At 65.4% G+C, this 55,411-nt stretch carries 52 protein-coding genes and 4 tRNA genes; 20 read left to right on the top strand and 36 right to left on the bottom strand.

Features of this window, described 5'->3' with window-relative positions:
• Window positions 1–184: 184 nt before the first annotated feature.
• Both AC3G88_RS07675 and AC3G88_RS07670 read left to right on the top strand, forming a co-directional pair.
• On the top strand, window positions 185–1,261 hold the full coding sequence (locus tag AC3G88_RS07675; RefSeq protein WP_488771197.1) for a porin: 1,077 nt from the start codon (window positions 185–187) through the stop codon (window positions 1,259–1,261).
• Between the two features lie 241 nt (window positions 1,262–1,502).
• A complete protein-coding gene (locus AC3G88_RS07670; protein WP_029051014.1) occupies window positions 1,503–1,748 on the top strand; it encodes a hypothetical protein in 246 nt (81 codons plus the stop codon).
• Window positions 1,749–1,920: 172 nt separating this feature from the next.
• Here AC3G88_RS07670 and AC3G88_RS07665 read toward each other — a convergent pair whose 3' ends face one another.
• On the bottom strand, window positions 1,921–4,242 hold the full coding sequence (locus AC3G88_RS07665; RefSeq protein ID WP_400395114.1) for an NADP-dependent malic enzyme: 2,322 nt from the start codon (window positions 4,240–4,242) through the stop codon (window positions 1,921–1,923).
• A 210-nt stretch (window positions 4,243–4,452) separates the two neighbouring features.
• Window positions 4,453–5,124, bottom strand: coding sequence for a DUF4136 domain-containing protein (locus tag AC3G88_RS07660; RefSeq protein ID WP_488771196.1), 672 nt, complete (start codon window positions 5,122–5,124; stop codon window positions 4,453–4,455).
• Between the two features lie 182 nt (window positions 5,125–5,306).
• Between AC3G88_RS07660 and pepN the strand changes: the two genes are divergently transcribed.
• Window positions 5,307–8,000 carry an aminopeptidase N gene (gene pepN / locus AC3G88_RS07655; protein ID WP_488771195.1) on the top strand — a complete coding sequence of 898 codons (2,694 nt, stop codon included), beginning with the start codon at window positions 5,307–5,309 and terminating at the stop codon, window positions 7,998–8,000.
• Between the two features lie 88 nt (window positions 8,001–8,088).
• Entirely contained in the window at window positions 8,089–9,105 is a 1,017-nt protein-coding gene (locus tag AC3G88_RS07650) for a class 1 fructose-bisphosphatase (RefSeq protein ID WP_400395670.1), read from the top strand.
• A 102-nt stretch (window positions 9,106–9,207) separates the two neighbouring features.
• On the opposite strand, the gene AC3G88_RS07645 is transcribed toward AC3G88_RS07650, so the two are convergent.
• The 6 genes from AC3G88_RS07645 to AC3G88_RS07620 form a co-directional block, all read right to left on the bottom strand.
• Window positions 9,208–10,131: an aldose 1-epimerase gene (locus AC3G88_RS07645; protein WP_488771194.1), complete on the bottom strand. Its 924-nt coding sequence runs from the start codon at window positions 10,129–10,131 to the stop codon at window positions 9,208–9,210.
• Window positions 10,132–10,188: 57 nt separating this feature from the next.
• Window positions 10,189–11,472, bottom strand: coding sequence for a TRAP transporter large permease (locus tag AC3G88_RS07640; protein WP_488771193.1), 1,284 nt, complete (start codon window positions 11,470–11,472; stop codon window positions 10,189–10,191).
• Window positions 11,463–12,035, bottom strand: coding sequence for a TRAP transporter small permease (locus AC3G88_RS07635; protein ID WP_488771192.1), 573 nt, complete (start codon window positions 12,033–12,035; stop codon window positions 11,463–11,465). Before AC3G88_RS07635 ends, AC3G88_RS07640 begins: the two co-directional genes overlap by 10 nt.
• 31 nt (window positions 12,036–12,066) lie before the next feature.
• Window positions 12,067–13,017: a TRAP transporter substrate-binding protein gene (locus tag AC3G88_RS07630; protein WP_488771366.1), complete on the bottom strand. Its 951-nt coding sequence runs from the start codon at window positions 13,015–13,017 to the stop codon at window positions 12,067–12,069.
• Between the two features lie 127 nt (window positions 13,018–13,144).
• Window positions 13,145–14,038 carry an SMP-30/gluconolactonase/LRE family protein gene (locus AC3G88_RS07625; protein ID WP_488771191.1) on the bottom strand — a complete coding sequence of 298 codons (894 nt, stop codon included), beginning with the start codon at window positions 14,036–14,038 and terminating at the stop codon, window positions 13,145–13,147.
• Window positions 14,039–14,053: 15 nt separating this feature from the next.
• Complete coding sequence (locus AC3G88_RS07620) at window positions 14,054–14,890, bottom strand: NAD-dependent epimerase/dehydratase family protein (protein ID WP_488771190.1); 837 nt, start codon at window positions 14,888–14,890, stop codon at window positions 14,054–14,056.
• 689 nt (window positions 14,891–15,579) lie between these two features.
• On the opposite strand from AC3G88_RS07620, the gene AC3G88_RS07615 reads away from it, so the two are divergent.
• Both AC3G88_RS07615 and AC3G88_RS07610 read left to right on the top strand, forming a co-directional pair.
• On the top strand, window positions 15,580–16,641 hold the full coding sequence (locus AC3G88_RS07615; RefSeq protein ID WP_488893255.1) for a porin: 1,062 nt from the start codon (window positions 15,580–15,582) through the stop codon (window positions 16,639–16,641).
• A 308-nt stretch (window positions 16,642–16,949) separates the two neighbouring features.
• Window positions 16,950–17,025, top strand: a tRNA-Thr gene (locus AC3G88_RS07610).
• Between the two features lie 79 nt (window positions 17,026–17,104).
• Here AC3G88_RS07610 and AC3G88_RS07605 read toward each other — a convergent pair.
• The 4 genes from AC3G88_RS07605 to AC3G88_RS07590 all read right to left on the bottom strand — a co-directional run bounded on the left by AC3G88_RS07605 (window position 17,105) and on the right by AC3G88_RS07590 (window position 20,358).
• A complete protein-coding gene (locus AC3G88_RS07605) occupies window positions 17,105–17,485 on the bottom strand; it encodes a hypothetical protein (protein ID WP_488893254.1) in 381 nt (126 codons plus the stop codon).
• A 5-nt stretch (window positions 17,486–17,490) separates the two neighbouring features.
• Window positions 17,491–17,877 carry a hypothetical protein gene (locus AC3G88_RS07600; protein WP_488771186.1) on the bottom strand — a complete coding sequence of 129 codons (387 nt, stop codon included), beginning with the start codon at window positions 17,875–17,877 and terminating at the stop codon, window positions 17,491–17,493.
• Window positions 17,878–18,006: 129 nt separating this feature from the next.
• Window positions 18,007–18,438 (bottom strand): response regulator, encoded by a 432-nt coding sequence (locus AC3G88_RS07595; protein WP_488771184.1) that lies wholly within the window; start codon window positions 18,436–18,438, stop codon window positions 18,007–18,009.
• Window positions 18,439–18,744: 306 nt separating this feature from the next.
• A complete protein-coding gene (locus AC3G88_RS07590) occupies window positions 18,745–20,358 on the bottom strand; it encodes a flagellar assembly protein A (RefSeq protein ID WP_488771183.1) in 1,614 nt (537 codons plus the stop codon).
• 227 nt (window positions 20,359–20,585) lie between these two features.
• Between AC3G88_RS07590 and AC3G88_RS07585 the strand changes: the two genes are divergently transcribed.
• The gene (locus AC3G88_RS07585) at window positions 20,586–21,443 is read left to right on the top strand and encodes a class I SAM-dependent methyltransferase (RefSeq protein WP_488771182.1); all 858 of its coding nucleotides are present in this window, start codon (window positions 20,586–20,588) and stop codon (window positions 21,441–21,443) included.
• Between the two features lie 33 nt (window positions 21,444–21,476).
• Here the strand turns inward: AC3G88_RS07585 and AC3G88_RS07580 are convergent, their stop codons facing one another.
• From AC3G88_RS07580 to AC3G88_RS07570, 3 genes are read right to left on the bottom strand one after another with little or no spacing between them, the layout of a single operon-like run.
• Window positions 21,477–22,049 carry a DUF1415 domain-containing protein gene (locus tag AC3G88_RS07580; protein ID WP_488771181.1) on the bottom strand — a complete coding sequence of 191 codons (573 nt, stop codon included), beginning with the start codon at window positions 22,047–22,049 and terminating at the stop codon, window positions 21,477–21,479.
• Window positions 22,050–22,051: 2 nt separating this feature from the next.
• Window positions 22,052–23,674, bottom strand: a complete 1,623-nt coding sequence (locus tag AC3G88_RS07575; RefSeq protein ID WP_488771179.1) for an NAD(P)/FAD-dependent oxidoreductase — start codon at window positions 23,672–23,674, stop codon at window positions 22,052–22,054.
• Window positions 23,658–24,050, bottom strand: coding sequence for a hypothetical protein (locus AC3G88_RS07570; protein ID WP_488771178.1), 393 nt, complete (start codon window positions 24,048–24,050; stop codon window positions 23,658–23,660). Before AC3G88_RS07570 ends, AC3G88_RS07575 begins: the two co-directional genes overlap by 17 nt.
• Before the next feature lie 179 nt (window positions 24,051–24,229).
• On the opposite strand from AC3G88_RS07570, the gene AC3G88_RS07565 reads away from it, so the two are divergent.
• Window positions 24,230–25,717, top strand: coding sequence for an aminotransferase-like domain-containing protein (locus tag AC3G88_RS07565; RefSeq protein WP_488771177.1), 1,488 nt, complete (start codon window positions 24,230–24,232; stop codon window positions 25,715–25,717).
• 121 nt (window positions 25,718–25,838) lie between these two features.
• Window positions 25,839–27,371 (top strand): sensor domain-containing diguanylate cyclase, encoded by a 1,533-nt coding sequence (locus AC3G88_RS07560; protein WP_488771176.1) that lies wholly within the window; start codon window positions 25,839–25,841, stop codon window positions 27,369–27,371.
• A 136-nt stretch (window positions 27,372–27,507) separates the two neighbouring features.
• Here AC3G88_RS07560 and lpxO read toward each other — a convergent pair whose 3' ends face one another.
• The 3 genes from lpxO to AC3G88_RS07545 form a co-directional block, all read right to left on the bottom strand.
• Window positions 27,508–28,410 (bottom strand): lipid A hydroxylase LpxO, encoded by a 903-nt coding sequence (gene lpxO, locus AC3G88_RS07555; RefSeq protein WP_400395854.1) that lies wholly within the window; start codon window positions 28,408–28,410, stop codon window positions 27,508–27,510.
• Between the two features lie 146 nt (window positions 28,411–28,556).
• Complete coding sequence (locus tag AC3G88_RS07550; RefSeq protein ID WP_488771174.1) at window positions 28,557–28,868, bottom strand: hypothetical protein; 312 nt, start codon at window positions 28,866–28,868, stop codon at window positions 28,557–28,559.
• Between the two features lie 46 nt (window positions 28,869–28,914).
• Window positions 28,915–30,345 carry a DUF2252 domain-containing protein gene (locus AC3G88_RS07545; protein ID WP_488771173.1) on the bottom strand — a complete coding sequence of 477 codons (1,431 nt, stop codon included), beginning with the start codon at window positions 30,343–30,345 and terminating at the stop codon, window positions 28,915–28,917.
• A gap of 237 nt (window positions 30,346–30,582) precedes the next feature.
• Here AC3G88_RS07545 and AC3G88_RS07540 point away from each other — a divergent pair, with 237 nt between their 5' ends.
• Window positions 30,583–30,870: a hypothetical protein gene (locus AC3G88_RS07540; protein WP_153947534.1), complete on the top strand. Its 288-nt coding sequence runs from the start codon at window positions 30,583–30,585 to the stop codon at window positions 30,868–30,870.
• A 75-nt stretch (window positions 30,871–30,945) separates the two neighbouring features.
• Complete coding sequence (locus AC3G88_RS07535; protein WP_153947533.1) at window positions 30,946–31,209, top strand: hypothetical protein; 264 nt, start codon at window positions 30,946–30,948, stop codon at window positions 31,207–31,209.
• Between the two features lie 231 nt (window positions 31,210–31,440).
• On the opposite strand, the gene AC3G88_RS07530 is transcribed toward AC3G88_RS07535, so the two are convergent.
• From AC3G88_RS07530 to AC3G88_RS07515, 4 genes are all read right to left on the bottom strand, one after another.
• Window positions 31,441–31,517, bottom strand: a tRNA-Met gene (locus AC3G88_RS07530).
• Window positions 31,518–31,644: 127 nt separating this feature from the next.
• A complete protein-coding gene (locus AC3G88_RS07525) occupies window positions 31,645–31,890 on the bottom strand; it encodes a hypothetical protein (RefSeq protein ID WP_487523198.1) in 246 nt (81 codons plus the stop codon).
• A 188-nt stretch (window positions 31,891–32,078) separates the two neighbouring features.
• A complete protein-coding gene (locus AC3G88_RS07520) occupies window positions 32,079–32,357 on the bottom strand; it encodes a hypothetical protein (RefSeq protein WP_487523199.1) in 279 nt (92 codons plus the stop codon).
• A 193-nt stretch (window positions 32,358–32,550) separates the two neighbouring features.
• A tRNA-Arg gene (locus tag AC3G88_RS07515) sits at window positions 32,551–32,627 on the bottom strand.
• Window positions 32,628–32,751: 124 nt separating this feature from the next.
• Between AC3G88_RS07515 and greB the strand changes: the two genes are divergently transcribed.
• On the top strand, window positions 32,752–33,309 hold the full coding sequence (greB, locus tag AC3G88_RS07510; RefSeq protein WP_153947530.1) for a transcription elongation factor GreB: 558 nt from the start codon (window positions 32,752–32,754) through the stop codon (window positions 33,307–33,309).
• 51 nt (window positions 33,310–33,360) lie between these two features.
• Here the strand turns inward: greB and AC3G88_RS07505 are convergent, their stop codons facing one another.
• The 4 genes from AC3G88_RS07505 to AC3G88_RS07490 form a co-directional block, all read right to left on the bottom strand.
• The gene (locus tag AC3G88_RS07505) at window positions 33,361–35,784 is read right to left on the bottom strand and encodes a RelA/SpoT family protein (RefSeq protein ID WP_488771171.1); all 2,424 of its coding nucleotides are present in this window, start codon (window positions 35,782–35,784) and stop codon (window positions 33,361–33,363) included.
• Window positions 35,785–36,097: 313 nt separating this feature from the next.
• The gene (gene rpoZ / locus AC3G88_RS07500) at window positions 36,098–36,301 is read right to left on the bottom strand and encodes a DNA-directed RNA polymerase subunit omega (RefSeq protein WP_092594707.1); all 204 of its coding nucleotides are present in this window, start codon (window positions 36,299–36,301) and stop codon (window positions 36,098–36,100) included.
• Between the two features lie 85 nt (window positions 36,302–36,386).
• Window positions 36,387–37,037, bottom strand: a complete 651-nt coding sequence (gene gmk, locus AC3G88_RS07495; protein WP_153947529.1) for a guanylate kinase — start codon at window positions 37,035–37,037, stop codon at window positions 36,387–36,389.
• Window positions 37,038–37,041: 4 nt separating this feature from the next.
• Window positions 37,042–37,977, bottom strand: a complete 936-nt coding sequence (locus AC3G88_RS07490; RefSeq protein WP_153947528.1) for a YicC/YloC family endoribonuclease — start codon at window positions 37,975–37,977, stop codon at window positions 37,042–37,044.
• 222 nt (window positions 37,978–38,199) lie between these two features.
• Between AC3G88_RS07490 and AC3G88_RS07485 the strand changes: the two genes are divergently transcribed.
• The 5 genes from AC3G88_RS07485 to hemW all read left to right on the top strand — a co-directional run bounded on the left by AC3G88_RS07485 (window position 38,200) and on the right by hemW (window position 42,912).
• On the top strand, window positions 38,200–39,288 hold the full coding sequence (locus AC3G88_RS07485; protein WP_153947527.1) for a serine/threonine protein kinase: 1,089 nt from the start codon (window positions 38,200–38,202) through the stop codon (window positions 39,286–39,288).
• A 27-nt stretch (window positions 39,289–39,315) separates the two neighbouring features.
• Window positions 39,316–40,230, top strand: coding sequence for a PP2C family protein-serine/threonine phosphatase (locus AC3G88_RS07480; protein WP_153947526.1), 915 nt, complete (start codon window positions 39,316–39,318; stop codon window positions 40,228–40,230).
• Window positions 40,231–40,314: 84 nt separating this feature from the next.
• Entirely contained in the window at window positions 40,315–41,031 is a 717-nt protein-coding gene (gene rph / locus AC3G88_RS07475; RefSeq protein ID WP_488771170.1) for a ribonuclease PH, read from the top strand.
• A gap of 19 nt (window positions 41,032–41,050) precedes the next feature.
• Window positions 41,051–41,665 (top strand): RdgB/HAM1 family non-canonical purine NTP pyrophosphatase, encoded by a 615-nt coding sequence (rdgB, locus tag AC3G88_RS07470; RefSeq protein ID WP_400393133.1) that lies wholly within the window; start codon window positions 41,051–41,053, stop codon window positions 41,663–41,665.
• Window positions 41,662–42,912 (top strand): radical SAM family heme chaperone HemW, encoded by a 1,251-nt coding sequence (hemW, locus tag AC3G88_RS07465; RefSeq protein WP_153947523.1) that lies wholly within the window; start codon window positions 41,662–41,664, stop codon window positions 42,910–42,912. Before rdgB ends, hemW begins: the two co-directional genes overlap by 4 nt.
• A gap of 106 nt (window positions 42,913–43,018) precedes the next feature.
• Here hemW and AC3G88_RS07460 read toward each other — a convergent pair whose 3' ends face one another.
• Window positions 43,019–43,558 carry an outer membrane lipoprotein gene (locus AC3G88_RS07460; RefSeq protein WP_488771169.1) on the bottom strand — a complete coding sequence of 180 codons (540 nt, stop codon included), beginning with the start codon at window positions 43,556–43,558 and terminating at the stop codon, window positions 43,019–43,021.
• A 296-nt stretch (window positions 43,559–43,854) separates the two neighbouring features.
• Between AC3G88_RS07460 and AC3G88_RS07455 the strand changes: the two genes are divergently transcribed.
• A tRNA-Ser gene (locus AC3G88_RS07455) sits at window positions 43,855–43,944 on the top strand.
• Window positions 43,945–44,047: 103 nt separating this feature from the next.
• Here AC3G88_RS07455 and AC3G88_RS07450 read toward each other — a convergent pair.
• From AC3G88_RS07450 to gudD, 5 genes are all read right to left on the bottom strand, one after another.
• The gene (locus tag AC3G88_RS07450; protein ID WP_488771168.1) at window positions 44,048–44,704 is read right to left on the bottom strand and encodes a DUF799 domain-containing protein; all 657 of its coding nucleotides are present in this window, start codon (window positions 44,702–44,704) and stop codon (window positions 44,048–44,050) included.
• Window positions 44,701–45,147 carry a DUF4810 domain-containing protein gene (locus AC3G88_RS07445; protein WP_400397123.1) on the bottom strand — a complete coding sequence of 149 codons (447 nt, stop codon included), beginning with the start codon at window positions 45,145–45,147 and terminating at the stop codon, window positions 44,701–44,703. The genes AC3G88_RS07450 and AC3G88_RS07445 overlap by 4 nt, the downstream gene beginning before the upstream one ends.
• 30 nt (window positions 45,148–45,177) lie before the next feature.
• Complete coding sequence (locus tag AC3G88_RS07440; protein ID WP_488771167.1) at window positions 45,178–45,861, bottom strand: CsgG/HfaB family protein; 684 nt, start codon at window positions 45,859–45,861, stop codon at window positions 45,178–45,180.
• A 305-nt stretch (window positions 45,862–46,166) separates the two neighbouring features.
• Entirely contained in the window at window positions 46,167–47,195 is a 1,029-nt protein-coding gene (locus tag AC3G88_RS07435) for a Bug family tripartite tricarboxylate transporter substrate binding protein (protein ID WP_488771166.1), read from the bottom strand.
• A gap of 64 nt (window positions 47,196–47,259) precedes the next feature.
• Window positions 47,260–48,636 carry a glucarate dehydratase gene (gene gudD / locus AC3G88_RS07430; RefSeq protein ID WP_488771164.1) on the bottom strand — a complete coding sequence of 459 codons (1,377 nt, stop codon included), beginning with the start codon at window positions 48,634–48,636 and terminating at the stop codon, window positions 47,260–47,262.
• A gap of 277 nt (window positions 48,637–48,913) precedes the next feature.
• Between gudD and AC3G88_RS07425 the strand changes: the two genes are divergently transcribed.
• Both AC3G88_RS07425 and AC3G88_RS07420 read left to right on the top strand, forming a co-directional pair.
• Window positions 48,914–49,663: a FadR/GntR family transcriptional regulator gene (locus AC3G88_RS07425; RefSeq protein WP_488771163.1), complete on the top strand. Its 750-nt coding sequence runs from the start codon at window positions 48,914–48,916 to the stop codon at window positions 49,661–49,663.
• Between the two features lie 145 nt (window positions 49,664–49,808).
• The gene (locus AC3G88_RS07420; RefSeq protein WP_488771162.1) at window positions 49,809–51,386 is read left to right on the top strand and encodes an aldehyde dehydrogenase (NADP(+)); all 1,578 of its coding nucleotides are present in this window, start codon (window positions 49,809–49,811) and stop codon (window positions 51,384–51,386) included.
• 87 nt (window positions 51,387–51,473) lie between these two features.
• Here the strand turns inward: AC3G88_RS07420 and AC3G88_RS07415 are convergent, their stop codons facing one another.
• From AC3G88_RS07415 to AC3G88_RS07400, 4 genes are read right to left on the bottom strand one after another with little or no spacing between them, the layout of a single operon-like run.
• Window positions 51,474–52,694, bottom strand: coding sequence for an osmoprotectant ABC transporter ATP-binding protein OsmV (locus tag AC3G88_RS07415; protein ID WP_488771161.1), 1,221 nt, complete (start codon window positions 52,692–52,694; stop codon window positions 51,474–51,476).
• Window positions 52,691–53,341 carry an ABC transporter permease gene (locus AC3G88_RS07410; RefSeq protein ID WP_153947516.1) on the bottom strand — a complete coding sequence of 217 codons (651 nt, stop codon included), beginning with the start codon at window positions 53,339–53,341 and terminating at the stop codon, window positions 52,691–52,693. The genes AC3G88_RS07415 and AC3G88_RS07410 overlap by 4 nt, the downstream gene beginning before the upstream one ends.
• A 10-nt stretch (window positions 53,342–53,351) precedes the next feature.
• A complete protein-coding gene (locus AC3G88_RS07405; protein WP_488771160.1) occupies window positions 53,352–54,293 on the bottom strand; it encodes a glycine betaine ABC transporter substrate-binding protein in 942 nt (313 codons plus the stop codon).
• Window positions 54,294–54,301: 8 nt separating this feature from the next.
• The gene (locus tag AC3G88_RS07400) at window positions 54,302–55,018 is read right to left on the bottom strand and encodes an ABC transporter permease (RefSeq protein WP_400393768.1); all 717 of its coding nucleotides are present in this window, start codon (window positions 55,016–55,018) and stop codon (window positions 54,302–54,304) included.
• Window positions 55,019–55,411: the final 393 nt, after the last annotated feature.

Genomic DNA, 55,411 nt, shown 5'->3' with positions numbered 1-55,411 from the left:
GAGAGAGAAATTCAGGAACGTTCAGCGACGCAGCATCGCTGTAAAAAAGGACCCGGCCGCGCCGGTGCCAACTGCCACTGGCAGATACCGTGCGCGGCCGAGGGACAAAGCAGAAGAAGACCCCGCCAGGGTCCCGGCACACAAGAAAACGTTCTGAGCAGCATCACAACCACGGAGGTCTTACATGACGAAGCAGTACAAGCCGGCTCTCAAGCTGGCGGCAATCGCGGCCACCCTTTTCTCCGGCGCAGCCATGGCCCAGTCCAGCGTGACGCTGTACGGCATGGCCGACGCTTTTGTCGGAGGTGTCAAGGCACCGGGCTCGGGCGACCGTGCCTACGTTGTCAATTCTGGTGGCATGCAAACCTCGTACTGGGGCATCAAGGGTACCGAGGACCTGGGCATGGGCACGAAGGCCATCTTCGACCTGAACGGCTTTTTCCGCCCGGACACCGGCAGCACGGGCCGCTTCACCGGCGACTCGATGTTCAGCCGCAACGCGTTCGTCGGCCTGACGAACGACAAGTACGGCACGCTGAAGCTGGGCCGCAACACGACGCCGTACTTCGTGTCGACGATCCTGTTCAACCCGCTGGTGGACTCGTACACCTTCAGCCCGATGATCTTCCATACGTACTTCGGTACGCCGGGCACGGGCCTGTACGATCCGGGCATCATCGGTGACTCGGGCTGGAACAACTCGCTGGTCTACTCGACGCCGACCTTCGGCGGCCTGACCGCCAACCTGATCTACGGCATGGGCGAGTCGGCTGGCAGCAACAGCAAGAACAAGTGGGGCGGCAACCTGACCTACTTCTCGGGCAACTTCGCCGCCACGGTGGCGTTCCAGCAGGTCAAGTTCGACGTGGCACCGTTCGACCCGCAGAACCCGGCGCTGGCCAACCTCGACAAGCAGTCGGCCGTCCAGGCTGGCGTGACGTACGACTTCAAGTTCGTGAAGGCGTACCTGCAAGGCCAGTACATCAAGACGAACTTCACGACCAGCACCACGGGCGACATCAAGCACATCGACGGCCAGGCCGGTGTGTCGGTGCCGGTCGGCGCGGGTAACGTGCTGGCGTCGTACACGTTCGGCCGCGTGCTGAACGAAGTGACCAGCATCAAGCGCAATACGTTAGGCGTGGCCTACGACTACAACCTGTCGAAGCGCACCGACGTGTACGCCGCGTACTACTACGACAAGGTCACGGGCGTAGAGCACGGCGACACCTTCGGCGTCGGCGTTCGCCACCGCTTCTGATCACGGCAGTCGGCTACACCCGCAGCACTGAAGCCTGCCCGCGCGGCAGGCTTTTTTCTTGCGCGCGGCAGTCACCGTTGCGCCACAATGCTGCGCCGCAGCGCGATCTTGCGCCAATGCAGCAGGATCGGAAGCCATTGCTCCATAGGGCGATTCAATTGGCGGCGCCCCCCTGTTCTACCTAGATTGGTCTTCCGGACTGTGTGCCGGACCACGTAAACCAGGACGAGTGAGGTGACGCATGCGGCGCTATGTGAAATCCCGATCGGAACTGATGGCCATCCTGAGCCAGTGCCTGGACAACAACCCGGAATGCGGCGAGGTGGAGTTGCATGCGATGCGCGTGCATTCGCCGGACCACACGGGTTGCAACTGGAGTGCTGAGGTCGATTTTCGCCAGGACACCTTCGACGATTTGGCACAGCAGATGGCCGCGGCCCGTTCGATCATCGTGGTGATGCGGGAGCAGTACAACGTGCTGCAATAGCCAAGGTCTTGGCTGGGCACACGCCACCCGTGCGTACTGACCCGCCGACGCGCTGACACCCCGGCAGACGTGCCAGCGCACCGACAAAAAACCGGGCCGCGAGAATCTCTCGCGGCCCGGTTTCCTTTTGCGACCATCAGATCTGCAAAACTCTCAGATCGGGTGCAGGTGCTTAGCGGATCGCGCCAGCCTCCGCAACGGCCACGGCCGTCATGTTGACGATGCGGCGGGTGGTGGCCTGCGGATTCAGGATGTGAACCGGCTTGGCGGCGCCCAGCAGGATCGGGCCCACCGTCACGCCCTGGCCGCCCGTCATCTTGAGCAGGTTGAACGCGATGTTGGCCGAATCCAGCGTCGGCATGACCAGCAGGTTGGCGCTGCCGGCCAGCTTGGTGCCCGGCAGGAAGTGGCGGCGCACGTCTTCATCGAGGGCGGCGTCGCCCTGCATTTCGCCTTCCACTTCGAGTTCCGGTGCCACGCGGGCCAGGATCTCCGCCGCTTCGCGCATCTTGCGCGCCGACGGACGGTTCGACGAACCGAACATCGAGTGCGACATCATGGCCACCTTCGGATGCAGCCCGAAGCGGCCGATTTCCTTGGCCGCCAGTTGCGCGATCGCGGCCAGTTCCTCGGCGCTCGGATCATCGTTGACGAACGTGTCGGTGATGAACAGCGTATGTTTTTCCAGCATCAGCGCGTTCATCGCGGCAAAGACCTTGGCGTCCGGCGCCAGGCCGATCACGTCACGCACGTGTTCGAGATGAGCCTCGAAGCGGCCGACCGTGCCGCACAGCAGCGCGTCGGCATCGCCCATGTGCATCAGCATCGTGCCGATCAGCGTGTTGGAGCGGCGCAGCGCCACCTTGGCCATGTCCGGCGTCACGCCATCACGGCCACGCAGCGCGTGGTATTCCTCGTGATAGGCGCGGTAGCGCGGATCGTCTTCCGGGTTGATCAGTTCGAAGTCCGCACCGGCGCGCAGGCGCAGGCCGGCCTTTTCGATGCGCATCTGGATCACGTGCGGGCGGCCGATCAGGATCGGACGGGCCAGGCCTTCGTCCACCACACCCTGCACGGCGCGCAGCACGCGCTCTTCCTCGCCTTCGGCGTAGGCCACGCGCTTCGGCGCGGCCTTGGCGGCCGAGAACACCGGCTTCATGATCAGGCCGGTGTGGTAGACGTAGCTCGACAGCTGCTGGCGGTAGGCTTCCAGGTCCTTGATCGGACGCGTGGCCACGCCCGACTCTTCCGCAGCCTTGGCCACGGCCGGCGCGATCTTCTCGATCAGGCGCTGGTCGAACGGCGTCGGGATGATGTAGTCGGGGCCGAACTTCAGTTCGCGGCCGCCGTAGGCCGCGGCAACGGCATCGTTCAGTTCGGCTTCGGCCAGCTCGGCGATGGCCTTCACGCACGCCAGCTTCATTTCCTCCGTGATCTTCGTGGCGCCGCAATCGAGCGCGCCACGGAAGATGTACGGGAAGCACAGCACGTTGTTCACCTGGTTCGGATAGTCCGAACGGCCGGTGGCGATGATGCAGTCCGGACGGGCGGCCTTGGCCACTTCCGGGCGGATTTCCGGTTCCGGGTTGGCCAGCGCCAGGATGATCGGCTTGTCGGCCATGGTCTTGACCATGTCGCCGGTCAGCACGCCCGCGGTGGAGCAGCCCAGGAAGACGTCGGCATGCTTGACGATGTCGGCCAGCGTGCGGTCCGCCGTGTCCTGCGCGTAACGGGCCTTGTTGGCTTCCATGTTCGCGTCGCGGCCCTGGAAGATCACGCCCTTCGAGTCGACCACATACACGTTCTCGCGCTTCACGCCCAGGCTGACCATCGTGTCCAGGCAGGCAATGGCTGCAGCGCCCGCGCCCGACACGGCCACCTTGACCTTGCCGATTTCCTTGCCCACCACCTTCAGGCCGTTCAGCAGTGCCGCGGCCGAGATGATGGCGGTGCCGTGCTGGTCGTCATGGAAGACGGGGATGTTCATGCGCTCGCGCAGCTTCTTCTCGATGTAGAAGCACTCGGGCGCCTTGATGTCTTCGAGGTTCACGCCGCCCAGCGTGGGTTCCAGCGCGGCGACGATCTCGACGATCTTGTCCGGGTCGCGCGCATCGAGTTCGATGTCGAACACGTCGATGCCGGCGAACTTCTTGAACAGGCAGCCCTTGCCTTCCATCACCGGCTTGCCGGCCAGCGGACCGATGTCGCCCAGGCCCAGCACCGCCGTCCCGTTGGTGATCACCGCCACCAGGTTGGCGCGCGAGGTGTACTCGGCGGCCATCGCGGGGTCCTTGTGGATCTCTTCACAGGCGTAGGCCACGCCCGGCGAATAGGCCAGCGACAGGTCGCGCTGGTTCGACAGCGCCTTGGTGGCCGTTACCTGGATCTTGCCCTTGGTCGGGCTGCGGTGGTATTCCAGCGCGGCCAGACGCAGTTGCGCTTCGGGGCTGTTCGGGGCGTGTTGCGGTGCATCACCGCTGGTCTTGCTGCTCATTCTGCTTGTCCGGGAAGAGAAGGCGAAAAAAATCGAGCAGCCATTCTATGCCCACCCATCCCCTGCCGGAAGGGCTTTGCCTGGGTCCGGACAGTGTTTTTACGGCGCAGCGTCGAAAAAACTCCTTTTACTTCACGGTAGCCAGTGCGATTCGTCCACCCGCGAAACAAGCCGGTGGACGAATGTCGACGAATGCATGCCGGTTTTTCGCTACTTCTGGTCCTTCTGGACTTCCAGCGTGATGCGCCGCGGTCGTCCGCTTTCGCCCGGGAAATCAGTGAACGCGCTGCGGATCATGTAGGGCATCACGGCCGCCAGGTCGCCGCCCTCGGTGGTATTGCGCGCCGTCACCTGGTAGACCCGCTTGCCGCTGGCGGCATCCTTGAAGAAGACCCGCAGGTTCGAGAACGTCACCGGCACATCGCGCACCACGGTCTGCGGCGGCCAGTAGCCCGGGCCCCAGCCATACGGGCCCCACGGGCGATACCCGCCGTACGGCCCCCAGTACGGGCCCCACGGGCCATACCAGGGATCGGGATAGACGGTTTCCGCCACCCGCACGAAGCCGGGCGCGGCGTCATAGTCCATCGTCACCAGGTACCGGGCCTGTCTGGGGGGCGCCTGCTCGAAGCCGACGCCGGACAGGGCCTGGGACAGCCACAGTTCGTAAGTCTGGCGATCGAGCTGCGCATCCTGCTGCGGTGCGTGGTCGAATGCGTAGGTACGCGGCGCGTCATTGGTCCAGGCCGCGTCGCGGAACGCGGTCACCTCGGTGGTGACGGTACTGGCGCAACCGGCCAGCCATAGCGCGGCGAGCGCCGCCAGCACCCCCAGGCCCCCCCGCCCACGCCGTTTTCCCCATGAAACCGCTGCTTGCCACATCGTCACACCTCGTTATTCTTGATTCGGTCACGTTTCCTCAGACACGATCGGGGCAGCCGAATTCCCACGCCGGCACCAACGCGACGCAGGCCTGAAACCGCTTGGCTACAATGGGGGCTTCAGGGCCGGTTGTCACCGTTCACGGCCCGCCGCCCCCGGTCACCCGAAGACAGGATCTCCCCATGCTGCGTACCGACACGCCCGTTACCGTCTATCGCAAGGACTATACTCCGCCCGCGTTTGCCATCGATCATGTCGATCTGGTGCTCGACCTCGACCCGCAGCGCACCCTCGTCACCAGCACGCTGAAGCTGCAGCGCACCGGCGCCGCCGATGCCCCGCTGGTACTCAGCGGCGAAGCACTGGAACTGATCGGTATCACCCTGGACGGCCAGCCGCTTGCCACCTACCACGCCGAAGCCGACACGCTCACGCTGACCGGCCTGCCGGCGCAGGGCACGCTGCAGATCACGGTGGCCTGCAACCCGGCCGCCAACACCACGCTATCGGGACTCTACGTCTCCAATGGCAATTTCTTTACGCAGTGCGAAGCCGAAGGGTTCCGCCGCATCACGTATTTCCTTGATCGCCCGGACGTGATGACCACGTACCGCGTGACGCTGCGCGCCGACCGCGCCGCCTGCCCGGTGCTGCTGTCCAACGGCAACCTGCTGTCGCAGGCCGACCTGCCGGACGGCCGCCACGAAGCCGTCTGGGAAGACCCGTTCCGCAAGCCGTCCTATCTGTTTGCGCTGGTGGCGGGCAAGCTCGAACGCATCGAAGAGAAGATCGTGTCGGCGTCGGGCAAGGAGAAGCTGCTGCAGGTCTGGGTGGAGCCCCAGGACCTGGACAAGACGCGCCACGCCATGGATTCGCTGATCCATTCGATCCGCTGGGACGAGCGCCGCTTTGGCCTGGAACTGGATCTCGACCGTTTCATGATCGTCGCCGTCAGCGACTTCAACATGGGCGCGATGGAGAACAAGGGTCTGAACATCTTCAACACGAAGTACGTGCTGGCCAATGCGCAGACCGCCACCGACGTGGATTTCGCCAATATCGAATCGGTGGTGGCGCACGAATACTTCCACAACTGGACCGGCAACCGCGTGACCTGCCGCGACTGGTTCCAGCTGTCGCTCAAGGAAGGCCTGACCGTGTTCCGCGACCAGGAGTTCTCGGCCGACATGATGGGCTCGGAATCGGGCCGCGCGGTCAAGCGTATCGAGGACGTGCGCGTGCTGCGCCAGGTGCAGTTCCCCGAGGATGCCGGCCCGATGGCCCATCCGGTGCGTCCCGACAGCTACGAGGAAATCAACAACTTCTACACGGTCACGGTCTATGAGAAAGGCGCCGAGGTCGTGCGCATGTATCAGACCCTGCTGGGTCGCGACGGCTTCCGCCGCGGCATGGACCTGTACTTCCAGCGCCATGACGGCCAGGCCGTGACCTGCGACGACTTCCGCGCCGCCATGGCCGACGCCAACGGCCGCGACCTCACGCAGTTCGGCCTCTGGTACAGCCAGGCCGGCACACCGGTGGTGACCGCCCGGACGCAATGGGATGGCGCCGCCGGCACGCTGGCGCTGACGCTGACGCAGAGCTGCCCGAAGGTGGGCATCGAAACCAAGGCCGGCACGCCGGACAAGCAGCCGTTTCACATCCCGTTCGCACTGGGCCTGATCGACGCCCAGGGCAACGACCTGCCGCTGCAGCTCGACGGCGAAACCCAGGCGGCCGGCACCACGCGCGTGCTCGATTTCACCCAGGCCGAGCAGACCTTCCGCTTCGTCGGCCTGCCCAAGGGCGCCAGGCCCCCGCTGCCGTCGCTGCTGCGCAATTTTTCGGCCCCGGTGATCGTCGACTACGAATATTCCGATGCCGAGTTGACCTTCCTGCTGGCGCACGACAGTGACGCGTTCAACCGCTGGGAAGCCGGCCAGCGCCTGGCCACGCGCGCCCTGCTGCAACTGGTGGGCGACGTGCAGGCCCAGCGCGAACTGAAGCTGGATCCGGCGCTGGTGGCGGCCTTCCGGACCGTGCTGACCGATGGATCGCTGAACCCCGCATTCCGCGAGCAAGCCCTGATGCTGCCGGCCGAAGCCTATCTGGCCGAGCGCATGGGCGTGGCCGATCCGGCCGCGATCCATCGCGCCCGCCTGTTCATGCGCGAAGGCCTGGCCCGCGCGCTCAAGGCCGAATGGCTGGCTGCGTACCAGGCCAATGCCACGCCAGGCGACTACAGCCCCGATGCCGCGTCCATGGCCAAGCGGGCACTGCGCAACCTGGCGCTGGGCTACCTGGCCGACAGCGGCGACGCCGACATGCAGGCGCTGGCCGACCGGCACTACCAGCAGAGCGACAACATGACCGACCGCTTTGCCGCGCTCTCGGCGCTGGTCAACAGCTTCGCGCCGGGCCGCGAGCACGCCCTGGCCGATTTCTACGAGCGGTTCGAGGACGACGCGCTGGTCATCGACAAGTGGTTCTCGCTGCAGGGCATGCAGCGCGGCGAGGTGGGCCCGCACGCCGGCAAGCGCACGATCGACACGGTGCGTGCGCTGATGGAGCATCCGGCCTTCAACCTGCGCAACCCGAACCGGGCACGGTCGCTGATCTTCAGCTTCTGCTCGGGCAATCCGGCCCAGTTCCATGCCGCCGATGGCTCGGGCTACGCGTTCTGGGCCGACCAGGTGCTGGCGCTCGACGCGATCAACCCGCAGGTGGCCGCTCGGCTGGCGCGGGTGATGGACCGCTGGCAAAAGTACGAGATCCCGCTGCGCGACCGCATGCGCGCGGCGCTGGAACGGGTGGCGGCGGCGCCCACGCTGTCGCGCGACGTGCGCGAGATCGTCGGCAAGGCGCTGGCAAGCTGATGTGCCTGCGAAGGCGCTCGACGGGCCGAAAACGGCCTGTTCGCAGCGCCGGCCCTGTAGAATGGCGGCCATCCAAGGAGAACCCACCATGACACGCATCAGCCTCACCCGCTATCTGGTCGAGGAGCAGCGCAAGCACAACACGATCCAGCCGGAACTCCGGCTGCTGATCGAGGTGGTTGCGCGCGCCTGCAAGGCCATTTCCAACGCCGTCAGCAAGGGCGCCCTCGCCGGCGTGCTGGGCTCGGCCGGCACCGGCAACGTCCAGGGCGAAACGCAGCAGAAGCTCGACGTGATCGCCAACGAAGTGCTGCTGGACGCCAACGAATGGGGCGGCCACCTGGCGGCCATGGCATCCGAGGAAATGGATTCGTTCTACGAGATCCCGAACCGCTACCCGAAGGGCGAATACCTGCTGCTGTTCGATCCGCTAGACGGCTCGTCGAACATTGACGTGAATGTGTCGATCGGCACGATCTTCTCGGTGCTGCACATGCACAAGCCGGGCGAGACCGTCACCGAGAGCGATTTCATGCAGCCCGGCACCCACCAGGTGGCGGCCGGCTATGCCGTGTACGGCCCGCAGACCACGCTGGTGCTGACCGTGGGCAACGGCGTGCACATGTTCACGCTCGACCGCGAGGCCGGCAGCTTCGTGCTGACGCAATCGGACGTGAAGATCCCGGAAGACACCAAGGAATTCGCGATCAACATGTCCAACATGCGCCACTGGGCACCGCCGGTGCGCCAGTACATCGACGAATGCCTGGCCGGCGAGGATGGCCCGCGCGGCAAGAACTTCAACATGCGCTGGATCGCGTCGATGGTGGCCGATGTGCACCGCATCCTGACGCGCGGCGGCATCTTCATGTATCCGTGGGACAAGCGCGAGCCCGAGAAGCCGGGCAAGCTGCGCCTGATGTACGAAGCCAACCCGATGGCGTTCCTGGTCGAGCAGGCCGGCGGCGCGGCCACCAACGGCCACGAGCGCATCCTGGACGTGACGCCGACCAAGCTGCACCAGCGCGTTTCGGTAATCCTGGGCTCGAAGAACGAAGTGGAGCGCGTGACGCGCTACCACCAGGAAGCGGCCAGCAAGGCCTGATCCGCCGCATCGCGGCGGAAACTTCCACGCAAACTGGGCGCCCCGGCGCCCTGTTTGTCTTTTGCTTTTCCGCACCCCTCTGCCCCTGGCTTCCGGCGGCGGTCAGAGAGCAACCTGCCACTGCATGCGCCATGCGACCGTGTCGCCCGGCGCCAGGCGACGTAGCCCCGTGCCCTCCCAGCCACGCGCTGACAGGTTGACCGCATCTGCCACGTGCGACACCGGCTCCACGCATACGAAATCGCAGCCGCCCGGTGCGTGCAGCACCAGGTGATCGAGCCCATCGCCGGCGCGCAGCGTCAGCGCGGCGCCATCGGGCCGCTTCAGCGTCGCCGCACGCCTCCAGCCACTGTAATAGACGCTCAGATCGGCATCGGGCAGGTGGCGCTCGCGCAGGAACCGTTCGCGATTCCCCACCACGGTACGCCCTGTGGCCACGCCACCGGCATCCGCCGGCCACCTATGCATGGCATCGAACTGCAGCCGCATGCCGGGCAAGCGCGCGAAGAACGGGTGAAAGCCGCCGCCCACCGGCATAGCCGTTTCGCCATCATTACGGATGGCCAGCTCGGCATCGAGGCCATCTTCGGTCAGCCGCAACGTCTGGCAGGCAGTGAGCGCCCAGGGCCAGTCACCGCCCGCTGGCGCATGTACCAGCGCCATGACGATGCGGTCGCGACCCTGTTCGACGACGGTCCAGGGGCGCGCATGACCGAACCCGTGCATCGCATGGGCCTGCCCCGGATGCGCGGGCAGATCGATATCGCGCCCGTCCCAGCGGAAACGGCCCTCACGAATGCGGTTCGAGAACGGCAGCAACGGATAGCTGCCGGCCTTGGGCCACTGGAACCCGTCAAAGCCTTGTTCCAGCGCCTGCCAGGGCATGGGCGCCAGCCAGTCGATGACATGGCCGTCGGCCCGCGCGGTACTGAATGTTGCCATGCGCCCGCCGGCGGCGGGCGCCACCGTCAGCGTATGCGCGCCCGCGTGCAGCGTATGAAGGGGGCCAGGTGCAAGCCAGGGCATGTCAGTCCTCAACGTCTCGACGCCCCACTCCTGCGCGCAGGAGTGGGGAAACACCGCCTACTTCAGCAGCACGTCGGGCAGCCATAGCGAGAACGCCGGCACATAGGTCACCAGCAGCAGCGCAGCCACCAGCGCACCGTAAAACGGCCAGATCGTGCGCATGACCTGCCCCACCGACACCCCGCCGATCGCACAACCCACGAACTGCGTGGTGCCCACGGGCGGCGTGTTGAGCCCCAGCGCGCAGTTGATCAGCATCAGCATGCCGAACTGCACCGGGCTCATGCCGTAGTGCATGCAGATCGGCAGGAAGATCGGCGTACAGATCAGGATGGTGGCCGCCATGTCCAGGAACGTGCCCAGGACGAACAGCATCAGGTTCACCATCAGGAAGATCACCCATGGGCTGGTGGACACCGAACTCAGGAACTGGCCGGTCAGTTCCGCCACGCCGTAGAGGCTGATCATGTACCCGAACGTGGCCGAAATGCCAATCAGCAGCAGCACCACGCCGGTGGTCTTCACCGCCTTGGCCGCGGCCTTGACGAACTGTTCCTTCGTCAGCGAGCGGTACAGGAACACGGTCAGCGTCAGCGCATACAGCACGGCAACCGCGGCCGATTCCGTGGCCGTGAACACGCCCGACAGGATGCCGGCCAGGATCAGCACCACCACGAACAGGCCCGGCAGCGCGGCGGCCAGCGAATGCCCCACGATCTCCCAGCCCGGGAACTTGCCGGACGGATAGCCGCGGCTGCGCGCCACGAAGTACGCGGCGGCCAGGTTGCAGATCGTCAGGATCAGCGCCGGCAGCACGCCCGCCAGGATCAGCGCGGCAATCGACACCTTGCCGCCCGCGGCCAGCGTGTAGATGATCATGTTGTGGCTGGTCGGCATCAGCGCGCCCACCAGCGCCGCGTGGGTGGTCACGTTGACGGCGTAGTCGGCGTGATAGCCCTCGCGCTTCATCATCGGGATCATCACCGCGCCCATGGCCGACACGTCGGCCACCGGCGACCCGGACACCCCGCCGAACAGCGTGCAGGCCACCACGTTGGACATGCCCAGGCCGCCGCGCACATGGCCGGCCATCGACTTGGCGAAGTTGACGATGCGGTCGGCAATGCCGCCGTACAGCATCAGCTCGCCGGCGAAGATGAAGAACGGGATGGCCAGGAACGAGAACGCGTTCATGCCCGAGGTCATCTGCTGGAACACCACCGCCAGCGGCAGGCCTTCGTAGAGGATGGTGGCCACGGCCGACAGGCCGATGGCGAATGCCACCGGCACCCCCAGGATCAGGAAGCCGAAGAAGCAGACGGTAAGAATGATCAGTGCCATGCCGGCTCCACTTCCGTGCCTTTCAGCACTGCAATGATGTGTTCGATCGAAAACAGCACGATCAGCGTGCCGGCAATGACCGGCGGCAGATAGCGCCAGCCTTCGGAAATGCCCAGCGTCGGCAGCTTGTAGTCCGCCACCGAATGCGCCAGGAACGCGCAGTTGTAGGCCATGACGGCACCGAACACGCCCACCAGCACATGGATCAGGATCTCCAGCCTGGTGCGCAGCCGATCGGGCAGCAGGACCAGCAGCGATTCCAGGCCGATGTGGCCGGCATCGCGCACGCCCACGGCGGTGCCCAGCATCGTCACATACAGCACCAGCAGCATGGCGATGGATTCGGCCCAGGTGGGCGTGTCGTTGAGCACGTAGCGGCCGAAGACCTGGTACAGGACGGCGACCACGAGCAGCAGCAGGCCGAACACGCCCAGGCCCAGGCAGGCACGGGCCAGGGCGGCGCAGAACCGGGTGTAAACAGGGGCGCGCACGGCGCCCGCGTCAGCGGCGGGCTCGCGCACGCCATCCGCCGGCGTGGCCGGCGTGGGAGATGGCGAAAGCATGATGGACTCCCTGCAACCTGAGGTCGGCGGTCTACTTCGTTTCCTGCGTGCGGCGCACCAGGTCCTTCATCTGCGCGCTGGTGATGAAGCGGTCGTACACGGGCTTCATCGCGGCCTGGAACGAGGCCTTGTCCACCTGGATGATCTGCACGCCCGAAGCCTCGACGAGCTTGCGCGACTTCTGCTCGCGCTCGTCCCACAGCTTGCGCATGTAAGGCACCGAATCCTTGGCGGCCTGGCGCACCATGGCCTGGTCTTCCTTCGACAGGCGATCCCAGGCGACCTTCGAGAACATCAGCATTTCAGGCGCCATCGAGTGCTCGGTCAGCGAGTAATACTTGGCCACTTCGAACTGGCGCGAGCTTTCGTAGCTGGGCCAGTTGTTCTCGGCGCCATCGACCAGACCGGTCTTCAGCGCGGTGTAGACCTCGCCCCACGGCATCGGCGTGGCATTGGCATGCATGGCTTCGAGCAGCGACACCCAGAGGTCCGACTGCTGCACGCGGATCTTCATGCCCTTGGCGTCGGCCAGGGTCTTGATGGGGCGCTTGGTGGTGTACATCGAGCGCGAGCCGCTGTCGTACCAGGCCAGCCCGATAAAGCCGTTCTTTTCGCACGACTTCAGGATGTCTTCGCCGACCGGGCCGTCCAGCACGTGGCGCATGTGGTCGGTGGACCGGAACAGGAACGGCATCGTCGGCACGATGGTGGCTTCGCAGATGTTGTTCATCGCGGCCGAGTTCACGCGCACCATCGCCAGCGCGCCAATCTTGGTCTGTTCGATGGCGTCCTTCTCGCTGCCCAGCGCGCCCTGCGCGAAGACCTTGATCGACATCTTGCCGTTCGATCGCTGCTTGAGCAGGTCGCCCATGTAGCGCACGGCCTGCACGGTCGGGTAGTCGTCGGGGTGAATGTCGGCGGAGCGGAAATCCGCGGCGTGCGCCCCGACCGGCAACGCCACGGCTGTCGCAAGTGCGGCCATCAGGGTACCCAGGCGGGTACGTGCGAAGTGTTTTTGAAACATGTGTCTTGCCTCCAGCGTTATCAGTTATTTGTCGTTCAAGTCAACACATTGCCCGGCCCGCCCGGCTCGACGCGCCGTCTTCGGATCAGGAGCCGTCACGCAGCACGGGCTCGGGCGTGCCGAGCACGCCAGGGCGCAGCGCCACCACCGCGCCGGACAGCGGATCGGTGTCATCGGTGCGGATCGACGTCACATAGAGCGTATCGAGGCCGCTGCCGCCGAACGCACACATGGCGGGCTTGGCGAACGGCACCGCCAGGCTGCGGTCCAGCCGGCCATCGGGCGTGAAGCGATGCACCTGCCCGGCATCGTTGCCGCAGATCCAGTAGCAGCCATCGGCATCGACAGCCGCGCCATCGGGCCGTCCGGGGTAGCGGTTCATGTCGATGAACACCCGGCCGTTGGACGGCGCGCCGGTGTCGATGTCGTAGTCATAGGCCCACACGGCCTGCCGGGCCGGATGCGAATCCGACACGTACATCGTGCGGCCATCAGGGCTGAAGGCCAGGCCGTTCGGCGTGATCATCTCGTCGCGGATCACGTCCAGCGCGCCGGTGCGGGCGTCGAAGCGATACAGCTTGCCGTCGGTGGCGGCCAGCGACATGTCCATCACCATCGTGCCGGCCCAGAAGCGGCCCTGCCGGTCGCAACGGCCATCGTTGAACCGCATGCCCTCACGCGCATGCGCCACGGCTGCCACGCGCCGGGCCTCGGGTGCAGGCTGCCCCGCCACCAGCCGGCCCATCCGGAAAATGCCGGTCTCCATCGCCAGCAGCCAGCCGCCGTCGGCGGTCATGGCCATGCAGCCGGCCATCTCGGGCACGGCCCACTGGTCGATGCGGCCGCTGGCCGGATCGAAGCGCCACAGCGAGCGATTCGGGATATCGGTCCAGTACAGGGCGGCTTCCGATGCATGCCAGACGGGGCTTTCGCCCACGCCGCAGCGCATGTCGCCAATCCGCTCAAAGGTGTCGGTCATCGCGTGCGGGCCCCCTCAGTCGCCGAACGGGCCGGCCTTGACGAAGGCCCCGCCCTGGTACCAACCGGCCGGATCGTCGGCCGGCAGCGGCGGCACCGATTCCACCTTGGCGCGGAACTGCTCGGAAGACTCCACGGGCTTGAATCCCAGACGCGCGGCCTTGCTGTTGTCCCACCAGCTGTCGCGATTGGCCGAAGCGCCATAGACGATCAGGAAGCCAACCTTCGGCACGAAGATGGCGCGCTTGATCAGCTGTTCCAGGTCGTCGTAGCCCAGCCACGTCACCATCATGCGGCGATCCTTGGCCTCGGGGAACGACGAACCGATGCGCAACGCCACGGTGTCGATGCCGTAGCGGTCGCTGTAGAAGCTGCCCAGCTGCTCGCCGAACGCCTTGCTGACACCGTAGTAGCCATCGGGCCTGGGCGGCGTATCGGCATCGAGCACTTCGCCCTGCCTGTAGTAGCCGATGACGTGATTCGAACTGGCAAACACGATGCGGCGCACGCCGTGGCGGCGTGCCGCTTCGTAGAGGTTGTACGTGCCCTGGATGTTGGCGGGCAGGATTTCCTCGAACGGCCGCTCCACCGACACCCCGCCAAGGTGGACGATCGCATCGACGCCTTCCACCAGCGCATGCACAGCCTTGGAGTCCGAGAGGTCGCACGTCACCACCTCTTCCTGCTCGCGGGCGTCGCCCAGGCTGGCGATATCGGACACGCGCACCACATCGGCATAACGCTTGAGCCGATCACGTAGAACTTTTCCGAGATTTCCAGCGGCGCCGGTCAGCAGAAGGCGATGGCAACGGGTGGTGACGCCGTCGAGCGGGTCTTTGGAGGTCTGAGACATGGTGTCGGGCGGCACAGGTGCGCGGGATCCAACTCAACGCGCGCCAATGACTGATTAGGGTGTTATTGATCTGTCGTCATACAACGCAACTGGAATCTAATCGTCTGCCCGATTGGGGTCAAGGTAATATCGTCTCGGTAAAATCCCTAGAAGTTTTAAGCTCCATACATGCAGACGTTAATTGCTGCTGTGCGGGTTCTTTTCACGCAAACGTGTGAAAACCAGTTTTTCAGCGCATCAATATCGCCCCGCCGGATTTGCCTCGTGCGGCTATAGCAAACGCTTTCCCGTTGAACGTGAATAACTTGCGTGAAACGGACAGCGATTTGCTGCAATGCAAATTAAGCCAATACATAAATCTGGACTGCACCCCCATTGCAACCGATTGAACGGGTATTTGATATGGCGCGCCAGTGTTGCTGATCCACCCAATGTCTGGTCGTATGTCTTGCTTCGTTATTTTTCTGTAAGGTACGATGTCATAGGACATCAGATCACCGATTGCCTTTCCCAATCGATCTGGACTGCCTGTCCCGGCGCCCGGCGCGTGACTTCCCTGCGCGCCTCCCATGCCAGCCGGTGAGGGCAATGCACGAGCCGATCCACTTCGGCCAGAAGTCGAACAAGCATTTGGCACCGGCTCTTCCGCAGCAAAAACGAAATCAATAGCCAGGATGGAGACACACATCATGAAGCGAGCCCTTGCGCCCTTCGTCACGACAGCAGCCCTAGCCGCCATCGGTGCCGCATCACCGGCCCAGGCCCAGTCGAACGTCACGCTTTACGGCATCGTCGACACCACGATCCGCTACACCTCGAACGAAAGTGCTGCCGGCAACGGCAAGGTGCAGATGACCGATGGCGTGCTGACCGGCAGCCGCTGGGGCCTCTACGGCGTGGAAGACCTGGGGCGCGGCTACCAGGCGCTGTTCGTGCTGGAATCGGGCTTCTCGCCCGATGCCGGGCAGAGCCTGCAAGGCAACCGCCTGTTCGGCCGCAAGGCTTATGTCGGCATGCAGGGCGACTTCGGCACCATCACGCTGGGTCGGCAATTCACGGTGATCCACGAGGTCATCGCCAGCTACGACGCCATGGCGCTGGCCAACCTTGCCATCGTTGGCTTCCAGGGCGGCAACTACACCGGCGGCGTCCGTCAGGACAACATGGTCAAGTACGCCGGAAAATTTGGCGGCTTTACGATTGCAGCCCAGCACGCCTTCGGCGAGCAACCGGGCAGCGTGGCGCGGTCGTCGTCGACAGGCGGCAGCCTGACGTACGCGACGGGTCCGTTCATGGTGGCCGGCGGCTACCAGATCATGAAGGACACCACGAGCTACTACGGCGTGACCGTGCCGAACAGCGACCAGAAGGTCTGGACGCTCGGCGGCACCTACACCGCAGGTCCGGCCACGATCTATCTTGGCTACACGAACAGCAACGTCGACAACGCCGGCTACAAGAACCAGGCCGGCTACCTGGGCGCCAAGTACCAGTTCAATCCGGCATGGTCGCTGATCGCCCTCGGCACCTACGACCACCTCAAGCATGCCGGCGATTCGGGCAACCGCTTCACCGGCGCGATGATGCTCGACTACGCGTTCAGCAAGCGCACCGACGTCTACCTGGAAGCCGACTACACGTCGCTGACCGACGCGTGGCGCACGCTGGGCGCGCAGCCGACGTTCCAGACGCCGTTCTACGGCCACGGCAGCCGCGTGGGCGTGATGGCCGGCCTGCGCCACAAGTTCTGATCGCCCGGTCGCCGCCGGTCGCCGCCGGGTGCCGGGTCAATCGGGAACAGGGGGCAGCTTCGCCCCTTTTTTGCGCCAAGCCATCGGCCGCGCCTGTGCGATCCTTGCGCCTGTTGTCGCCGCGCACTGCCGGCTGCGACAGCGGCGTACCGGGCAGCCCCCGCTGGCAGGATTCGATAAAAAACCTGCACAAGGGGCTTCACAAACCCGGGAGTCGCTGATATTATCGCTGGCTCTATCCGATTCGACGCAAACGCAGCAACAGCGCGAATCGCAGCGATAGGAACAGGTTTTACAAGTCAGGATTCGCCGGTGTAGCTCAGTTGGTAGAGCAGCGCATTCGTAATGCGAAGGTCGTAGGTTCGACTCCTATCTCCGGCACCATCACTTGAAGTAGGAAGGGCAACCCATTCGGGTTGCCCTTTTTGCTTTGGCTTTCGCTTTGGGGCTTGCCGCGCCGCCGTCACCCGCCGCACTGCCTGACGATCATCGACGCGTTGGCCACAGCCCCCATCATCTGCTCACGATCCACATTGGATTCGATCCGGTAGTCCGCCTGCAGGCGCAGCAGCCTGCCGCGATTAAGCATCCGCGCCAAGGCGATCGATCGCCAATAGCCCGGGTGCTCACGGCGCACACCCGGATGGTATAGCTGATTGACCAGCGTCTCGTGCTTGCCAGTCTTGCGGAAGCCGCCGCTACCCGGCGCAGGCAACGCGCAATGCCATGCATAGGCAGCGTGATAGGCCGCGAAGTAGCAGCGGCTGATGGCCGACCGGAAATTGGCTTCGCCATGCGCGGCTTCGGCGATGACACCCGCGCACCGGAGCATGTCGCCCGCCACCACACTTATGGCTGAAATACGACGTCGAGTTGCGCGGAAGGCGTAAGGCCGCGCGCCAGTTGCAGCGCGGTCAGTGTCTCGTTCAGCGTGTAGGTATCAATGCCCTCCCCCACTTGCACCACGTAGAGCACCGCATCGTCTTCCGCGTCCAGGCCGGCGCATTCGCGCGATACCTGACAATCCGACAGCGCGCGCCCGTGTCGGCGCAGCAGTGCATCCGCGGCATCGAGATGCAATGCCTCCAGCGCCGCCGCGTCGCGCGGATTGCCGCGCCGGGGTTCGCGCGGCGCGTCACCATGCAGGTAAGACAATGCGGACGACCGCGTCACGGTGCCGGCCGCATCCACATCCGCTCTTGCAGCCACCGCTGCGTCCCTCACCATTCCCGTCATCGCGTCCTCCTTGTCGCTGGCTATCCGGATTGGATGACCGAAATTCTAGGCACGAAACGCCACGAAAAACCGGGGCGTCAGTGAAATCGGATTCGTCTCAATAACATTTCGAGCGACGCTGCCGGCCTGTTACGACGCCACGCGCGGATGGTAGGCCGGTTGCCATGCGTCACGAAGGCTGCCGCGCATCGGCAGGAATCCATCGCAGCCCAGCATCTGCAACACTACTGCTTCCATGCGCTCGATCGACGCCGACTTGGGCAGGTGCTCCACAACGCCGCACGTTTCCAGCGATGCGGGCACGCGCAGCCACATGTTGTCGGACAGGAGCAGGATGCGCGCGTGGGGCAGCGCCTGATGCAGCTGGCGCAGCAGGTACCAGTTGTCGCTGCTGTCGCCGGACATGCCATAGACCACGATGGACGTCTCCAGGCCTGACTCCAGCGCCAGGATGCCGGCCGGGTCCAGGGCCCGCACGGCGCCGACGCCCGGTATCCGTTCCAGCAATCCCTGCATGCCCAGACGTACCAGCGGCTGGTCTTCGATCACGAGTGCGGTCATGTTGCGTTTCCCCCGGTGTCTAGTTTTGATATGGGAGACCGAGCAAACGGCGTGCCAGACAATATCTGTCCGTCACGGCGCCGCACGTGCAACTGCAAAATTGGCTGAAATGCTACGCGCGGCAAGGATTCGGCGGCAGTGCGCGCCATCGCACGGCATTCAAGGCGCCCTGTGTGATGGCGCCACGATGTTACGGGCAACGTAACGTGTCACGCCTCACCGTAACGACACCCGTCATATCCGGCCCCCGGACCGCAATGCCGAACCGGCGGCCAGCCCTCGGCAACCGGCCCGCTTTCCGCAGGATCAGGTCACCGTGATCCGGTCTTCGATGACCCGCACCTGGCCGCCGGTCTTGTCTTCCATGACCTTCAGCACCTTGTGTCCCACCTGCAGGGTCACGCCGCCATGGATGCGGCGGCCCACGGCGATCACGGCGTCGTCCGACGGCTTGATCTGCTCGGCCAGCCTGGCGATGTCGGCATCGAGTTCGAACAGGTCGCGGTTGATCTTGTACATCGTGGCGCGTGCCTTCTCGCGGACGTCGCCCTGCGCGCGCTCGGGATTCTTGGCAAAGAAGGCCACCAGCTGCTGCAGCTTGGCCTGGTCGTCCAGCACCTTGCGGCGGCGCGCTTCCAGTTCGCCCTTCTGCTGGTCCGCAAACGGGTTCAGGCCAACCTGCACGGCGGTGGCAGATCCTGCCGGGGCGCCCAGCGTGGCCACGCTGACGGACTGCAGCGCGCGCGTGCGGCCGCCGCTGATGCTGCCCTGGGACGTGGGCGTGCCCACCACCACGCGCTGGCCCGCCGACACATCGCTCTGGCGGATGCCGCTTTCGACCACGACCTCGGTCGCGGCCTCGACGATCGCATTCTGGATATAGCGCGCGTGCACCGCACCCCTGGTACGCACGCTGGCCACCTCGTTGGGGTCGCCGCCATGAGCAGAGTCGGCCTTGCCGATGATGCCGCCCTTGACGATCACGTCGCCCCCGGCTTCCACATGGGCCGCCTCGATCGTGCCCTGCACCACCACGTCGCCCGTGACACGCACCGACATGCCGGTGCGGATATCGCCCGACACACGCAGCGAGCCATCGAAATTGACGTTGCCCGAATGCAGGTCCACCGCATCCACATCCACCACCGGGCTGACGATCACGCCATTGGGCAGCACGCGCGGCGATCCGGCGATGACCGCCAGCAGCAGGTTCGGGTCGTTGGGGTCGGCGGCCACACCGGTCAGGTCCGCCGCATAGGGCGTGTCCACCACGGGCTCGGCCGCAATGGGCTTGCCCAGCACGTCCATGCCGTCCTTGCCGGACCTGGCCGGGGTGCGACGCATCAGCGCCGTGCCGGGATTCACCAGCAGCAGGTTGCCAAGGTCGCGCAGATCGACGCGCTCGTCCTCGTTGTCGGCCTGTGCCGGTCGTTTCTGCTGCACCAGGCTGTCGAAGCGCGCCATTTCGCCCTGCACGGGCGCCACGCCGCGTGCGATCTCGCGGCCTTCGCAACTGCCGGCCTCCAGCGCCACGCCAATGGCTGCGGAATCCAGCAGCGCCACCACGCCCATCGATGCCGCAGCGGCGGCGATATCACTTTCCTCGATGCTGCGGCCGCCTTCGGGCGGCATCAGCGTCAGCAGGAGCTGCAGCTTGTCGGCGGAGATCTCCAGTTCGAACGCGCCATCGAGCACCGTGCCGATCACCGCGTCGATTTCGCGGTCGGTCAGCTGGCACTGGGTCAGAAAGCCGGTCACGGCCGCCTGGTCCAGGCGCGCCCCCTGCCAGCCGTGCTCGGCCAGCGATGCTTCCAGCGCCGCCCGGTCGGGCGGCAGCCGGCCCGGTTCCGGCGTAAAGCAGGCCCTCACCTGATCGCCCGGCTGGTTGAGTTCCAGGCGTAATCCCACGTCCGCGTTCATGGCTCCCCGCTTTCTCGTTCTGCATGGCGCCATGCCGGCTGGGTTTCGTGCCCCGGGTCCTTCCGCTTGGACGGCCGTACCTGCGCCAACTCTGCTTGTCGTGATCGAAGGTTTAACGGCAGGCGCGCGAGTGAGCTTTAGCCCACAAAAGTGGGGTGCGGGTGTTTCGACGGTGTTTTCGGTAAACTGTCGGCCTTTCCGCAGCCTCCACAGCCCCAGTTCCCCCGATGTCCAGCACCCACGAAGTCCGTCCCGGCCAGTCCATCGAGCTGCTCAAGGAACTCCATATCCTGACGCGCGACGGCAAGATGAACCAGGACAGCCGCCGCAAGCTCAAGCAGGTCTACCACCTGTTCCAGTTCATCGAGCCCCTGCTGCGCGAGGTAAAGGACGCCAAAGGCGCCGTGTCGCTGGTGGACCACGGCGCCGGCAAGTCTTACCTGGGCTTCATCCTTTACGACCTGTTCTTCAAGGATCTGAAAGACAGCTCGCATATCTACGGCATCGAGACGCGCGAGGAGCTGGTCACCAGTTCGACCGAGCTGGCCAGACGCCTTGGCTTCCCGGGCATGTCGTTCCTGAACCTGTCCGTGGCCGATTCGATCACATCGCCGGCGCTACCGGAGACGGTCGACGTCGTCACGGCGCTGCACGCATGCAATACCGCCACCGACGATGCCATCCGCTTCGCGCTGGCCAAGCGCGCGCAGCATATCGTGCTGGTGCCGTGTTGCCAGGCTGAAGTGGCAGCGGTGCTGCGCAAGCACAAGGGCCGGCTGCTTGCGGGCAATCCGATGACGGAAATCTGGCGCCACCCGCTGCACACGCGCGAATTCGGCAGCCAGCTGACCAACGTGCTGCGCTGTCTGCAGCTGGAAGCGCACGGCTACCAGGTCAGCGTGACGGAGCTGGTGGGCTGGGAACACTCGATGAAGAACGAACTGATCATTGCCCAGTACAAGGACCTGCCGCGCCGCCGGCCGGCCGAGCGGCTGCAGCAGGTGCTGGAGTCCGTCGGGCTGGAGGAACTGAGCGACCGATTCTTCACCCCCGACACGTCCGCCACGCCCGCCACGTCGGAGTAAGCGGGCGCGCGCAACGCCGCGACGATTGCCCGCTCAGAGATCGCTCTGGCCCGCCATCCACTTGAGCCACCCCGCGTGGCCAAGCTGGCGCAGGGTTTCCATGTTGCGCTCGTAGATGTCCTCGGCCTCCGGGAAAGCCTCCGCCGCGCGGGCGATGCTGTCCTCGCGCAGCAGATGCAGAATGGGATACGGCGCCCGGTTCGTGTAGTTCTCGATATCGTCCGGCGCGGTGCCCTCGAACTGGTATTGCGGGTGAAAGCTCGCGATCTGCAGCGTGCCTTCCAGCCGGAGGCTGCCGAGCAGCCGGTCCGCGAAATACAGGAAGTCGTTGTAGGCCAGGAAATCGGCCAGCGCGTGCGGCACGATCAGCAGCGTGGTATCCACCTGCTCCGGATCGGCCTCGGCCAGCGCCCGCAGTTCGCGCTCCAGGTCGTCCAGCACGTCCTCGTCGCGCGTGGCCTGGCTGACCACATACCGCACCTGCCCCTTCACATGCACGCTCTTGGCGAACGGGCACAGGTTCAGGCCGATCACGGCACGCGTGAGCCAGTGGCGCACGTCGGCGACGACGCGCTCGTCTTCGGGGCCGACGGCCTGCCCGGGCATCGTCACTGTCCGTTCTCGATGTGCAGCGCCACGGCCTCGGCCACTTCGATGCCGTCGATGGCCGCCGAATAGATGCCGCCCGCATAGCCGGCGCCCTCGCCGGCCGGATACAGGCCGCGCACGTTGATGCTCTGGTAGTCGTCGCGATTGCGCCGGATGCGCAGCGGCGACGACGTACGCGTCTCCACGCCCGTCAGCACCGCATCGTGCATGGCAAACCCGGCAATTTTCTTGTCCAGCTCGGGCAGCGCCTCGCGGATCGCGTCGATGACGTAGTCCGGCAGCGACGTGCTCAGGTCCGTGGGCGTCACGCCCGGCTTGTACGACGGCTCGACCGATCCCAGCGCCGTGGACGCACGCCCGGCAATGAAGTCGCCCACCAGCTGGCCCGGCGCGCGGTAGTCGCCACCGCCCAGCGCGAACGCGCGCTCTTCCCACTTTCGCTGAAATGCGATGCCAGCCAGCGGGCCGCCCGGGAAATCCTGCTCGGGCGTGATCCCCACCACGATGCCGGCGTTGGCGTTGCGCTCGGCGCGGTAATACTGGCTCATGCCGTTGGTCACCAGGCGCCCCGGCTCGGACGCCGCGGCCACCACGGTGCCGCCCGGGCACATGCAGAAGCTGTACACGGCACGGCCGTTGCTGGCGTGATGCACCACCTTGTAGTCGGCCGCGCCCAGCAGCTTGTTGCCCGCGAACTTGCCGAAGCGGCTGCGGTTGATCAGGCCCTGCGGGTGTTCGATGCGGAATCCCAGCGAGAACGGCTTGGCTTCCATGAACACGCCCCGGTCATGCAGCATGTGGAACGTGTCGCGTGCGCTGTGGCCCACGGCCAGGATCACGTGGTCGCACGGCAGGTAGTCGCCGTTGGACAGCTTGAGCCCGCGCACCTGGCCGTTGTCGATGTCGATATCGTCCACGCGCGTCTCGAAGCGGATTTCCGCGCCCAGTTCCAGCATCTCGGCGCGCATCTTCTCGACCATGCTCACCAGCCGGAACGTGCCGATGTGGGGCCGCGCCTTGTAGAGGATGTCCTCGGGCGCACCGGCACGCACGAATTCCTGCAGCACCTTCCGGCCGTAGTGCTTCGGGTCCTTGATCTGGCTGTACAGCTTGCCGTCGGAAAACGTGCCGGCGCCGCCCTCGCCGAACTGCACGTTCGACTCCGGATTCAGCACGCTCTTGCGCCACAGGCCGAAGGTGTCCTTGGTGCGTTCGCGCACTTCCTTGCCGCGTTCCAGGATGATCGGGCGATAGCCCATCTGCGCCAGCAGCAGTCCGGCCAGCAGCCCGCACGGCCCCAGGCCGATCACCACCGGACGCGACTTCGGGCCGCCTTCGGGCGCCCTGGCCACGAAGTGATACGCCATGTCCGGCGTGACGCTCCAGTTCGGTTTGCGCTGCATGCGCTTGACGGCGGCGGCCTCGTCCTTGACCTCGATGTCGATGATGTAGGTCAGCTTGATATCGTCGCGCTTGCGGGCATCGTGCGCACGGCGGAACACCGTGAATCCGACAAGGCCGTCGCCCTTGACACCGATCTGGGCCAGATGGCTGCGCACGGCAGCCTCGAGGTCGCTCTCGACGTGGTCGAGCGGCAGTTTGACTTCACTGAGACGTAGCATGGGGTACCGATTCTTCTGCGGCCTGGATGTCTGGTGGCCGGGCGTTACCCAGCAGGAGGCCAGAACGGCCGAGCCGCGATTTTAGCAGCGACCATAGGCCCGGGCGCGGCGCCGGCGTCATGATCCGCAACTGCACCGGCCCCTGCGCCACCAGTTGGTGCCAACCTGCCGCATCCGTCACACAGACACCGCCGGGGCACAGATGCCGGGGCACCCGGCACACCTGTTCGGCCAGCCAGCGCGGCGCGCCCGCCATGGCCACCCGGCCTTGCTGGACATGCACCACCGCGCCGGCCTTCAGGTGCAGGCTCAGGCACTGGCCGGCAGCCAGGAAGAGGGTCTGGACGTCTCCGGAAATCGTCTCGGGGGATGACATGGCGGCACTCCTTGGCAAATGAAGAACGTGCCACCAGCGTATCGGCGCGCCTGCCGGGCCAACAGGCACAAGCGTCCGCCCCCTCGACCAGAACAGATGCAAAACTTTGGCGCTGTTACGATACAGCGGCGTACCATCTGTATCTGTTCCAACCGTCGCGCCCGCGCGAAGATGCCGCCATGTCCATCGTTGCCCCTGCCATCGCGCCAGCCTCCGCTGTCCGCCCCGTCCCGCCGCACGCATCCGGCCCGCTCTACCAGCAGCTGGCGGGCCACTATCGCCAGGCGATCTCGGCGGGCACGCTGGTGCCGGGCGATCGCATGCCGTCGGTGCGGGCGCTGATGGGGCTGCACGCGGTCAGCCTGTCCACCGCGCTGCAGGCATGCCGCGAACTGGAGGCGGCCGGCCTGCTCGAAGCGCGGCCCCGGTCGGGCTACTTCGTCTGCGCGCCGGCGCAACCGGCCCTGGCGCCTATCGAGGAGCCGGTGCCCGGCCTGCCCGATCCGGCGCAGTACGTCGGCATCCACCAGCGCATTTCTGCCATCCTGGCCCGCAGCAAGCATCACCGGATCAACCTGGGCGGCGCCTGCGGGGCGCCCGAGCTGTACCCGACCGATGCGCTGCGCAACGCGGCCACGCGGGCCCTGCGCCGCTACCCGGAACTGTTCGGCACATCGGTCGATTCCGATGGGCATCCGGCCTTCCGGGCGGCGCTGGCCCGTCACGCGCTGCGGTCGCGCATCAACGTCTCGCCAGAGGAAATCGTAGTCACGCACGGCGCCACCGAGGCGCTGACGCTGGCCCTGCGCGCGGTGGCCGGCCCCGGCGACGTGATCGCCGTGGAATCGCCCACCTATTACGGTCTATTGCAGATCCTGGAAAGCCTGGGCATGCGCGCGCTGGAGATCCCGTGCAGCCCCCAGACCGGCATCTCGCTCGAGGCGCTGGAACTGGCCGCCCAGACCTATGCCAACATCAAGGCCGTTTGCGTGGTGCCGAACCTGCAGAATCCGCTCGGCTGCGTCATGCCCGACGCGCACAAGCAGCGGCTGGTGGCGTGGTGCGCCGCGCGCGGCATCGCCATGATCGAGGACGACTGCTGTTCGGCCACGTTCGACGACGATGCCCCGCTGCCAGCGGCCAAGGCGTGGGACACCACCGGCACGGTGATCCACTGCGCGTCGCTGCACAAGGTGCTGGCCCCCGGCATGCGGCTGGGCTGGATCACGGCCGGCAAGTGGCAGGCGCGCGTGGAAATGCTGAAATTCGGCCTGTCGCGGCCCAACGAGATGCTGACGCAGATCGCGGTGGCCGAGTACATGGGCACCGGCGCGTTCGACCGCCACCTGCGGCGGCTGCGCACGCAACTGCGCGTGCAGCGCGAATGGATGGCGCAGCGGGTAGCCACCACCTTTCCGGCCGGCACGCGGCTCACGCTGCCGCGTGGCGGCCTGCACCTGTGGGTGGAAATGCCGGGCGGCGTGTCGTCCGAGGCCGTATTCGAGCAGGTGATCGGCGACGGTATCCGCGTGATGCCGGGCGCCATGTTCTCCAATTCGAACCGCTTCAACCATTTTCTGCGGCTGAACTGCGGCAACCTGCGCACGCCGGAACTGGAGCGCGCGCTCGACACCGTGGCCGCGGCGGCGCGCCGGCTGGCGGGCTGACAGCCTGGGTGGCCGACTGGCTGGGCGGCAGCCGCCGGCGCCTGGCGCGCGCCAGCCACATCCACATCGGATACATCGCCGTTTCTTTAGATTTCTCCCCACAAGCGGTGCGCGCTCGCCTATGCTAGTGCGCGGTACGCCATCCATCACAAAAAGGGAGAACAACTTGGGGCACGCAACCGCCGCCTCGCGGCTCGACAACGACTATCAAACCCTGTTCCAGCTGGCGCCCGTGTCGCTCTGGCTGGAAGACTTCAGCGCGGTGCGCCGGGCGTTTGAACAACTGCGAGCCGATGGCGTGACCGACCTGCGTCGCCACCTGCGCGACAACCCCGCCGAAGTGGCGCGCTGCTCGGCGCTGATCCGCGTGCTCGACGTGAACCAGCGCACGCTGGACCTGTTCCGCGCCAGCGACCTGGCCGACCTGGTGGCCAACCTCGACAGCGTGTTCCGCGACGACATGTTCGACCAGCACGTGGAGGAACTGGGCCAGCTCTGGGACGGCGGCAACCACTTTTCCAGCCAGACCGTCAACTACACGCTGGACGGCGAACGGCTCGACATCCGCCTGGAAGCCACGGTCATGCCCGGCCACGAGGCCGACTGGTCGCGCGTGCTGCTGTCGATCGAAGACATCACGGCCCGCGTGCGCACCGAGCGCGACCTGCGCCGCGCCCAGCAATATGCGGTGGGGCTGTTCGAGCATTCGCCCGTGTCGCTGTGGGTGGAAGACTTCAGCGCCGTGAAGATGCTGCTGGACGAAGTGCGCGCGGCCGGCATCACCGATTTCCGCACCTTCCTGAACGTGCATCCCGATTTTGTCTCGCGCTGCATGCAGGAAATCCGCGTGCTCGACGTCAACCAGCAGACGCTGACGATGTTCGGCGCGCCCAGCAAGGAAATCCTGCTGTCGCGCCTGGGAGACGTGTTCCGCGACGACATGCGCATCCACTTTGCCGAGCAGCTGATCGACCTGTGGCACGAAAAGCTCTGGCAGCAGCGCGAGGTCATCAACTACGCGCTGGACGGCCGTTCCGTGGACGTCTTCATGCAGTGGTCGGTGTTCCCGGGCCGCGAGGCCGACTGGGACCAGGTGCTGGTGTCGCTGACCGACATCACTGCGCGCAAGAAGGCCGAGGCGTATGTGGAGTTCCTGGGCAAGCACGACGTGCTGACCAAGCTCTACAACCGTGCCTATTACGAGGACGAACTGGCCCGCCTGGGCCGCAAGGGCCCTTGGCCGGTCAGCGTGGTGGCGGTGGACCTGAACGGCCTGAAGGCCATCAATGACCAGTTTGGCCATGGCGATGGCGACGCGCTGCTGCGCCGCACCGGCGAGGTGCTGAAGAAGGCGGTGGGCGAGCAGGCCTGCGTGGCCCGCACCGGCGGCGACGAATTCATGGTGCTGCTGCCTGGGCGCGACGAACGCGGCGCGGCGACCGTGGTCGAGCAGATCCAGGAAGTGGTGGTCCTGAACAACCAGTTCTACCCCGGTGCGCGGCTGTCGTTCTCGATCGGCACGGCCACGTGCGCCCAGGGCGACCGGCTGACCGACACGGTCAAGCTGGCCGACCATCGCATGTACGAGGCCAAGCGGGCGCACTACGCGGAACTGGGCAACGAGCGGCGGCAGCCCGAATCCGATCTGCACTGACGGCTGCGGACGACAAACCCCAGGACGAAAAAAAACCGGCAGTCATCTGCCGGTTCCTGTTTGCGCGGTTTGCGCGGTTTGCGCGGTTTGCGAGGTTGGCGCGGCCGCCAGTTCGGCGGCAGCGGCAAGCCGGGGATCAGAGGAACACGATCAGTGCCACCCCGCCGATGATCAGGCCGAACTTGGTCACGTAATACAGGTTCTTGTTCCACGACTTGAAGCGGCGGCGATACTGGCCGCCCAGCCACACGAAGCGGAACAGCTTGTTGATCGCGCCGGTCTGGTCGTTTTCGTCGTTCGGCGAGCTGGCGGCCGTCATCACCTTGCGGCCCATCCAGTGGTTGACCGCGGCGGCCCAGCGATAGCGCATCGGGCGCTCGATGTCGCAGAACAGGATCAGGCGGTCTGTCTCACTCTTGTTTTCGGCCCAGTGCAGGTAGGTCTCGTCGAACACCACGCCCTGGCCGTCCCGCCAGCTGTGGCGTTCGCCGTCCACTTCGATGAAGCAGCGGTCGTCGTTCGGCGTGGACAGGCCCAGGTGGTACCGCAGCGAACCGGCGAACGGGTCGCGGTGCGGGTTGAGCTTGCCGCCCGGCGGCAGTTCGGCAAACATCGCCGCCTTGACCGACGGCATCTCGCGCAGCAGCGCCACGGTGTTCGGGCACAGCGTTTCCGCCGACGGATGCTGGGCCTCGTACCACTTGAGATAGAACCGCTTCCAGCCGTACTTGAAGAACGAATTGAAGCCAGCGTCATCGTTCTTGTCGGCGGCCTTGATCTTGCGCATGGCGATCAGGGCGAGGCCCTCGTCGCGAATCTGCGGCCACGCGGCACGCAGTTTCTCCAGTTCAGGAAAGCGGTCGACGTCGATGTACGGCGTGCGCGGCACGCCCGAGAACATGTACATGAAGCAATTGACCGGCGCCACCAGTGCCGAATGGTCAAGCACCTGGCGCATGAACGGCAGCCGTACCTTGCCGCGGAAATGCACATACAGGATGGCACCCACGTAGGCGGCGACGATAATCCATTTGATCACCCGAAATCCCTCCAGGACAAACCCCGCCCCCGGGTGTGACCAGTTGGCCGTCGGGGACGGCCTGAGAGCGGAAAACGCGCTATTTTAGCCAAACGGCGACGCTCACGCATCGTGTGATGCATGAGCCTCGCCGCAGGCTGGTGCGTTCAGGGCGTGCCGCGCGATTGCCGGGCGATCCGGTCGATCAGTACGCGCGCATCCTCGGCCTTGCCTTGCAGGGTCAGCAGCCGGGCATTGAGCACGATGTTCTCCAGCACCAGCTTGGCCGTGGACGCCCACAGCGTGGCCAGCAGCGCCTCGTGGGACAGGCCCGAGGTTTCCAGTTCGGTGGAGCGTTCGGCAATGATCCTGCAGGCCAGGGCGCGCAGCTTTTCGTCATCGAAAGGCAGGTTCGCGTAGTCGATGGGATCGGCCTTTTCCACTTCCACCATCAGTTGCAGCAGCAAATCTTCGGTCATCGGCGCACTCCTGGGGGCAAACGGGTCCGGTCGGGTCCGGACCAGGTCAAACGCGGAAATCGGCGGCCATGTCGGCGTCCGTGCGGGCTTCGAGCCGGCCAGAGCGGCACGCCTTGACGAAGACGTCGTAGTCGCGCTCCACCTGGTCGGCGTAGGCATTCGAATAGGCGATCATCGATTCGGCCATGCGGTCGTTGTTGCCCAGGTAGCCGCTGACCTCGGCGGCCAGCCCGCCGGCCTTGGCATGGGCACGCGCCAGCACCCAGCCGCACACGCGGGCATAGGCGGTCAGCACATTGACGTCCATCAGTTCGATGTCGGCCGAGAACTTCATGTCGCGCAACTGGCGGATGTAGAAATGGCGTCCGAACGGCCCTTTCGACCAGCCCAGGAACAGGTCGCTCGCGGCTTGCATCAGGCGCTGCCCCTCCACCACGCGGCGTCCCTCATGCGCGACCGCCGCCGACTTGAAGTAGCGCGCCACCACCGACCGGGTGGCCTCCTTGACCTGCAGGAACAGCGGCTTGCCATGACTGTCGATCATCAACTGGATCAGGCAGCGCGTGCCGACGCTGCCGACGCCCACCACCTTGAAGGCCATGTCATGCAGCTTGAAATGCGACAGCAGTTCGCGCCGGTCGCGGGCAAGCGTCGAGACGTAGTCGGCAAAGCACTTTTCGACGATCTCGCGCGGATTGTCGACGGCCAGCCAGTCGTCCTCGGCACGGAACAGCGTCTGCGCGCCCCGCACATGGAACACGGCGGGCGGCGCGTCGAGAATGCGCCAGCGCTCGCCATCGTGTTCGGACAGCTTGGGCAGCAGGGTTTCGTGCGTGCGCTCCGCGGCCCGCTCCATGGCGCGCCTGACGCGCTTTTGAATATCGGGATCGTCCGTGCTTTCCAGCAGCCGCTCGAACGTGATGCGGTCGTACCAGGTTTCCAGGATGCCCATCTCCGCGTACTCCGCCATCCGTTCGCGATAGCTGGTCACCACCTCGTAGACCAGGTTGTCGGCAACCTGGGTGCCGTGGCGCAGATGGCGCGCCGCCACCACGAAGCTGGCGGTCAGGCGCTTCAGATCCCATTCCCACGGGCCCGGACTGGTCTCGTCGAAATCGTTGACGTCGAACAGCAGCGCACGCTCGGGCGTCGCGAATCCGCCAAAATTCGACAGATGGCAATCGCCGCAGATCTGGTGGATCAATCCCGTGTTCGCCGTGCCGGCCAGGTCGTGGGCCTGGATGATGGCACTGCCACGGTAGAACGTGAATGGCGACGCGATCATGCGCCCGTAGCGCAGCGGGATCAGACGCTCCACCCGACCGGCGCTGCTTTCCTCCAGCAGACGAACCGGATCGCGATCGACATTGCCGATCGATTCCTGTGTGCGTCGCGGCACCTTCTGACGCAGGGCCTTGCCGCTTTCGAGCCGCTTTTCGAGCTCTGCCACCGTTTCCACACTTGCCTCCACGCCCATCGGGCCCAGGACAACGTTAGATTTTGTGCAGCATATGCAACCACGCTAAGACAACTGTTACAGCTTGTCAATTTGCCAGCGTACATCCCAGAAGCGGCGTCGGTGTCACGATGCATCGCAGCCGTCACATGTCATCGTGCGCGGAAAGAAAATCAGACGCTAGCCTACAAAACCGTCACAACTATCCGTGTAAGCTGTGGTCTCAATTCCGCATCGCCAACGAGAAGAGCAGCATTCATGACCAAGCGATTTCTTGCTGCCATGCGTCAATACGTGTGGTTCAAGGGGGTAAAGCATCATGTGGTCCAAGGCGTCGAAGCCTTGGCCGACCTGCTGAAATCCCCATCTGTCGCGGCCCGTGCAGTGGCCGCCATCGTGTCCGAAACCGAACACGGCGTGCAGGTATGGGTATCGTATTTCGGCAAGCCGATGGATCCGCACACCAACTACGTGCTGTGGCCTTCGCGCGTTCTGAAGCCGGCCCGACGACGCATCGCACCGCCGCAGTTGCCGCCGCGGCATTGATCCGCACGGCCGGCATCGGTCCGGACGTGCCGGCATTCCTATTTCAGTGTTTTCGTTGTTCGCCAAGGAGCCACCATGCCCGAACCGCAACATGATGAAGCACTGGTCAACAGCTTTCTGGAGCGCGTGTCGGCCCTGTCCGTCAGTGCTTTCGATGGCGCCGACGTGAACCAGGAACTGACGCAGCTCATGAACGAGGCCGCACGCGCATGCGGCGGCGGCGGCAACCTTGCCGTACTGACGTCCCGACTCAAGGCCCGCGCCGAAGCCGCCGAACGCGAAGGCCAGCCGCAGGTACGCGATACGTTCCAACGCGCCGCCTCGCTGATCAAGGCCTGATCCCCTGCCCCTGACAAACAACGCCCCCGCCGGCAACATGGCTCGCGGGGGCGTTGCTCGTCCGCATACGTCGCATCATCGTGTGCGAAAAAGACGAGCGCACGCTGCCTCGCGCCGGATGCGGTGCACGGAATAAAAAGGAAACGGGAAGCGAACAGCAGGAGGGGAAAACAGCGGAAACGCAGAGGAAAACAAAAGGGCTACACATCATGTGTAGCCCTTTCGAGTATCTGGTTGCGGGGGCAGGATTTGAACCTGCGACCTTCGGGTTATGAGCCCGACGAGCTGCCAGACTGCTCCACCCCGCGTCTGAAGAAAGAGATTATGCAGCAATCTGGGGCGCGTGGCAAGCGTTTCATGCACCAGCACGAAGAAAAAGGCCTCCAACATCTTGGAGGCCTCTGTTCATCACCGCGCATCCTCCGATGACAACGCCTATGCGCGACGTTGCAACGGCTTCACGTTGTCACCTTCCAGGCCCTTCACGGCCTGCGCGACATAGCGGTTCACATGATCGAGCGCCTCGAGTTTGGTATCGAAGGGCTGGCGCGGAAACGGATTGTGACGCGCCATCAGAACCTCGCCATCCTCGCGACGAATGATCTCGATCATGATGGCCCACTTGTCCTTGGGCAGCATGATCACTTCGTAGACGATCTTTAATCCTTCGTATTCGGGCATGGCGCGCTCCTGGTTTTCTACTGCTGGCGCGCACCGCGGCGCGCCTCAGTACCAGACTAGGAGCCATCCCCCGATCCACGAATGACCTGGATCAAGTCAAAACCAATGAGGCCGGTATCGGCGTGTGATACGCCATTGCACGTATCGCAAGGAACTTTGCGGCCAGGAACCGCCAGACAGGCCCAGCGCTATCGCGCCGGGACCACCAGCTTGTCGATCAGCGCATAGGCTGCGGCGAATGCCGCCACTTCGGCCGCATGGCGGGTGGCATAGACATGCGCGCCACTGGCAAGCCGCTCGGTGTCCCCGGCATCGGCCGGGTCCATGCCCTCCTGCGCCACCCGGACTTCGTAGCCCCATGTCTGCGTATCGCCCACGCTGCCGGCGACAGCATCGTGATGCGAGGTCACCAATACGTATGCGTCCATGCCGCGATAGCCTTCCACGCGCCAGTCGTCCTGTTGCATGTGTTGCCTCCGTGAGTAGCGATCAGGATTGAAATTGGAGCCAGCCAGCGCGCAGGCGTTCCGCGCCGACCATGCATACAGCATAGACAGCGAACGCGGCGCGAACGAAAACAAAGGGGGAAAGGAAGAAGCGGGAGGGGAACGGGAATGAAAAAAGGGCTTCCGTCTCCGGAAGCCCTTCTCTCGTATAGGTTGGCGCGGCTGGCAGGATTCGAACCCACGACCCCTTGGTTCGTAGCCAAGTACTCTATCCAACTGAGCTACAGCCGCAACCGAGAAAAGAGATTATATAGAAGTTTTCAGTTTTGTGAACCCCCTTCGCGCATTTTTTTCATCGACGGGGGTCGATGAGCGCAACTTCCTATAATTGAAGCTTCATGAAGTGATCCGGAACATGAACAAGGCATTTGTCAAAGAGTCGTCCAACGATGACGACGACGATCTTCCCGAGGGCGCGACACCGCTGCCCGCCGGCACCAAGAACTACATCACCGCCGCCGGCTACAAGCGGCTGCGCGACGAATTGATGCACCTGATCGATGTGGACCGTCCAGATGTCGTCCAGATCGTGTCATGGGCCGCGTCCAATGGCGACCGCTCGGAAAACGGCGACTACCTCTACGGCAAGAAGCGCCTGCGCGAGATTGACCGGCGCATCCGCTTCCTGACACGGCGGCTGGACAAGGCCGAGGTGGTGGACCCATCGCTGCAGGGCGATAACGACCAGATTTTCTTCGGCGCCACGGTCACGTACGCGAACCAGTCAGGCGAAGAAACCACGATCACGATCGTCGGCATGGACGAGGTGGACCTGGACAGCAACCACGTCAGCTGGATTTCACCGATCGCCAAGGCCCTGATCAAGGCGCGCGAAGGCGACACCGTGCCGCTGCGCACGCCGGCCGGCATCGAACAGATCGACATTCTGGAAGTGAAATACCCGGCGAAATAACAAGGAGACGCCGCGAAAACGATGCCGGCGTCGTTGCGCGGCCTCGGGTCTCTAACCGTCGTTCCGGTCGCGGAAGATGCGGATCACATCCGGGTTCCGACGCAGTGCGCGCATGACGTTGGCCAGGTGCAGGCGGTTTTGCACCTGGATCACGAACTGCATGTACGTGGCTTCCTGATGCCCCGCCACCTGCTGCTGCTCCATCGCCACGTGGGCCACGTTGGCGTCGGCGGCGGTCAGGTCGGCGGCCACACGCGCGACGATGCCTTTCACGTTGCGCACCATGACCTTGATCGACACATCGAAGGCCCGGGTCGTCTTCTTGGCCCACATGACCTCGATCCAGTGCTCGGGGTCCTTGCTGTGCAGGCGCTTGGCCACCTTGCAGTCCTGCACGTGGATCTGCAGGCCTTCGCCCTTGCCCAGATAGCCAACGATCGAGTCGCCCGGGATCGGACGGCAGCACGCCGAGAAGATCATCGACATGCCTTCGTCGCCGGTGATCGGCACGGCCGGGGCTTCCTCGCCGGCGAATGTCTGCACCGCGGCCAGCAGCGCGCTGTCCACATCACCAGACAGCTCCTGCAGCAGGATCTCCATGCGCCGGGCCACCACGGCCGGCACACGCCGGCCCAGCGCCAGGTCGGCGAAGATGTCCTCGCGCACCTTGTTGCCGGTCCACTGGATCATGCGCTCCCACACCGACTGCGGCACCGCCTTCAGTTCGATGCCGAGCTGGCGCGCGGACTGGTCCAGCAGGCGCTCGCCCAGCTGGATGGCCTCGTCGAGCTTGGTGGTCTTGAGGTAGTGGCGGATCGCCGCGCGCGCCTTGCCGGTCCGCACGAACGCCAGCCAGGCCGGATTCGGCTTCGAGTACGGCGCCGTCACGACTTCGACGATATCGCCGCTCTTGAGCTCCGTGCGCAGGGGCAGCAGCTCGTTGTTGATCTTGACCGCCACGCACTGGTTGCCCAGGTCGCTGTGCACCGCGTACGCAAAGTCCAGCGCCGTGGCGCCACGCGGCAGCGCACGGATATGGCCTTTTGGCGTGAATACGTAGACGGCATCCGGGAACAGGTCGATCTTGACGTGCTCCAGGAATTCCTGCGAATCGCCGGTCTGACTCTGGATATCGAGCAGCGACTGCAGCCACTGGTGGGCCTGCTGCTGGATATCGTTGGCATGGTCGGCCTGGTGCTTGTACATCCAGTGTGCCGCCACGCCGGCCTCGGCAATCTGGTGCATGCCGCGCGTGCGGATCTGAAACTCCACCGGCGTGCCGAACGGACCCACCAGCGTCGTGTGCAGCGACTGGTAGCCGTTGATCTTCGGAATCGCGATGTAGTCCTTGAACTTGCCCGGCATCGGCTTGTACAGCCCGTGCAGCGCGCCCATCGCCATGTAGCAGTGCATCTGCGTTTCCACGACCACGCGGAACCCGTAGACGTCAAGCACCTGCGAGAACGACAGCTGCTTGTCATGCATCTTGCGATAGATGCTGTACAGGGTCTTCTCGCGCCCCGACAGCTCGGCCACGATACCGGCGTCGCCGAGCGCGCCCTGCGCCGCCTCCAGGATGCGGCGAACCACCTCGCGGCGATTGCCGCGCGCGGCCTTGACGGCCTTCTCCAGCGTGGCGTAGCGGAACGGCGAGCCAACCTTGAACGACAGTTCCTGCAGCTCGCGGTAAATCGTGTTGAGACCCAGCCGGTGCGCGATCGGCGCGTAGATCTCCATCGTTTCCAGCGCGATCCGGCGCCGCTTCTCGGGCGGCACGAAATCGAGCGTGCGCATGTTGTGCGTGCGGTCGGCCAGCTTGACCAGAATCACCCGCACATCGCGCGCCATCGCCAGCAGCATCTTGCGGAAGCTTTCCGCCTGCGCCTGCTCGCGGCTCTGGAATTCGAGCTTGTCCAGCTTGGTCAGGCCATCGACCAGTTCCGCAACCTTTGGCCCGAACTTCTCGGCCAGCTCGCTCTTGGTGATGCCCTGGTCTTCCATCACGTCATGCAGCAGCGCCGCCATGATGGATTGCACGTCGAGCTTCCAGTCCGCGCACAGTTCGGCCACGGCCACCGGGTGCGTGATGTACGGCTCGCCGCTCTGGCGGTACTGCCCCAGGTGCGCCTCGTCCGAGAACTGGAAGGCCTCGCGCACCACCGCCTGGTCAGCCGGCTTCAGATAAGCCAGCTTCTCCATCAGCCGCGCGATCGAGATGACCTGCTGCCTTGGCGGCACCGCCGGCTGCGACGTCGGACCAAAGAAATGCCGGTATGACTGCGCCAGCACCGCATCGATGAACAGGTCGCCGCCCGGCGTGGCCGGCACGGTGCCAGCCACGGGTTCGGCTACCAGTTCATTGGCCAGGGCCGCGCGCGCCTTGCCCTGCTGGATCGGCGGCACGACGGCACGCTCGCCGACGACGTTGTCGCCGAGCGGATCGGGCAAATTGGGAGCACCGGTACGGGCTGTCACGGGAAGAATTCCGGGACGCTTACGGCCGGCAGGCGCGGAAGGCGCCGGAGGCAGGGATGTGGAAACCGGTACGACACCGGGCAGCGGTGCGCCGGGCGCCACAGGCGTGGCGACCGCACCGGCCGGAGCCGGCACGGCGCCAGGAGGCTTCGCCGCCGGCAATGCACGCGAATGCCCGACCCCGGCGTTGGCCGGGGGAGCAATGGCGGGATCGGTCGGCGACGAAGGCATGGCAGCCCCTGGAATTCAACCGGATGCGCGGCGGGATGCGTACGCACGCGAAGCATGAATGAACCACGGGCCGCCCTGGCAATCAGGTCGGTACCTTCTTGAGCATCTCGATACCCACCTGGCCAGTCGCGATTTCGCGCAGCGCCACCACGGTGGGCTTGTCCTTCGCCTCGACCTTGGGCGTATGGCCTTGCACGAGCTGACGTGCCCGGTAAGTCGCGGCGAGCGCGAGCTCGAAGCGGTTCGGGATGTGTTTCAGACAATCTTCGACGGTAATACGCGCCATATCAAATCCACCTTGGGATAAAACCTGTTCGACAGGCCGGTATTTTACAGCACGCCGCCGGAACCTTCCGGCGACGGGCCTGCAATCAATGAATGCCGAGCTCGATAAACAGCTCGGCGTGACGGGCCTTCTGCGACGAAAAGCGCAAACGGGTCGCGTGAACGACGTTCTGCAGCTGCTTCAGCGCATCCTCGAAAACCTCGTTGATGATCACGTAATCGGACTCCGAAGCATGGGCCATTTCGCTACCGGCCGCCAGCAGGCGCCGCACGATCACGTTCGGCTCGTCCTGGCCCCGCTTCTTGAGGCGGTCTTCCAGGGCGGTCAGGGACGGCGGCAGGATGAAAATCTCCACCGCATTGGAAAAACGCTTGTGGACCTGCTGCGCGCCCTGCCAGTCGATCTCCAGCAGCACGTCGTTGCCCTGGGCCATCTGTTGCTCGATCCAGACGCGCGAGGTGGCGTAGTAGTTGCCATGCACTTCGGCCCATTCCAGGAATTCGCCGCGATCGCGCGCGGCACGGAATTCCTCGACCGTGGTGAAGTGGTACTCGCGGCCGCTCTGCTCGCCGGGGCGCGGCTTGCGGGTGGTGTGCGAGATCGACAGGCGGATGGACTGGTCCTGCGCCAGCAGCGCATTGACCAGCGTGGATTTGCCGGCCCCTGACGGTGCCACCACCATGAACAGGTTGCCGGGATAGGCGGTATCGATGGCGGTGTGGGTGGTGTCGCTCATGATCTTATTCGAGGTTTTGAATCTGTTCGCGCATCTGCTCGATCAGGAGCTTGAGCTCCATCGACGCATCGGCAAGTTCCTTGGCAGCGGCCTTCGAGCCCAGCGTGTTGGCCTCGCGGTTGAGCTCCTGCATCATGAAATCCAGGCGCTTGCCGACCTGGCCGCCCTTCTTCAGGATATGCCGCGTTTCGTTGAGGTGGGCCTGCAGGCGCGACAGCTCTTCGGCGATGTCGATGCGGATGCCGTAGACCGTGGCTTCCTGGCGGATACGCTCGGCCACTTCTTCGCGGCTCATCGACGGCATGCCGTTCGGCGCGGCCAGGTTGAAGGCCTCCTGCAGGCGCTCGGTCAGCTTTTCCTGATGGTGGGCGATCAGCTGGGGAATCATCGGCGTCAGCCGCTCGACGATGGCCAGCATGGCGTCGATACGCTCCTCCAGCGTGGCCTTGAGCGCGGCGCCCTCGCGGCCGCGGGCCTCCAGCAGTTGCTTCAGGGCGTCGCGCGCGGCACCGGTCACGGCTTCGCGCAGGGCTTCCTGCGACAGTTCGGGTTCCACCAGCACGCCCGGCCAGCGCAGGATCTCGCCCATGCGCATGGTACCCGCGCCGGCGAAGGTGCCGGCCACGGTGGATTCCAGCGCGCGGATCTGGTCCAGCAGGCCCTGGTTCAGCGCCAGCGTGGCGCCGCCGGTGTCGGTGCGCTGCAGGTTGATACGGCATTCGAGCTTGCCGCGCGACAGCTCGCCCATCAGCATTTCGCGCAGCGCCGGCTCGAAGGCGCGGCACTCTTCCGGCGCACGGAACAACAGGTCGAGAAAACGCGAATTGACAGTGCGGAATTCCACGGAAACCGAAGCCGTGCGGCCGCTGGGTTCGCCCTGGGCGTTGGTCAGCGGTGCCTGGCGGGTGGCCAGGCCATAGCCTGTCATGCTGTGGATCATCGTCGTTAATCTCGCGAAAGAGTCGAAAAATCAGGATTCGGCACGAAAACCGGGGCCGGCGGCCCGGCCAGCGCGGCCGTACAGGCGCTAAAACGCCCGAAAAATCAATGGGAAAGCGGCGGTCGGAAAGCGCGGAGTTTTGGCAACACTCCCCGCTAATGATTTCTTTACAAGTGACCGATTAGACCGGAGAATCCGGGAGCAAATGAGGTCCCGAATCCTATGACAGAGTCCAAGGGCGCCAACCAACCCAAGAGCGCGCCGCTCCCTATCGGCACGCTGCTTGCCAACTACCGTATTGTAAAGAAGTTGGCCAGCGGGGGGTTCAGTTTCGTCTACCTCGCCACCGACGAGACCGGCGCCCCGGTTGCCATCAAGGAATACCTGCCGTCTTCGCTGGCGCGCCGCAATCCCGGCGAACTGATTCCGGTCGTCCCCGACGAAAACGCCGCCTCGTTCCGCCTTGGCCTGAAGTATTTCTTCGAGGAAGGCCGCTCGCTGGCGCGTATTTCGCACCCCAGCGTGGTTCGCGTGGTGAACTTCTTCCGCGAGAACTCCACGGTCTACATGGTGATGAACTACGAGCTGGGCAAGACGCTGCAGGAGCATATCCTGCAGGCCCGGCAGCAAGGCAAGTCGAAGGTGCTGCGCGAACGGTTCATCCGCAAGGTCTTCCACGACCTCATGAGCGGCCTGCGTGAAGTGCATATTCACAAACTGCTGCACCTGGACATCAAGCCCGGCAACATCTATCTGCGCGAGGACGAATCGCCGATCCTGCTCGATTTCGGTGCGGCCCGGCAGATCCTGACCATGGAAAACGCGCGCTTCCAGCCGATGTACACCCCCGGCTTCGCGGCGCCCGAACTCTATGGCAAGCATTCCGAGCTGGGCCCGTGGACCGACATCTACAGCCTGGGCGCCACGCTGTACGCGTGCATGGCCGGCATGCCGCCGCAGGAGGCCAACCAGCGCGAGAAGGAAGACCGCATGGCTGAATCCTTCACGCGGCTGCGCGCCACCTACACCAATGGCCTGGTCGACCTGGTCGAGTGGTGTCTGCGCCTGACGCCGTCCGAACGGCCGCAGAGCGTGTTCCGGCTCCAGAAGGAGCTGCGCGACCAGAGCAATGCGCTGGGCGAGCAATCGGCCGCCGCGGCAGCCAGCGCCCCCGCCGCGACGACCGGCGAACGCGTCAATGCCACCAGCCGCTTCATGACGCTGCTGCGCCGCCGCGAAGACAAGAGCATCGACAAGCCGACCGCCGCCAAGCCCGTTCACGCCGAAGAAACCGGCCGAAGCGGCGACTAACGCACGAACCCGACACGAATTACCGCAATGCGATTCTCCGTCTATCAGGAAAGCCGGAAAGGCGGCCGCCGGATCAACCAGGACCGCATGGGCTATTGCTTCACACGCGATGCCCTGCTCATGGTGCTGGCCGATGGCCTGGGCGGCCATGCCTTTGGTGAAGTCGCCGCGCAGCAGGCGCTGCAGACGCTGGCACGCCAGTTCCAGTCGCAGGCCCGCCCGTCGATCCGCAACCCTGCAGACTTCCTGCAGGACACGGTCATGCTGGCGCACCGCGAGATCCATCGCTACGCCGAAGCCAACAAGCTGCCCGATGTGCCCCGCACCACGGTGGTCTGCTGCCTGATCCAGAACGGCCAGATCCACTGGGCCCACGCCGGCGATTCCCGCTTCTACCTGATGCGCAAGGCCGCGCTGCTGACCCGCACACGCGACCACTCGAAGATCGAGAACCTGCTGCAGCAGGAACGGGTGCTGCCCATGGAAGTGGCCAACCACCCGGAGCGCAACAAGCTCTACAACTGCCTCGGGTCGCCCAACCTGCCGCTGATCGATATCGGCGGCCCGGTGCGGCTGGAGCCGGGCGATGTGGCGCTGCTGTGCTCGGACGGACTGTGGGGCGTGCTGGACGAAAAGGTCATCGTCGACAAGGTGACCCACCTGTCGGTCGTCCACGCCATCCCGGACCTGATCGAGCAGGCCCTGGCCAACGCCGGCGAAGGTGCCGACAACACCACAGCGATTGCCATGATGTGGGAAGCGGATGCCACCGTGCCGAACGAGGACGCGGTGCTGACCGACACGCTGCCGCTGAACGCGTTCACCACGTCGATCCTGGAACGCACCGGCACCGACACCGACCTGCTGTCCGAGGAAGAAATCGAACGCTCGATCGCGGAGATCCGCGCGGCCATCGACAAGACCTCGAACCTGATGCGCTGACGCGCCAGGCAGCCCCCAAGGACGCAAGATCGCCCCGCCGGCGTTAGAATCGCGGTCTTACCCGATTCCAACGAAAGACTCCCCATGCGACCCAGCGGACGCGCGGCCGACGCGCTGCGACCCATCAGCCTGACCCGTCACTACACCCGACACGCCGAAGGTTCGGTACTGAGTGCCTTTGGCGATACCAAGGTGCTGTGCACGGCCAGCGTGCTGGCCAAGGTGCCGCCGCACAAGAAGGGCAGCGGCGAAGGCTGGGTCACCGCCGAATACGGCATGCTGCCGCGCGCCACGCATACGCGGTCGGACCGCGAGGCCGCACGCGGCAAGCAGACCGGCCGCACCCAGGAAATCCAGCGCCTGATCGGCCGGGCCATGCGCTCGGTGTTCGATCTGTCCGCGCTTGGCGAATATACGATCCACCTTGATTGCGACGTGCTGCAGGCCGACGGCGGCACGCGCACGGCCGCCATCACCGGCGCCTTCGTGGCCGCCCATGACGCCATCGGCACCATGCTGCGCAGCGGCGTGATCCAGGCCAGCCCGATCCGCGACTTCGTGGCCGCGGTGTCGGTCGGCATGGTCGATGGCGTGCCGGTGCTGGACCTCGATTATGCCGAGGACAGCACGTGCGACACCGACATGAACGTGGTGATGACGGGCAGCGGCGGTTTTGTCGAAGTCCAGGGCACGGCCGAGGGCGCGCCGTTCAGCCGGGCGGACCTCGACGCCATGACGCGTCTGGCCGAAGCCGGCATCGCCGAACTGGTGCGCCACCAGAAGCAGGCGCTTGGGCTCTGACGCGCGGGAGGGAATGACGATGCAACGGCTGGTCCTGGCCTCCAACAACGCCGGCAAGGTGCGCGAATTCAGCGCGCTGCTGTCGCCGCTCGGATTCGACGTCGTGCCGCAGGGCGAGCTGGGCATTCCGGAAGCCGAAGAGCCGTTCGTCACGTTCGTCGAAAACGCGCTGGCCAAGGCCCGCCATGCCAGCCGCCTGTCGGGCATGCCGGCGCTGGCCGACGACTCGGGCATCTGCGTGGACGCCCTCGATGGCGCGCCCGGCGTCTATTCGGCCCGCTACGCGCAGATGGTCGGCAAGCCGAAGTCCGATGCCGCCAACAACGCGCACCTGATTTCGCAGCTGGCGGGCAAGCTGAACCGCCACGCCCACTATTACTGCGTGCTGGTGCTGGTGCGCCATGCCGACGATCCGCGCCCGATCATCGCCGAAGGCACGTGGGCGGGTGAAGTGGTGGACGCCCCGCGCGGCGCGGGCGGCTTTGGCTACGACCCGCACTTCCTGCTGCCCCGGATCGGCAAGACGGCCGCCGAACTGAGCGCGGACGAGAAGAACAGCATCAGCCATCGCGCGCTGGCCCTGCAAGGGCTGGTGGCACGGTTGCAGGCCGCCAGTCTCAAGGTAGGCGCATGATCCCGATCATCCCCGCCGGCAGCGGCAAGCCGGCTGACGTGTCGCCGGCCGGCAATCAGCAGCTCTGGCTCAAACCGGGGCAGATCGCCCTGCCCGGCTCGCCGCCGCTGTCGCTGTATGTCCATATCCCCTGGTGCGTGCGCAAATGTCCGTACTGCGACTTCAACTCGCATGCGGCACCGGGCAAGAACGACAGTCACGACATCCCCGAGGACATGTATCTCGATGCGCTGCGTGCCGACCTGGAGCAGTCGCTGCCGCTGGTGTGGGGCCGCCCGGTGCATACGGTGTTCATCGGCGGCGGCACGCCCAGCCTGCTGTCGGCGGCGGGCATGGACCGCCTGCTGTCCGACATCCGCGCGCTGCTGCCGCTCGATGCCGACGCCGAGATCACGATGGAAGCCAACCCGGGCACGTTCGAGGCCGAACGTTTCGCGAGCTACCGGGCCAGCGGCATCAACCGGCTGTCGATCGGCATCCAGAGCTTTGACGACCGGCACCTGCAGGCGCTGGGGCGTATCCACGGCGAGCGTGAAGCGCGGGCGGCCATCGACATCGCGCTGAAGCACTTCGACAACGTCAATCTGGACCTGATGTACGCCCTGCCCGGCCAGACCATCGACGAATGCGTGCGCGATCTCGAAGCCGCGCTGTCCTATGGCACCACGCACCTGTCGCTGTACCACCTGACGCTGGAGCCCAACACGCTGTTCGCGAAGTATCCGCCGGCCCTGCCGGACGAGGACATCGCCTACGAGATGCAGGACATCATCGAGGCCCGCACGGCACAGGCGGGCTTTCGCCATTACGAAACGTCGGCCTATGCCCGCCCGCATCGCGAGGCCAGGCACAACCTCAATTACTGGCGTTTCGGTGATTACCTGGGGATCGGCGCCGGCGCGCATGGCAAGCTGTCGTTTCCGAACCGTATCCTGCGCCAGATGCGCCACAAGCATCCGGCCACGTATATGGAACAGGCCATGGCCGGCAACGCCGTGCAGGAGGCCCGCGAAGTTGGCGCGGACGAACTGCCGTTCGAGTTCATGCTCAACGCACTGCGGCTGACCGACGGCGTGCCGGCATCGAGCTTCCACGACTACACCGGCCTGCCGCTGCACACGATCGGCAAGCAACTGGCCGCGGCGGAGAAAAAAGGGCTGCTCGAAGCGGACCCCACCACGATCAAGCCGACCGAACTGGGCCGCCGGTTCCTCAACGACCTGCAGGAGATGTTCCTGAAGGATTGAGCCGGCATGGCTCATGGTCGTTCGATGAAGGTGAATCCAAAGCAAAAGCGCCACACCCTGATCAGGTGTGGCGCTTTTGCTATGTACTGCGTTGGCTGACCGACGATCAGTACGGCGTCGCCATGTCGTTGGCCACGCGTGCGCGGTCACCCACGCGCAGATTGCCCAGATTGCTCTGCGTCACCGTGGCCACGCGGCCATCGTCAAGCCGCACGTTCACGCGGTAGGCGGTCGACGTATTGCTGCCGGCGCGCTTTTCGATCTGGTTGCCGGCCACGGCGCCACCCACGGCACCGACGATCGTGGCCGCGGTCTGCCCGCGTCCGCCGCCGACCTGGTGGCCCAGCAGGCCGCCCGCCGCGCCGCCGATCACGGTGCCCAGCAGGCCCGAACTGCCCTGCGTCGTCTGGATCGGCTCGATCGATTCCACGCGTCCGGTAAAGACCGAACCGCTCGGCGCCTGGTAGCTGTTGGTGCCCGGCTGCTGATAAGGCTGCGGAGGCGGGGCCGTGTTGTAGTTGCCGTAGCCGCCGTAACCGGGCTGCGCGCAGCCGGCCAGGCCAGCGGCCAGCGCCAGTGCGCCGAGGCTGCCAAGCGCCAGCCACGACCTGGGCGTGTCCTTGTTGTCCTTGTGTTGTCCCTGCATGATCAATGCTCCTCTGATAGCGGATTGAGGCGTTTGGAAAGGTGGACCTGCGCGGCAAGCGCCCGCAAATCGACCTTTCTAGGAACCTTACAGCCCCAACATGGTTCCGCGCTGTCCGACAAAGACCGACAAATGCGCCAGTGCCCGACCCATTCCGGGCCGAAGCCGTCATGGCCCCGTCAACCATGCGACCTGTCGTGCGCCCATCAAGCCGCACACTGCCAGGCCCTGCGACCTTGTATAATGCGCGGCCGGGCATGACGGATGACACGCCGCGCCCGGTATCCAACCCGAAAGGAAGCGTGGCCGAGTGGTTTAAGGCAGCAGTCTTGAAAACTGCCGATGGGGTGACCCATCCGTGAGTTCGAATCTCACCGCTTCCGCCAGACAAATGAAAAATGCCGCGGCACCGCTCCGATCTGGAGCCAGTGCCGCGGCATTTTTTGTTGGCCGCCCGCAGGCGGCCAGATCGGTCCGACTCAGTCCGCCTCAGTCAGATTGATACTTCGGCGAACGCGGGCCGTACAGGATGCCGTTGGGCATCCCGGCCGACAGCAGGCGTGCGCTCGCGGTGCCGGCCACGGGATAGCTGGCGTCGGTCAGGTGGTTCATCGCCTGGTTGATGGCTGCCGTGACCAGCATGCCGATCAGGCCGCCGCCGCTGCTGCTGCTGTCCTGCGCCGCCACCGCCCTGCCGCTCCAGAGTTCATCGCCGGTCTTCAGGTCCACCAGCGTCGCTTTCGCGGCCACGCGGGTCACGCTGCTCAGCACCTGGTAGCGCGAGCCGTAGTCGGTCACGGTCACATACAGCGCCGCGTCGGCCCCGAAGATCTCGCGCAGCTTGGGCACCGGCACAGTATGGATATCACCGGGCACGGTCAGGCCGTTCTGGCGGAACGTTTCGTCGACCAGCGCCACCGGCAACACGTAGTAGCCCGATTCGGCCAGCGGATACGTGGCCTGCGCCAGCATCGCGTAGGTGGCCTTGATGTCGGGCGACTCGTTCAGCGGCGGCAGCACCACGATCGAACGCGGGCGCGCTTGCTTGAACGCGGCGTAATTCACTTGCGTGGTCGGCACGGCGCAGCCGGCGAACAGCGCGGCCGTGCCCAGGGCGGCGATACAGGTCAGAATGCGGCGCATCATTTGGTGCTCCCTGCGGTGACGTCAGACCTGGCGGCGGCCGTGGTTTCCGCCCTGGCCTGCGGTGCGGTGGCGGCCCCCGCTTCCTTGCGTTCGTCGGTCTTCATGTTGCGCATCAGGAAGTCCATGTACGGCGTGGACTCGGGGAACAGCGTCTTTTCGGTCTGGAATTCCTTGACCGTCTGCTCGCCCTTGCCCACGTTCAGGTAGAGCATGCCAAGCTGGGCGTGATAACCGGGCGGCACCGAACCGCCCTTGGCCTTGATCTTTTCCAGGCCGCTTTCCAGCGCGGTGATCTGCGCTTCCTTCGACTCACCCTTGAAGTACTCGTAGACCTGCGACTGGTAGCCTTCCCACTGGTACATCGACTGCGGACCGGCGCAGCCAGCCAGCAGGCCGGCCGCCGACAAAAACGCCGCGTTGCGCAGCGTGACCCATTGCTTCATGTTTTTCTCGCTTCTTTTGTTGGTAACGACTTACTGCTGAACGGGCTTCCAGGCCCCGCTTTCGATCGCGTTCACCAGGTTGTTCACGGCTTCGCGCATGGCCAGGTCCATTACCTTGCCGTTGAGCGTCGAGTCGAAGCTCGCCGTTCCGCCAAAACCGATCACCTCGCGATTCGACAGCTTGTATTCCCCCGCGCCCTGCGTGGCGTACACGACTTCGGACGTGCTGATATTGACGATATTCAGGTTGACCTTCGCGTAGGCCACCTGCTCGCGGCCGCGGCCCAGGATGCCGAACAGCTGCACGTCGCCCACTTCCTTGCGGCCGAACTCGGTGATATCGCCGGTGACCACGAAATCGGCACCCTTGAGCTTCTGGGCCTGGTTCTTGATGGCGGCTTCGCGCTTGATCTCGTCGAGATTCTCGCGCTCCAGCACGTTGAAGCGGTTGGTCTGCTGCAGGTGCGTCACCAGGCTGGTCTTGGCCTGGCCGCTCAGGCGGTCGATACCGTCCGAGAACACACCGCGCATGTAGTTCGAGCGGTTATCGAACTTGCCCACCGCGATCGGTGTGCGCACGCCGTTGAACGGGCGGCTCGCGCTTTCCACCTTCTGCACCGGCAGGGCCGTCGACGTTTCGGTCGCGCAACCGGCCAGGCCCATGGCGGCCACGATCCCGGCCAGGCAGCAGCTCTTCAGATTCCTCACTTCCATTTCTCCAGATAGCGTCAAGGGTCGGCGATTTGCCGACCCGGCAACATGGACCAGCGGCCCAGATTCATCAATAGCAAAAGGGCGAAATACTACTGACACAGATCAAATTTGTCAGATTTTTGGCATGCCGCTGGCCTGGCACTGCCCAAATCGTTATCGGACATGTCCCGCGATTGTTGAGGCCGAGGCTGGGGTACCCCCACTTCAGGCGGGGCTTGGCGGCAATCCCTCGCCAGCCATCGGGCGCGCAAAGAAAAACCCCGCCATGCAGGCGGGGCCAATGTCCAGCAACTTCCGTGGAGGCATTACTCGGCGGTGATCCTGCCTTGCTCGATCACGGTCTTCCAGCGTTTGAGTTCCTGGTTCTCGAACTCCGCGAACTGTTCCGGCGTGTTGGCGACGACCTCGAAGCCCTGCTCGCTGAGCTTCTTCTGCATGCCAGGGTCCTTGAGCGCGCCGACGATGGCGCCGTGCAGGCGGGTTTTCACGTCAGCCGGGAGCCCCTTGGGCGCGGCCACGCCCTGCCACGAATACACATCCACGTCCTTGACGCCACCCTCGGTCATGGTCGGTACGTTCGGCAGCACCGACGACCGCTTGTCCGAGGTCACGGCGAGTGCCTTGAGCTTGCCGGTACGGATATGCTGCAGCACCGCGTTGATGTTCTGGAACGACACATCGACCTGGCCCGCCAGCAGGTCGGAGATGGCCGGCGCACCCCCCTTGTACGGGACGTGCAGGCCTTCGGTACCGCTCTTCTGCCAGAACAGCGCGGCGGTCAGGTGATCGGACGAGCCCGCACCCGAACTGGCAAACGACACCTTGCCGGGGTTCTTCTTCATGTAGGCCACCAGTTCCTGCAGCGACCTGGCCGGAAAGTTCGGGTTCGCCACCAGCACGTTCGGTGCGCGCACGGCCACCGTCAGCAGGTCGAAATCCTTGGCCGGGTCGTACTGCAGGTTCTTCTGGAGGAACGGATTCACCGCAAAAACGCCAATCGAGGCCACCAGCATCGTGTAGCCATCGGCCGGCGCACGCTTGACGAACGTGGCACCGATGGCGCCGGTGGCGCCCGGCCGGTTATCCACCACGAACGGCTGGCCGAGCTTCTCGTTGAGCGGCTGGGCCAGCAGGCGCGCGATGGTGTCGGTGGACCCGCCAGCCGGGAACGGCACCACGACCGAGACCGCACGTTGCGGCCAGGCGGTGCCCGAAGCCATGGCGGCGGTGCTGACCGTCATGCCGGCCGCCAGCGCAACGGCCACGCCGGCAAGGCGGCGCAGCCACGTGGAAGCGAAAGCCCCGCGCGGGGCGGCCGTGAAGGTGTACTTCATGTTGTTGTCTCCTGCTTTGAACGAAAGCTGTGCGGCTTCTCTGAATAGGTGGCCGATACGTCGATCAGCGCACCATGCAAGGCATCTTGTTGTTGAACTTCCAGTTGGGGATCAGGAACTGCATGGCGACGGCGTCGTCGCGCGCGCCCAGGCCCTTTTCCTGATAGAGCCGGTTGGCGCGCGCCAGCGCGTCCATGTCCAGTTCCACGCCCAGGCCCGGGGTCTTCGGCACCTGCACCAAGCCGCCTTCGATCTTCAGCGGATGGCGCGTCAGGTGTTCGCCGTCCTGCCAGATCCAGTGCGTATCGATGGCAGTGACACGGCCCGGCGCGGCGGCGGCCACGTGCGTGAACATCGCCAGCGAGATGTCGAAGTGGTTGTTCGAATGCGAGCCCCAGGTCAGGCCCCATTCCGAGCACATCTGCGCCACGCGCACCGAACCCTGCATGGTCCAGAAGTGCGGGTCGGCCAGCGGAATGTCCACCGACTGCAGGCGCACCGCATGCCCCATCTGGCGCCAGTCGGTGGCCACCATGTTGGTGGCGGTCGGCAGGCCGGTGGCGGCGCGGAATTCGGCCATGATCTCGCGGCCCGAATAGCCGTCCTCGGCGCCGCAGGGGTCTTCGGCGTAGGCCAGGATGCCGTGCTTGTCGCGGCACAGGCGGATCGCGTCCTTCAGCAGCCAGCCGCCGTTCGGGTCCAGCGTGACGCGGGCCTTGGGGAACCGCTCGTGCAGGGCGATGATCGCTTCCATTTCCTCGTCGCCGCTCAGCACGCCGCCCTTGAGCTTGAAGTCGTTGAAGCCGTATCGCTCATAGGCCGCTTCGGCCAGGCGCACCACGCCCTGGGCATCCATCGCCACTTCGTTGCGGATGCGGAACCACGCGTTGTCGGCGCCGGGTTCGGTGCGGTAGTCGAGCGTGGTCTTCCTGCGGTCGCCCACATAGAACAGGTAGCCCAGCATTTCCACGGCATCGCGTTGCTGGCCTTCGCCCAGCAGCGCGGCCACGGGCACCTGCAGGTGCTTGCCCAGCAGGTCCAGCAGCGCGGCTTCCAGCGCGGTGACGGCGTGGATGGTGATGCGCAGGTCGAACGTCTGCAGGCCGCGCCCGCCGGCATCGCGGCTGGCAAACTGTTCGCGCACCTTGTTCAGGATGGCCAGGTAATGGCCAATGCCCTGCCCCACCACGAGCGGGCGCGCGTCTTCCAGCGTCTGGCGGATGCTTTCGCCGCCGGGCACCTCGCCCACGCCGGTGTTGCCGGCGCTGTCCTTGAGGATCACGATGTTCCTGGTGAAGTACGGGCCATGCGCGCCCGACAGGTTCATCAGCATGCTGTCGTGGCCAGCCACGGGCACCACGGTCAGCTCGGTCACGACGGGCGTGACCGACGTTAGAGGCGTGGCGGGCAAGGCGCCCGGAGCTTGGGAAGTTGCGTTCATGTGGAGGGTCTCCGATTCCTGGTGTCTGGGCCGCCGGGTTCGCGCTTCCTCGTGGGTGTGCGGAAATGCGCCCTGCTGTCTGTTGCTCATACGCTAATATATTAGTCGACCTGTGCGGCGGCGCGGTCGTGCTGCCACAACGGGTTCGTGGCGGCAAGTTCCTGTGCGTTATCGGTCGTCGTATGACTTATGACGCAGTATAATGAGCCCGTACCTGCGCGGTCAACATTGCCGCCGTCAGGGTCATCCCCACAATGGTTCCAACACCTGCCCGCCCATGTCCAACGCTTCGATGACTTCGCCCGCTCCCCTGCGCCGCCGTGGCCGCACGCTTGCTGAAGAAGTAGTCGGCAACCTGACCGAGAGCATCCAGCAAGGCCAGCTCAAGCCGGGCGACAAGCTGCCGACCGAATCCGAAATCATGGCTACCCTCGGCGTGAGCCGCACCGTGGTGCGCGAAGCCCTGTCGCGCCTGCAGGCCAGCGGCCTGGTGGAAACGCGCCACGGCATCGGCACCTTCGTGCTGAACCGGCCCATCGAGACCCATTCGCCGTTCCGCATCGACCCATCGGCGATGGTCACGGCCATGGACGTGCTGGCCATGCTCGAATTCCGCGTGAGCCTGGAAGCCGAGGCTGCCAGCCTGGCCGCCACGCGCCGCAGCGATGACCAGCTGCGCGCCATGCGCCGCGCGCTGGACGACCTGAAGCGCAACGCCGCCGAGGGCAGCGACGCGGTGGGTTCGGATTTCGAATTCCACCTGTCGATTGCCCGCGCCACCGGCAACCGCTATTTCACCGACATCATGGGCCACCTGGGCACCATGGTGATCCCGCGCAGCCGGCTGCAGGTGAGCCAGCCCGAGCGCGAACAGTATCTGGAGCGCGTGAGCTTCGAGCACGAGAGCATTTTCGATGCGATCGAGCGACGTGATCCTGAAGCCGCCAAGGCGGCCATGCGCATGCACCTGACCAACAGCCGCGAACGCCTGCGCAAGGCGTCGGCGGCAGCCGGTTCCTCGACCTGAACCCCATGCGTCGCCTGGCCGCTTCCCCGGCAGGCGACGCGGTTGCGAGGCGCCCCGTGATGTCATATGATGTCTTACGACGAAGCTTTGACAACGTGACGGTGTTCTGGCCGTCCTTTCCCAATTTCCCGCAGGACCCAAGATCATGACGATGACTGGCGAAATGCTGATCGGCGCCTCTGCCGTTCGCGGCACCGAATCCACCTTTTACGGCATCAATCCGGCCACGGGCGAAAGCCTCGAACCGGCCTACCAGGGCAGCACGTCGGCCGATGTGGACCGTGCCTGCGCGCTGGCCGAAGCCGCGTTCGACACCTATCGCGCCACGTCCCCCGAGCAGCGCGCCACGTTCCTGGAATCGATCGCCGCCGGGCTGGAAGCCTTGGGCGACGCCCTGATCCAGCGCGCGCATCTGGAAACCGCCCTGCCGATCGCCCGCCTGCAAGGGGAACGCGGCCGCACCGCCGGTCAGCTAAGGCTGTTCGCACGCGTGCTGCGCGATGGCCGCTGGCAAGATGCCACGCTCGACAGCGCCCTGCCCGAGCGCACCCCGCCGCGCCCCGACCTGCGCATGCAGCGCATCGCCGTCGGCCCGGTGGCCGTGTTTGGCGCCAGCAACTTCCCGCTGGCCTTTTCGGTGGCCGGTGGCGACACCGCCTCGGCGCTGGCCGCTGGCTGCCCGGTCGTTGCCAAGGCACACCCTGCACACCCGGGCACGTCGGAACTGGTGGGCCGCGTGATCCAGAAGGCCGTGGCCGATGCTGGCCTGCCCGAAGGCGTGTTCTCGCTGGTGCAAGGGGTGGGCAACGCCATCGGCACGGCGCTGGTGGCGCACCCGGTCATCCAGGCCGTGGGCTTCACGGGTTCGCGCGCCGGCGGCCTGGCCCTGATGAACGTGGCCAACAGCCGCCCGGTGCCGATCCCCGTCTATGCCGAAATGAGCAGCATCAACCCGGTGTACCTGCTGCCCGAGGCGCTGGCCGCCCGCGGGGAGCAAATTGCCCGTGACCTGGTCGATTCGCTGGTGATGGGCGTGGGCCAGTTCTGCACCAACCCCGGCCTGCTGCTGGCCATCGAAGGCCCGGCGCTGGAGACATTCCGCGCCGCGGCGCATGGCGCGCTGACCGGCAAGCCGGCCGCCACCATGCTGACCCCGGGCATCCACGCCGCCTTCGAGCGTGGCGTGGCCCAGCTGTCGGAAATCTCGGGCCTGACTCGCGCCGCCTGCGGCGTGGATGCCACGGGCCCGAACCAGGCCCGCCCGGTGTTCTTCGAAACGTCGGCCGACAAGTTCGTGGCCGACCACCGCATGCATGCCGAAGTGTTCGGCCCGTCCACCGTACTGGTGGTCTGCAAGGACGCCGACGCGCTGGTGGATGTCACCCGCATCCTCGAAGGCCAGCTGACTGCCACGGTCCAGGCCGATGCCGGCGACCATGCCGTTGCCGCCAGGCTGCTGCCGGCCCTGGAGCGCAAGGTGGGCCGTATCCTGTTCAACGGCTTCCCGACCGGCGTGGAAGTGTGCTTTGCGATGGTTCACGGCGGCCCGTTCCCGGCCACCTCGGACACGCGCACCACGTCGGTGGGCACCACGGCGCTGGACCGCTTCCTGCGTCCGGTCTGCTACCAGAACTTCCCGGCCGCCCTGCTGCCGGACGCGCTGAAGGACGGCAATCCGCTGAACGTGTGGCGCCTGAAGGACGGCGAGCTGGGCCACGCGTGATCGGTTTTGCTGGATGAATGAAAAACGGCCGCTCGTCACAGAGCGGCCGTTTTTTATGGTGTCGCGGGGGATGCGCTTGCCAGCCGTTCAAGCCGCAACACGATCCTTCTGCGGCGCCACTACCGGCGCCGGCCCGATCGTCGTCACCGGCGAACTGGCGGGCGGCTGGATCACCGGCGCGGTGCCGCGCGAGCGGCCCGAGCTCAGGTAGTCGGCAATCGATTCCTGCGTGACTTCGCCCAGGTAGACGCCGTCCCCGTCGATCACCGGCAGCCAGCTCGTGTTGTGCTGGTACATGCGAGACAGCACGATGCGCAGGTGCTCGTCGAATGCGGCCGTGGTGGTGAACGGGCGCATCACGTCCGCGCACTGGCCGCCCTTGGCCAGCGCGTTGCGCACGTCGCGGCGCGTCACGTAGCCCAGCGCCCGCTGGGCGTCGTCCACCACGGGCAGGTGGCGCACGTCGGCATCGTCCATCACACCGAACGCTTCGGCCAGCGTCATGTCGGGGCGGCAGCTTGGCGGCAGCGTGGCCGCGTCGCCGGCGCGCACCAGCAGCAGGCGCTTGAGCGTGTTGTCGTGGCCCACGAAGGCCTGCACGAAGTCGTCGGCCGGATGGGCCAGCAGCGCGTCGGGATGGTCGAACTGCACCAGCCGGCCGGCGCGGAACACGGCCACCTTGTCACCCAGCTTGATGGCCTCGTCGATATCGTGCGACACCATGATCACGGTCTTGCCCAGCTGGCGCTGCATCTGGAAGAACTCGTTCTGGATGCTCTCGCGGTTGATCGGATCCACCGCGCCGAACGGCTCGTCCATCAGCAGCACGGGCGCATCGGCGGCCAGCGCGCGAATCACGCCGATCCGCTGCTGTTGCCCGCCGGACAGCTCGCGCGGATAGCGTTTGAGCATCTTGTCCGGGTCCAGCTGCACCATGCGGATCAGCTCGCGCGCCCGTTCGCGGCATTGCTTCTTGTTCCAGCCCAGCAGGCGCGGCACGACCATGATGTTCTCTTCGATGGTCATGTTCGGGAACAGGCCGATCTGCTGGATCACGTAGCCGATCTTGCGGCGCAGCGTGACGCCGTCGATGCCGGTGGTGTCCTCGCCGTCGATGCGCACGGTGCCCGACGTCGGCTGGATCAGCCGGTTGATCATCTTCAGCGTGGTGGTCTTGCCGCAGCCTGACGGGCCCAGGAACACGCAGATCTCGCCGCGCGGCACGGTCATGCTGACCTCGTTGACGGCGCGCACTTCGGTGCCGTCCTTCTGCGGGAAGGCCTTGGTGAGTTTGTCGAGTTCGATCATTGTCGGATTCCTTTCGGTGTCAGGGCACGCTGCAGGCTTTGCAGCGCGACGTCGGCCACGATGGCGAGCAGGCTCACGAGAACGGCGCCCACGGCAAGCTTGCTCATGTTGCTCTGGCTGATGGCCTGCAGGATCAGCACGCCCAGGCCACCGGCGCCGATGATGGCGGCAATGGTGGCCACGCCAATATTCATGACCACCGCCGTGCGCACGCCGCCCAGGATCACGGGCACGGCCAGCGGCAGGTCCACCAGGCGCATGCGCTGCCACGTGGTCATGCCGATGCCGCGCCCCGCTTCCTGGATGCCGTCATCGATATGGGTCAGCGCGGTGTACGTGTTGCGCATGATCGGCAGCAGCGAGTACAGGAACACCGCCGTCACGGCCGGCACGTAGCCCAGCGCGTGGCCGAAGCGCGCGAAGATCGGGATCATCAGCCCGAACAGCGCGATCGACGGCAGCGTCAGCACCACGGTGGCCAGCGCCAGCAACGGCGTGGCCAGGAAACGGTGGCGGGTGATCAGGATGCCCAGCGGCACCCCGATGACGATGGCCATGCCCACCGCCGAGCCCACCAGCGCGAGATGCTCGCCGGTGAGCCGCAGCAGCGTCGGCCAGCTATGGTGAAGGTAAGTCAGCAGATCCATGCGGCGCTCCTCAGATCAGGCCGTGGGTGCGCAGGAAGTCGCCTGCCACCTTGTCCACGGGTTGCTGGTCGATGTCGACCTTGTAGTTCATGTCGGTCATCGCCGCGTTGTCGAGCTTTGCTGCCAGCGCGTTGAGCAGCCCGCCCAGTTGCGGATGCGCGTCGAGCACGGCGCGGCGCACCACGGGCACCGCGTTGTACGGCGGGAAGTAATGCAGGTCGTCCTCCAGCAGTACGAGGTCGAAGCCCTTCACGCGGCCGTCGGTCGTGTAGACCAGTCCCAGGTCCACCTGGTTGTTCTTGAGCGCGGTGTAGACCAGGCCCGGATCGAGCTGGATCACGTCCTTGCGCGTGAACGGCAGCTTGTACGCGGCCTTCAGCGGCTCCAGGCCGTCGGGGCGCGCGGCGAATTCCATGTCCACGGCCAGCGGATGCTTCGTGCTCTCGCCCTCGGCGCGCATTTTTGCGGCATAGGCCGACAGCGTGCGGATATCGCCGGCGCGCTCCTTCGGCATGGCGAATGCGTAGGTGTTGTTGACCTGCGAGGCATCGAGCCAGACCAGGCCCTTCGCGGCATCGAGCGTCTTCACGCGCTTGTAGCTTTCCGGGCCGTCGAGCTTTTCCTCGACCTTGTTGAACACGATCAGCGCGGTGCCGGTGTAATCCCACACCACGTCGAGCTGGCCCGATTCCAGCGCCTGGCGCATCAGCGTGCTGCCCAGCCCCGAGGTCAGCGTCGTGTCGATGCCCTTGGCCTTCAGGTACTGGGTGGTCATCGACGACAGGATCAGCTGCTCGGTGAAGTTCTTGCCGCCCACCCGCACCGGGCCCGCGCCTTCCTGCGCGCGCGCCGGGGCCGTGGTCAGCAGCAGCACGGCCAGCGCGATGCCGATGGCGGCGGCCAGCCAGAACACGCGGCCTTCCACCAGACGATTCACGGATTTGGATTTCATACGATTCCTCACTGCGCCAGACCGCGGCGACGCAGGTAGATCTGGCCGGCGGCGGCGAACAGCGCGTCCAGCACCAGGGCCAGCAACGCGGTAGCGGCGGCGCCCAGCAACAGCAACGGCTGGTTGTTCAGGTAGATGCCCGGGAAAATCAGTTCGCCCAGGCTGTTCGCGCCGATCAGGAACGACAGCGGCACGGTGCCCACATTTATCACCAGGCTGATGCGCACGCCGGCCAGGATCACGGGCAGCGCGTTGGGCAGTTCCACACGCACCAGGCGCTGGCACGGCGTCATGCCGATGCCCCGCGCGGCTTCCTTCAGGGCGGGCGACACGGTGCGCAGCCCTTCGTAGGTGTTGCGCACGATCGGCAGCAGCGAGGCCAGCCACAGTGCCAGGATCGCCGGACGCTCGCCGATGCCCAGCACGGCCAGCGCCAGGGCCAGCACCGCCAGCGACGGCACGGTATTGCCGATGTTGAAGACCTGCATGAGCCGGTCGGCCCAGCGGCGCATGCACGGGCGGCTCAGCGCGATGCCGGCCGGCACGCCGGTCAGCAGGGCCAGTGCCATCGAGATCGCCACCAGGCGCAGATGGTCGGCCACGTCGTAGAACAGGCGGTCCTGGTACTGGTGGATGACGTCAACGCCGATCCACGCGACCAGTCCGGCCAGCGCAACGGCAACGACGCCCCCCCAGGCCAACGCCCGGATGGTTCGTTTTGACATATTTCCCCTCTCCAACCCCGGTGCGGCCAACCATGCCAATGCCAATGCAAATGCATGAATCACCACATCCCGGATGCGGAAAACAAAAGGGCCAGCGGAAATGTCGATGGGGTGCCCGCCGGGGCCCTGGTTCAGATTGCCTTGCCGCCATGACCGGCACGATTGCCAGCGGACGGACTATTGGGTGCGGCACCGGCCTGGAGACCGGCGAAACACCCGATTGATGGGGTCCAGGCATGAAGCCCAAACCCGCAGGAGCGGCGCAACCCGGAAAGGTTGGCCAGTGGCGGCGATTGATGCCCGACAGATGTCGTGTCGGTATGGCGCCGCCGGTCAATCGGCCGTTGCCAGACAACGGATTGCGGGGTTCGGGGTGCAGCCCCGACCACAGCA

The sequence above is a fragment of the Cupriavidus sp. 86D6 genome, assembly GCF_057815095.1.
The sequence above is the reverse complement of the archived record's forward strand: the minus strand, read 5'-3'. Positions and strand labels throughout refer to the sequence as shown.

What these genes read in the sequence shown, in the direction of transcription:
- pepN (WP_488771195.1), top strand. Translation starts at nt 5,307, where the DNA reads ATGCTGCGTACCGACACGCCCGTTACCGTCTATCGCAAGGACTATACT.
- AC3G88_RS07660 (WP_488771196.1), bottom strand. Translation starts at nt 5,124, where the DNA reads ATGTGGCAAGCAGCGGTTTCATGGGGAAAACGGCGTGGGCGGGGGGGC.
- gmk (WP_153947529.1), bottom strand. Translation starts at nt 37,037, where the DNA reads ATGAGCGACACCACCCACACCGCCATCGATACCGCCTATCCCGGCAAC.
- AC3G88_RS07645 (WP_488771194.1), bottom strand. Translation starts at nt 10,131, where the DNA reads ATGCCCTGGCTTGCACCTGGCCCCCTTCATACGCTGCACGCGGGCGCG.
- AC3G88_RS07415 (WP_488771161.1), bottom strand. Translation starts at nt 52,694, where the DNA reads ATGATCGAACTCGACAAACTCACCAAGGCCTTCCCGCAGAAGGACGGC.
- AC3G88_RS07595 (WP_488771184.1), bottom strand. Translation starts at nt 18,438, where the DNA reads ATGACCGCACTCGTGATCGAAGACCAGCCGCTGGTACGTCTGGGCATG.
- AC3G88_RS07480 (WP_153947526.1), top strand. Translation starts at nt 39,316, where the DNA reads ATGCGATTCTCCGTCTATCAGGAAAGCCGGAAAGGCGGCCGCCGGATC.
- AC3G88_RS07590 (WP_488771183.1), bottom strand. Translation starts at nt 20,358, where the DNA reads ATGAACGCGGACGTGGGATTACGCCTGGAACTCAACCAGCCGGGCGAT.
- AC3G88_RS07410 (WP_153947516.1), bottom strand. Translation starts at nt 53,341, where the DNA reads ATGGATCTGCTGACTTACCTTCACCATAGCTGGCCGACGCTGCTGCGG.
- gudD (WP_488771164.1), bottom strand. Translation starts at nt 48,636, where the DNA reads ATGAACGCAACTTCCCAAGCTCCGGGCGCCTTGCCCGCCACGCCTCTA.
- AC3G88_RS07565 (WP_488771177.1), top strand. Translation starts at nt 24,230, where the DNA reads ATGTCCATCGTTGCCCCTGCCATCGCGCCAGCCTCCGCTGTCCGCCCC.
- AC3G88_RS07545 (WP_488771173.1), bottom strand. Translation starts at nt 30,345, where the DNA reads ATGGGCGTGGAGGCAAGTGTGGAAACGGTGGCAGAGCTCGAAAAGCGG.
- AC3G88_RS07635 (WP_488771192.1), bottom strand. Translation starts at nt 12,035, where the DNA reads ATGCTTTCGCCATCTCCCACGCCGGCCACGCCGGCGGATGGCGTGCGC.
- AC3G88_RS07445 (WP_400397123.1), bottom strand. Translation starts at nt 45,147, where the DNA reads ATGAAGCAATGGGTCACGCTGCGCAACGCGGCGTTTTTGTCGGCGGCC.
- AC3G88_RS07585 (WP_488771182.1), top strand. Translation starts at nt 20,586, where the DNA reads ATGTCCAGCACCCACGAAGTCCGTCCCGGCCAGTCCATCGAGCTGCTC.
- rph (WP_488771170.1), top strand. Translation starts at nt 40,315, where the DNA reads ATGCGACCCAGCGGACGCGCGGCCGACGCGCTGCGACCCATCAGCCTG.
- AC3G88_RS07675 (WP_488771197.1), top strand. Translation starts at nt 185, where the DNA reads ATGACGAAGCAGTACAAGCCGGCTCTCAAGCTGGCGGCAATCGCGGCC.
- AC3G88_RS07420 (WP_488771162.1), top strand. Translation starts at nt 49,809, where the DNA reads ATGACGATGACTGGCGAAATGCTGATCGGCGCCTCTGCCGTTCGCGGC.
- AC3G88_RS07575 (WP_488771179.1), bottom strand. Translation starts at nt 23,674, where the DNA reads ATGCTACGTCTCAGTGAAGTCAAACTGCCGCTCGACCACGTCGAGAGC.
- AC3G88_RS07540 (WP_153947534.1), top strand. Translation starts at nt 30,583, where the DNA reads ATGACCAAGCGATTTCTTGCTGCCATGCGTCAATACGTGTGGTTCAAG.
- AC3G88_RS07490 (WP_153947528.1), bottom strand. Translation starts at nt 37,977, where the DNA reads ATGATCCACAGCATGACAGGCTATGGCCTGGCCACCCGCCAGGCACCG.
- AC3G88_RS07615 (WP_488893255.1), top strand. Translation starts at nt 15,580, where the DNA reads ATGAAGCGAGCCCTTGCGCCCTTCGTCACGACAGCAGCCCTAGCCGCC.
- AC3G88_RS07425 (WP_488771163.1), top strand. Translation starts at nt 48,914, where the DNA reads ATGTCCAACGCTTCGATGACTTCGCCCGCTCCCCTGCGCCGCCGTGGC.
- AC3G88_RS07485 (WP_153947527.1), top strand. Translation starts at nt 38,200, where the DNA reads ATGACAGAGTCCAAGGGCGCCAACCAACCCAAGAGCGCGCCGCTCCCT.
- AC3G88_RS07550 (WP_488771174.1), bottom strand. Translation starts at nt 28,868, where the DNA reads ATGACCGAAGATTTGCTGCTGCAACTGATGGTGGAAGTGGAAAAGGCC.
- AC3G88_RS07520 (WP_487523199.1), bottom strand. Translation starts at nt 32,357, where the DNA reads ATGCAACAGGACGACTGGCGCGTGGAAGGCTATCGCGGCATGGACGCA.
- rpoZ (WP_092594707.1), bottom strand. Translation starts at nt 36,301, where the DNA reads ATGGCGCGTATTACCGTCGAAGATTGTCTGAAACACATCCCGAACCGC.
- AC3G88_RS07600 (WP_488771186.1), bottom strand. Translation starts at nt 17,877, where the DNA reads ATGACGGGAATGGTGAGGGACGCAGCGGTGGCTGCAAGAGCGGATGTG.
- AC3G88_RS07580 (WP_488771181.1), bottom strand. Translation starts at nt 22,049, where the DNA reads ATGCCCGGGCAGGCCGTCGGCCCCGAAGACGAGCGCGTCGTCGCCGAC.
- AC3G88_RS07570 (WP_488771178.1), bottom strand. Translation starts at nt 24,050, where the DNA reads ATGTCATCCCCCGAGACGATTTCCGGAGACGTCCAGACCCTCTTCCTG.
- AC3G88_RS07440 (WP_488771167.1), bottom strand. Translation starts at nt 45,861, where the DNA reads ATGGAAGTGAGGAATCTGAAGAGCTGCTGCCTGGCCGGGATCGTGGCC.
- AC3G88_RS07640 (WP_488771193.1), bottom strand. Translation starts at nt 11,472, where the DNA reads ATGGCACTGATCATTCTTACCGTCTGCTTCTTCGGCTTCCTGATCCTG.
- AC3G88_RS07400 (WP_400393768.1), bottom strand. Translation starts at nt 55,018, where the DNA reads ATGTCAAAACGAACCATCCGGGCGTTGGCCTGGGGGGGCGTCGTTGCC.
- AC3G88_RS07625 (WP_488771191.1), bottom strand. Translation starts at nt 14,038, where the DNA reads ATGACCGACACCTTTGAGCGGATTGGCGACATGCGCTGCGGCGTGGGC.
- AC3G88_RS07405 (WP_488771160.1), bottom strand. Translation starts at nt 54,293, where the DNA reads ATGAAATCCAAATCCGTGAATCGTCTGGTGGAAGGCCGCGTGTTCTGG.
- AC3G88_RS07665 (WP_400395114.1), bottom strand. Translation starts at nt 4,242, where the DNA reads ATGAGCAGCAAGACCAGCGGTGATGCACCGCAACACGCCCCGAACAGC.
- AC3G88_RS07450 (WP_488771168.1), bottom strand. Translation starts at nt 44,704, where the DNA reads ATGATGCGCCGCATTCTGACCTGTATCGCCGCCCTGGGCACGGCCGCG.
- greB (WP_153947530.1), top strand. Translation starts at nt 32,752, where the DNA reads ATGAACAAGGCATTTGTCAAAGAGTCGTCCAACGATGACGACGACGAT.
- AC3G88_RS07620 (WP_488771190.1), bottom strand. Translation starts at nt 14,890, where the DNA reads ATGTCTCAGACCTCCAAAGACCCGCTCGACGGCGTCACCACCCGTTGC.
- hemW (WP_153947523.1), top strand. Translation starts at nt 41,662, where the DNA reads ATGATCCCGATCATCCCCGCCGGCAGCGGCAAGCCGGCTGACGTGTCG.
- AC3G88_RS07435 (WP_488771166.1), bottom strand. Translation starts at nt 47,195, where the DNA reads ATGAAGTACACCTTCACGGCCGCCCCGCGCGGGGCTTTCGCTTCCACG.
- AC3G88_RS07670 (WP_029051014.1), top strand. Translation starts at nt 1,503, where the DNA reads ATGCGGCGCTATGTGAAATCCCGATCGGAACTGATGGCCATCCTGAGC.
- rdgB (WP_400393133.1), top strand. Translation starts at nt 41,051, where the DNA reads ATGCAACGGCTGGTCCTGGCCTCCAACAACGCCGGCAAGGTGCGCGAA.
- AC3G88_RS07650 (WP_400395670.1), top strand. Translation starts at nt 8,089, where the DNA reads ATGACACGCATCAGCCTCACCCGCTATCTGGTCGAGGAGCAGCGCAAG.
- AC3G88_RS07525 (WP_487523198.1), bottom strand. Translation starts at nt 31,890, where the DNA reads ATGCCCGAATACGAAGGATTAAAGATCGTCTACGAAGTGATCATGCTG.
- AC3G88_RS07460 (WP_488771169.1), bottom strand. Translation starts at nt 43,558, where the DNA reads ATGCAGGGACAACACAAGGACAACAAGGACACGCCCAGGTCGTGGCTG.
- AC3G88_RS07535 (WP_153947533.1), top strand. Translation starts at nt 30,946, where the DNA reads ATGCCCGAACCGCAACATGATGAAGCACTGGTCAACAGCTTTCTGGAG.
- AC3G88_RS07560 (WP_488771176.1), top strand. Translation starts at nt 25,839, where the DNA reads ATGCTAGTGCGCGGTACGCCATCCATCACAAAAAGGGAGAACAACTTG.
- AC3G88_RS07630 (WP_488771366.1), bottom strand. Translation starts at nt 13,017, where the DNA reads ATGGCCGCACTTGCGACAGCCGTGGCGTTGCCGGTCGGGGCGCACGCC.